The following is a 56,154-nucleotide window of genomic DNA, read 5'->3' on the forward strand; positions in this document are numbered from 1 at the left end:
GCGACGGCGCGCCCGTGCTGGTGCTGGGCACCGGGCTGACCATGGTGGACGTGGCTCTCACCGTGACCAGGGCCCATCCCGGCACCGTGGTGTACGCGCTGTCGCGGCGTGGGCTGCTCCCGCGCGCCCATCCGCCCGTCCCGGCGGCGCCCGTCCCGGTGACCTTCCCCGACGGGCCGTTGCGGGTCGCCGACCTGCTGCGGGTGGTGCGTCAGGCCGTACGGGCGAACGCGGGGGACTGGCACGGCGTCATGGAAGGTCTGCGCCCGCGGACCCAGGAGCTGTGGACCAGGCTCGCCCCCGGCGAACGCCGGATCTTCCTGGACCGGGTGGCGCGCTACTGGGAGATCCACCGGCACCGCGTCCCACCGGCCTCCGCGACGGCGCTCGCCGAGCTGCTCGCCTCCGGCCGGTTGCGCCTGCTGCGCGGCCGCCTGGCCGGGGCCCTGCCCGCCGGCGCCGGTCTGCGGGTCCGGGCCGAGCTGGACGGCACGGTCCGCGAGCTCGACGTGGGCTGGCTGGTCAACGCCACCGGGCCCGGCGCCGACGTGACGTCCGACCCCTTCCTCGCCGGTCTCGTCTCCGCCGGGGCGGCCCGGCGCGACGCTCTGGGTCTCGGCCTGGACGCGGGCCCGGACGGCGCGGTCCGGGACGCCACGGGCCGCCCGGGTGAGCGGGTCTTCGCCGTGGGGCCGCTGCTGCGTGGCCGCCTGTACGAGACGACCGCCGTACCCGAGATCCGCGCGCAGGCGGCGGCTCTCGCGCCGCGCCTCCTCGAAGCGGTCCGCGCCCCGCGCTCGCGGCTGACGGCCTGAGCGCTTCCTGGCGGCCTGAACGCTCCCTGGCGAAACGCCGGGCGGCGTGTCAGCCTAGGCGCGTGTCCTTGACCCGCCGAGCCGTGGTGACGCTGGGGTTGCTCGGGGTGTCCGGCTGCGTGAGCGGGCCGCCCGCCACGCGACGGCTGAGGCTGGCGACGGGGACGGCGGGCGGGCTGTACGAGGCGCTCGGCAACCGGTTCGCCGCCGAGCTGACCCGGCGGGGGTTCCCGACCACGCCGATGCCGAGCACGGGCAGCATCGAGAACCTCACCAGCCTCGCCGACGACCGGGCCGACCTCGGGCTCGCGCTGGCCGACAGCGCCGACTTCTTCGTGCGCCGGCGGCCCCGCGCCGTCTCGGCCGTGGCCCGGATCTACCTGAACTACATGCATCTGGTCGTGCCGGCCGCCTCGCCCATCACCACGGTGCGCGACCTGGCCGGCAAGCGCGTCTCCGTCGGTCCCGAGGGCTCGGGGACGCACCTGACCGCGCTCAGGGTGCTGGAGGTCCTGCGGCTGCGGGTCACCAAGAGCGGCTTCGACCTCGACGGCTCGCTCAAGGCGCTGGAACGGGGGGCGATCGACGCGCTGTTCTGGTCGGGCGGCGTCCCCACCCCCGCCGTGGCCACCCGGCGCGGCCTGCGCCTGGTGCCCCTGGACGAGGTGGTGCTCCCTCTGCGCCGGGCGTACGGCCCCTTCTACGAGATCGCCCTGGTGCCCACCGGCGTGTACGGCGCGACGCGGCCTGTCCAGACCGTGGGCACGCCGAGCTACCTGGTCTGCCGCGCCGGGCTGCCCGAGGACGTCGCCTTCGACGTGACCAGGATCCTGTTCGAGAGCCGCGACAGGCTGGGCGCGCCCGACGCGCCGGGCATGGTCCTGGTCAAGCGGTACGCGATCACCACTGGTGTGGTGCCGCTGCACGAGGGCGCCGCCCGCTACTACCGTGCCGACTACGGCTGAGCGGCCACCGGCCTGGCCTGGGCGAACTCCACGACCAGGCCGTGCGGCTCGGCGGGCAGCAGGCGCAGCGTGCCGCCGCTGAGCCGGGCCAGTTCGGCGGCGATCGCCAGCCCGAGCCCGCTGCCCGGCACGTTGACGTGCTCGGCCGACCGCCAGAACCGGCCCAGCGCCTCCTCGCGCTCCCTGGCGTTCAGCCCCGGCCCGTCGTCCTCGACGCGGAGCGTGCCGTCGCGCAGCGTCACCGACACGCGCCCGCCTTCCGGCACGAACTTGTGCGCGTTGTCGAGCGCGATGTCGGCGATCCTGATCATGGCCGCCGGTCCCGTCCAGGACGGCGGCAGGTCGGCGACCAGGTCGAGCCGCTGGGCCGCGTACACCTCGCGCCACGTCCTCAGCCGGTCGGCGAGCTGGGCGGCCACGTCGGTCTTGCTCACCACGCCGTCGGCCTCGGTCCTGGCCAGCGCGAGCAGGTCGTCCACCAGGTGGGCCAGGCGTGACGCCTCGGCCAGCGCCTCCTCGTACTCCTCCTTGCCCGCGTCCGCCAGGTACGGCTCCAGGTTCTCGATCCGCAGGATCAGCCCGGTCAGCGGGGTGCGCAGCTCATGCGAGGCGTCGGCCACGAACGCCCGCTGCCGCTCCATCGCGGCGGCGACCGCGTCGCCCATCGCGTTGAAGCGCTCCTGCAGCTCGCGCAGCTCGGAAGGGCCGGCCTCCGGCACGGCGTGGGTGTCGTGCCTGCCCTCGGCGATGGCCTGCGTCATCCGGTCGAGCTCGATCACCGGACGCATGATCCACCGGGTGAGGCGTCTGGCCGCCAGCACGCCGTACCCGAGGGAGACCATCGCGGCCAGGGCGAGCGCGCCCCACACCACGGTCACATCACGCACGGCCTGGGTGGCCGGGGCGCGCAGGAGCGTGACGCCGGACAGCTGCGAGCCGCTGCCGACCGGCTGCGCGATGAGCACGGTGCTCGGGCCGAAGGGGGTGATGGGAGGCAGGCTCTCGGTCATCCTGCCGGACAGGGCCACCCTGACCGCCTCGCGGTCACCGGCGACCAGGGTCCCGGCCCTGGCCAGGAGGTTGCCCTCGCGGTCGAGGACCTCGACGGCGGCGCCGTACAGGTCGGTGTAGCGGTTGATCTCCTCGACCAGGACCCGGTGGTCGCCCAGGCGGATCGCGGAGTCGGCCAGCTCGGTGATGCGGTGGCTGTCGGCCCGCCGGTCGAGGAGGACCCGGTTGGTGCGGTGGGTGGAGTAGGCGAGACCGAGGGGCACCGCCAGTGACGCGATCATGAGGACGATCAGAGTCGTGAAGGTGCCGACCAGCCTGCGTCTCACCGCACGCCCAGGCGGTAACCGGTGCCGCGCAGGGTCTCCACCAGCTCGGGGCGGCCGGTCTTGGCACGCAGGCACGCCACGTGCACGTCGAGGGAGCGCGAGGCCGACAGGAACGGGTCGCCCCACACCTCGTCGAGGATCTCCTCACGGCTGCGCACCACGCCGGGCCGGCGGGCCAGCAGCGCCAGGACCTCGAACTCGCGCCGGGTCAGCGAGATCGGCTCGCCCGCCACGCTCACCCGCCGCGCGGCCAGGTCGATGCGCACGTCGCCGACCTCGACCACCTGGGTGCCTGGCGGCAGCGGGCGGGTGCCGCGGCGGACGACCGCCTCCATGCGCGCCAGCAGCTCGGCCGTGCGGAACGGCTTGACCAGGTAGTCGTCCGCCCCGCCGCGCAGGCCGCGCAGGACGTCGCGCTCGCCCGAGCGGGCGGTGAGCACGATGACCGGGACGGCCGACGCGCGGCGCAACTGCCGCAGCACCTCCATGCCGTCCATGTCGGGCAGGCCCAGGTCCAGGAGCACGAAGTCGTTCTCGCCGGCGAGGCGGAGACAGCCGTTGGCCTGGGCGACGCGCTGGACGACGTTCCCGTGCCGTTGGAGTGCGGTGGTCAGCGCCGAGGCCAACCGGTCATCGTCTTCCACGAGGAGAACACGCACGGCCTCAGTTAAGCACGGGCGCCCGGACGTGGACGGGGAACGGCCGGGCCCGCCCCGGGCTCAGAGGCCCAGGTAGGCCCGGCGCACCCGTTCGTCGCCGGCCAGGTCGGTGCCGGACAGCGTGATGACCCCGTTCTCCAGGACGTACGCGCGGTCCGCGAGCGCCAGCGCCTGGGCCGCGTTCTGCTCGACGAGCAGGATCGCGACGCCGCTCTCGCGGATGCGCCCGAGCGCGTCGAAGACGGCGCGGACCATGAGGGGCGCCAGGCCCACCGACGGCTCGTCGAGCATGAGCAGCCTCGGCCGGGTCATCAGCGCCCGCCCGATGGCCAGCATCTGCTGCTCGCCGCCGCTCATGGTGTCGGCGCGCTGGTCCAGCCGTTCGGCGAGCCTCGGGAACAGCTCCAGCACCCGGTCGGCGGGCTCACCGGTGTGGAAGGCGCCCATGGCGAGGTTCTCCGCCACGGTGAGCGGGCCGAACAGCGCCCGGCCCTCGGGCACCTGGACCAGGCCGCGCCGCACCACCGCGTGGCCGGGCAGGCCGGTCAGTTCCTCCCCGTCGAACACCACCCGGCCGGCGGACGGCCGGAGCAGCCCGGAGGCGACCCGGAGCGTCGTGGACTTGCCGGCGCCGTTGGCCCCGACGAGGGCGACGAGTTCCCCGGCGGCCACCTCCAGCGACAGGCCGTGGAGCACCCGCAGGCCGCCGTATCCGGCCTCGATGCCGTCAAGCGAGAGCATCATCGGAGTTCTCTCCCAGGTAGGCGGCGATGACGCGGGGGTCGCGGGCGATGGCCGCGGGCTCGCCCTCGGCGAGCACGCTCCCGCGTTCCAGGACGAGCACCCGGTCGGCGAGCCGCATCACGGCCGGCATGACGTGCTCCACCAGGACCAGCGTCATGCCTTCCGCGCGCAGGTCGGCCAGCAGGGTGACCAACGGTTCGCGTTCCGACGCCGTGAGCCCGGCCAGCACCTCGTCCAGCAGCAGCACCTTCGGCCGGAGAGCGAGCGCCCTGGCCAGCTCCAGCTGCTTGCGCGCGGCCGCGGGCAGCTCGCCCGCGGGCCGCTCCAGGTAGGCGCCGAGCCCGACCCGCTCGATCGCCTCGGTCGCGGCGGCGACGGCCTCCTTGCGGGTACGCAGGTGCGCACCGGCGGCCACGGCCACGTTGTCGAGGACCGACAGGGCGGCGAAGGGCCGGGTGAGTTGGAACGTGCGGACCAGCCCCGCCCGGGCGCGCAGATGGGTGGGACGCGCGGTGACGTCCTGGCCGTCGAACTCGATCCGGCCGCTGTCCGGGCGCTGCTCACCGGAGATCACCGAGAACAGCGTGGTCTTGCCCGCCCCGTTGGGGCCGATGACCGCGTGGACGGTGCGCGGCTCGACCTCGAACGTGACCCCGTCCAGCGCCCGCAGGCCGCCGAACGCCTTGCTCACGTCCGTCAGACGCAGGATCATCGCGGCCTCCTGGCGAATCTGCCGTACAGCCCGCGAGGCATGGCCAGGACCACGACGATCAGCAGGACGGCGTACATGATCACGTCGAGTCCGCTCCGGCCCTGCAGGAAGGCGAGGAACTCCGGCGGGGTGCGGACGAGCGTCGCGGCCATGTCCGAGAGCGGGGCCAGCACCGCGGCGCCGATGAGCGGGCCCCACACGGTGCCGACGCCGCCGATCACCGCGGGCAGGATGGCCTGGATCGACACCGACGCGCCGAAGGCGAGGTCGGGGCTGACGAAGAGGTAGTAGACGGAGTAGAAGCCGCCGGCCACCGCCGTGAGCGCGGCGGACACGCCGATGGCCATGATCTTGTGCCGGACGACCGCGACCCCGGCGGCCGCGGCGGCCGTCTCGTCCTCGCGCACGGCCAGCAGGTTCAGCCCCGCCCGCGAGTTGAGCAGCACGATCACCGTGGCGACGCTGCCGAGCATGAGCAGCAGCGCGACCCAGAAGTACGCGGGATCGCCGACGTCGAACCGGAGCGTCCACCAGCCCTGCTCGCCGGTGACGGGCAGGGTGAGGCCGACCGCGCCGCCGACGAGCTCGGAGTTGAGCGCGGCCAGCCTGAGCATCTCGGCGAAGGCGAAGGTGGCCAGGGCGAAGTACGCGCCCTTCAACCGGTAGCGGACCGCCAGATAGCCGGTGAGAGCGCCGAACGCCGCGGCCACCGCCATCCCGGCGAGCATGCCGATCCACGGCGAGAGGCCCAGCTCGATGGTCAGCAGCGCGGTGGTGTAGGCGCCGAGCCCGAAGTAGGCGGCGTGCCCGAAGCTGAACAGGCCGCCGAACCCGCTCATGAGGTTCCAGGCCACGGCCATCATCGCGAACAGCAGCGCGCGGACGGCGACCGCCTCCTGGGCGGCGGGCAGCAGCAGGGGCAGCGGGGCGAGTGCCACGCCGATCACGGCGAGCACGATGAGCCTTCTGGTCACGCGGGCCTCCCGAACAGGCCCTGCGGACGCCAGAGCAGGACGAGCACGAACACTCCGAACACCACCAGCAGCGGGCTCTGACCCGGCAGGTACAGGCCGCCGAGCTGTTCGGTCAGGCCGATGATCAGCCCGCCCGCCACCGCTCCGGGAACGCTGCCGAGTCCGCCGAGGACCACGACGACGAACCCGATGATGTTGAACAGCTCGCCCGCGGTCGGCTCGACGGTGACGAGCGGCGTCACGAGCGTCCCGGCGGCGCCGGCGCAGGCGGTGCCCGCGGCGAACGTCAGCGCGTGCAGCCGCCGCACGTCGAGCCCCACCAGCGAGGCGCCCTCCGGGTTGGCGGCCACCGCGCGGATCGCGGTGCCCAGCCTCGTCCTGGTCAGCAGCAGCCACACCGCCCCGGCCAGGCTCATCGCGCCGACGAAGGCCAGCACCCGGCTGAGGTCGGCCACCGCGCCCAGGACGCGCAGCGGGGTGTCGAAGGAGACGGGGACCGTCCTGGTGTCGCCGGAGAAGGCCAGCAGCAGGCTGTTCTCCAGCAGCATCGCGATGCCGAGCGTCAGCAGGAGCTGCGCGGCGAGCGAGCCGCCCATCGTCCGGCTCACCATGTGGCGCTGGACCACGTAGCCGACTCCGAACAGCAGCGGCACGCTCACCAGCAGCGTCAGATAGGGGTTCAGCCCGGCGCTGGACGCCAGCAGCGCGGTGGCGTACATGCCCAGCGTCATGAACGCGCCGTGGGCGAAGTTCACGATGTCGAGCACTCCGAAGATCAGCGTGAGGCCCATCGCGACCAGCGCGTACACGCCGCCGAGCAGCAGGCCGGTCAGCACCGCCTGGGCGGTGACCGTCCCGCTGCCGGACCTGGCCCAGGCGCCGGCGATCACGGCCGCCGCCACGACGGCGGCCAGTCCGGCGCGGGAGATCGTGCGGTTCACTCTGCGGCGGGCCTCGGCTCGGCCACGGCCTTGGCCGCGGGGTGCACCGGGACGACCTTGCCGTCCTGGACCTGGAGGACGACCGGGGTGGCGTTCTTGTTCTGACCGGACTCGTCGAACTCGACCGGGCCGTCGAAGGCCAGCACCGTCTCGAACGAGATCCCGGCGAGCGCCTCACGGATCTTCACGGGGTCGCGGCTGGCGGCCTTCTCCAGGGCGGCGGCGATCAGGCGGACGCACTCGTACGAGGTGAACGGGATGAACCGGAGTTCCTCGCCGTGCTTGGCCTGGAAGGCGTCCAGGACCGCCTTCGACTCCGGCTTGGTGGCGTCGTAGTTGAAGTTGGAGTCGTAGATGCCCTCGGCGACGGCTCCGCCGTCACGCGGGAAGACCGGCGAGCTGAAGGCGCCGTGCGACACGCCGAGGACGATCTTCACCTCGGGCTGGACCGACGCGATGGCCTTGGCGGTCAGCAGGCCGTCCCGGTAGTAGCCGGTGACGGCGAGCGCGTCGACCCCGGCGGCCTTGACCTTGGTGAGCTCGGTGGTCAGGTCGGAGGCCTTGAGCGCGTCGTAGGTGATCTGCGGGCCGACCTCCAGGCCGAGCTTGGCGGCCTCGTCGCTGAACGACTTGAACGTCGAGGTGCCGTAGTCGGTCTGCTCGTGCAGGTAGGCGACCTTGGTGACCTTCTGGCCGGTGCGGTCGGCCAGCTCCTTGAGGTAGCGGGCGCCGTACCGGCCGAGCGTGTCGGAGGAGGGCTGGAGCCGGAAGGTATAGGTATAGCCCTGCTTGAGGATGTCGTCGGCGGAGGCCACGTCGATGACGAACGGAACCTTGTTCCGCTCGGCGACCGTGGCGACCTGGGCGGCGACGGCGCTCTGGTAGGGCCCGACGAGCGCGACGGCGCCCGCCTGGGTGAGGCGCTGGGCCTCGCTCTGGCCGACCTCCGGCTTGCCCTGGCTGTCGGCGCCCAGGATCTCCAGCTTCGCGCCGCCGAGCGACTTGATGCCGCCGGCGTTGTTGATCTCTTCGGCGGCGAGCTTGACCGCCTTGGACATCTGCTGCCCGTCGAAGGCGAGCGCGCCGGTGAGCGGGTGGATGGAGCCTATCTTGATGGTCCCTGAGGCGTCGGCGGCGTCGGGGGCGCCCCCTCCGGGCGCCGAACCGCCGCAGGCGGTCACGGTCAGGGCGAGGAACGTACCTATGGCGATACAGGACTTGAGGCGCATGGCGTCGACCTTGGGGGGTTGCTGCGGTTCCGCTTGTTGGAACGCTGTTTCGCAGAATGGTGACAGCAGGCCCCGTCCTGGTCAAGCGGATCAGGCCCCTACGTGTGACGCCCGGTACCGCGGCGGGCCGCCGCCTGTCACGTCTGTCAACCTGCTGTGAACCCGCGCGAGAGGGGAAGGCGAGGATCGGTCATGTGGTACGAGTGTGATGAATACAGCGGGGGGAACACTCACACATCCGGCGCGATACACCACGTACGCGCACGGAGGTGCCCCGACCTTGTCGCACAGTAGTCAGAAAGTCAGGTCAATGCGGATTTTGGTCCTCGGCGGTGACGGTTATCTTGGTTGGCCCACCGCGCTCCACCTCTCTCAATGCGGGCACGAGGTCGCCGTCGCCGACAACTTCGTCCGGCGACAGTACGACTTCGAGCTCGGCGTGGAAAGCCTGGTGCCGATCGAATCCCTGCACACCAGGATCGCCACGTGGCACCGGCTCACCGGCAAGACCATCCAGTCGTACATCGGTGATCTCACAGAGGCGGACTTCACCTACGACATGATCCGCGACTTCCGCCCTGAGGCGGTGGTCCACTTCGCCGAGCAGCGCGCGGCCCCCTACTCGATGATCGACCGCAAGCACGCGGTCTACACGCAGGTCAACAACGTCGCCGGCACGCTCAACGTGCTCTACGCCATCGCCGAGACCGACCCGGACATCCACCTGGTCAAGCTGGGCACCATGGGCGAGTACGGCACGCCCAACATCGACATCGAGGAGGGCTGGCTGGAGGTCGAGCACAAGGGGCGCAAGGACCGGGTGCTCTACCCCAAGCGGCCCGGCTCGTTCTACCACCTGTCCAAGGTGCACGACAGCCACAACATGGAGTTCGCCTGCCGGATCTGGGGCCTGCGCGCGACCGACCTCAACCAGGGCGTCGTCTACGGCCAGCAGACCCCGGAGACCAGCCTCGACGACCGGCTCGCCACCCGGTTCGACTACGACGCGGTGTTCGGCACGGTCCTCAACCGGTTCGTCGTCCAGGCGGTGCTCGGCCACCCCCTCACCGTGTACGGCACCGGCGGCCAGACGCGCGGCATCATCGACATCCGCGACACCGTCCGGTGCGTCCAGCTGGCCTGCGAGAACCCGGCCGAGCGCGGCGAGTTCCGGGTGTTCAACCAGATGACCGAGTCGCTGTCGGTCGCGCAGATCGCCGAGACCGTCGCCCGCAGCTTCCCCGACGAGGTGGTCGTCGACAACCTCACCAACCCCCGGGTCGAGAAGGAGGAGCACTACTACAACGTGGTCCACAGCGGCCTGGTCGAGCTCGGACTCGAACCCCACCTGCTCTCCGACACCCTCATCACGTCGCTGTTCGACGTGACCAAGCGCTACGCCGACCGCGTCGACCTGGACGCCATGCGGCCGAGGGTCGACTGGCGGGGCGCGCTGAAGGGCGAGACCCGGCGGTGAGCGCCGAGGAAGGCGCGTTCGCGCGGGCCACCGGCCGGACCGCGGAGCGGGAGGAGGGCGGCCACGACAAGCCCCGCTACCGCCGCTACCAGTTCGACCTGATCGCCCCGCACTGCGGACGCAGCGTGCTGGAGGTGGGGGCCGGGCTCGGCGAGTTCGCGAGCCAGTTCACCGGCCTGGACCGGCTCGTGGTCACCGACGTCGACCCCGACGCGGTCAAGGTGATGAAGGCCCGGTTCGCCGGCCGCGGCGAGGTCGAGGCGGCGCAGTTCGACCTCTCCTGCGGCGCCACCCTGGACCGGCCGGTCGAGACCGCGATCGCCATCAACGTGCTGGAGCACTTCGAGGACGACGCGGCCCTCCTCACCCTGCTGGCCCGCTCCGTCGTCCCCGGCGGCACGCTGGTCCTGTGGGTGCCCGCCTACCAGAGCCTGTACGGCGACTTCGACCGCAAGGTCGGGCACTTCCGCCGCTACACCCCGGCCACCCTCAGGGACGCCGCGGTGCGCGCCGGGCTGGAGGTCGAGCTGGCCCGGCCGGTCAACCTGCTCGGCGGGCTCGCCTGGTGGGCCGCGGTACGGCTGGGCAAGGCCGGCTCGCCCAAGGCGGGCGCCGTCGGCCTGTACGACCGGGTCCTGGTCCCGGTCACCCGGGTCCTCGACCGGGTCCTGCCGATCCCGTTCGGCCAGTCGATCCTCGGCGTCTTCCGGGTGCCGGCCGGCCGGGGGCACGCGACGCCGTGAACAGGCTCCGTCGTCTCCTGCGGGGCGCGGTCCCGCGCATCTTCGGGCGCTACGCGATCGGGTCGGTCGTGGCGGGCGTGGTCAGCGAGGTCACGCTGCTGACGGTGTACGGGCTGGGGCTCCTCAGCGCCTCGGCCGCCTCCGTGGTCGCCTGGGGGCTCGGCGCGATCGTCAACTACGTGCTCAACCGGTCATGGGCCTGGAAGGTGCGCGGGCGGCCCAAGCCGCTGCGCGAGCTGCTCCCGTACTGGCTGACCGCGGTGGCGGGGCTGGGCATCGCCTCCTGGGGCACCGCGGCGGCCGACCGGATCGGACATCAGATCTTCACCACGGACGGCCCCCGCGTGGTGTTCGTGGGAGCCGTCTTCCTGGGGATCTACGGGCTGCTGTTCGTGGCGAAGTTCTTCCTGTTCCACTACTTCGTCTTCGCCGGCACCGGCTCGGAGGAGGAGCGGGCGGACGCCGGCGAGGAGGGCGGAGCGGGGCGGCGGCGCTCGCGCAGCCAGGTCCCGACGACGACCCGCGAGTAGCGGTAGCCGTAGACGAGGTTCCCGCCCTTCTTGGTGGTGCCGGCCGCGCGCAGCCGCATGGTGGCCGGCACCTCCACCACCCGGAACCCCCGGGAGATCACCCCGATCAGCAGCTCCGACGACTGGTACTGCGGCTGCTTGAGCGTGACCGCCCCGGTCACCTCCGCGCGCATGGCCCGCAGGCCGAAGGAGGTGTCGGTGATCCGCTGCCCGGTGAAACGGCTGATCAGCCAGGCGAACACGTGCACGCCGAGGCGGCGGACCCGGTCGTGGGTCTCCTGCCGCCCGAGCACCCGCGAGCCGGTGGCGAAGTCGGCCCGCCCGTCGACGACCGGGGCGAGCACCCGCTCGATGTCGGCCGGATCGTACTGCCCGTCGGCGTCCGTCGTGACGATGTAACGAGCGCCGCTCTCGCGCGCCAGCCGGTAGCCGAGCCGCAGCGCCGCCCCCTGCCCGCGGTTGACCGGGACGTCGCAGACCATGGCCCCGGCCTTGCGCGCCTCGGCCGCGGTCCTGTCGGTGGCGCCGTCGACGACCACGACGGTCGCGGTCTCCAGGCCGTGGACGAGGGCGGGGATGCCGTTCACCGTCGCGCCGATGCTGCGCTCCTCGTCGTACGCGGCGATGACGATCGCGACGGGTGGCAGGTCGGAGCCGTACTGGGCGGTGAACTCCGCCACGGCGGCGGCGTCGATGTCCGGCGGCGTCTCCGCGCTCGTCATGCGTCATCCTCCGTTGTGTCGCTCTTCGCCGCAGCCGATTCTGGCCGAGAAGGCGCGAAGTCCGGCCACACCGTGGCCATTCCTGAGGTCACATCGTGACGTGGCCGATATCCGATCGCCCGCGCCGCCGAGACGTCGAGCACGACGGCCGGCATCTCGCCCTGCTTCGCGGGCACGCGCTCGACCGGGATCGGCGCCCCGGTCACCTTCCGCGCGGCGTCGATCAGCTCGTTGACGCTCACCGACACGCCGGACCCGACGATCAGAGGACCGTCGTGGTCCACGCGCCAGGCGAGCAGGACGGCCTGGACCACGTCGTCGACATGGACGTAGTCGCGCAGCTGCCCCCCGTCCCCGTACACCTGGACCCCTCTACCCTCGGCGGCGGCTCTCATCAGCCTCGGGACGAAACTGTCCTTGCGCAGCATGCCCGGCCCGTAGACGTTGGCGAACCGCAGCGCGACCGTGCGCATCCCGTAGACCCCGGAATAGGCGCTGAGCAGCATCTCCGCCGCGGCCTTGGTCGCGCCGTACGGGGTCAGCGGGCGCGGCGCCAGGCTCTCGGTGATGCGGGCGCCGCCCACGTCGCCGGTGACCGCGTTGGTCGACGCCAGCAGGAACCGCGGCACCGCCCGCTCCCTGGCGAGCTCCAGCAGCCCCGCCGTGGCCTCGACGTTGGTCGCGTACGTCCCCGCCGGGTCCTCCACCGACCGCAGCACCGACGTGACGGCGGCGAGATGGACCACCGCGTCCAGCCCGGCGGTCACCGCCCGCTCGCGCACCCCCGGATCGCGCAGGTCGCCCACGACGGACGTGACCCCGGGATCAGGGTGGGGGTGCAGGTCGGCCACGGTCACCTCGGCCCCTTCGCCGAGCAGCGCCGCCACCAGCCGCCTTCCGATGAACCCCGATCCGCCCGTCACGAGCACCCGGGCTCCGGTCACCTCCGGCATCTCCTGGCATTCCTTTCCCTCGGGTCCCAGCGACGATACCGGCATCCGGAGCGCGGACCGGCCGTGCTCCCGGCCCGGGGCGGCCATTCTCAGCAAACCCTTGGACTCGGTGCGTAGGCTACGGTCTCTCTCGTCCTGGCGACCGACCGTGAGGCAGTTGGAGGAGTACGCGTGAGCCCAGCTCTGGTGGTGGGTCCTCCGCTGGTGGCCGGCCTGGTCCTCGCGCTGGTCGCGCAGCGGCGCGGCTGGTCGCCCCCGCTGTGGGCGGCGCTGGCCCTCGGAGCCGTGCTGCGCGTCATCGCCATGGCGTGGGCCGCGCAGGACCCGGCCCAGCCGTACGACTTCGCCGTCGACTTCTCCGAGGCGGCCGACGAGGTGCTCGCCGGGCGCAACCCGACCACCCACATGCGCGACGGCGGCTGGCACTTCCTGCCGTTCCTCGCCTACGTGCTCGCCGGGCAGAAGGAGCTGGGCGACCTGCTCGGGCTCTCCTGGAACGTGGCGGGGCGGATCGTCCCCGTCCTGGCCGACCTGGCGCTGATCCCGCTGGTGGCCAAGCTCGCCGGCGAGCGCGGGGCGCTGCGCGGCTTCCAGTACGCGTGCGTGCCGCTCGGCGTCATGGTCAGCGGCCTGCACGGCCAGTTCCCGCCGCTCACCCTGGCCTTCGGGGTGGCGGCCCTGGTCGCCGCCAGGGCCGGCCGGGCCCATTGGGCCGGGGTGCTCATGGGCCTGTCGGTGGCCTGCACCAACTGGTCCGTCCTGCTGGTGCCCGGCGTCGTGCTCGCCGTCGCCGGGACGCGCCGCCTGGTGGTGCTCGGCTGGACCGCGGCCGTCCCCGGGCTCTGGCTGCTCAGCAGCTCGGTGTTCCTCGACACCCCGGTCACCGGGCTGGTCGACCTGGCCAGGGCCATCATGTCGACGCGCCCGGTGGTGGGCGACTGGGGCTGGACCGCCCTGGTGACGGGCGGCGACCAGACGGTGTCGGCCGGCCTCGGCCGGATCGGCACGCTCGTGCTGGTCGCCGGGCTGCTCGCGGCCGCGTGGTGGTGGCGCAAGGCCGATCCGATCGACCTCACGCTGGTCCTGCTGCTCGTCTTCCTCGTCCTGACGTACCGGCTCGGCGCCCAGTACCTGCTGTGGCCGGTGCCCTACCTGCTCGCCCGCCCCCGCCGCCTCACATGGCCGGCGATCACCGCCGCCAGTGCCTGGGCCGCGGCGGGCTACCTGCGTGTCCAGCCGTTCACCGGGATGGGGTGGTGGCAGTTCCACGGCGTGTGGGCGCTGTCCTCCTTCCTGGTCATCCCCTTCCTGATCGCCGCCCTGCCGCCCAGGAACGCGGCGCGCCCCGCCGAGGACGAGCGCGCCGCCGAGCCGGTACGGGAGACCAGGGCGCAATCAGAGCCGTAGCCGCGGCCAGCCCTCGGTGTCCCGCAGCAGCTGCCGGTCGTGGGTGGCCAGGACCACCGCCGCGGCGGTCGCGCCCAGCGCCTCGGTCAGCTCCTCGACCAGGGTCATCGACAGATGGTTGGTCGGCTCGTCCATGAGCACGACATGCGGGCGCGCGGCCAGCATGACGGCCAGGTCGAGCCGCCGCCGCTGGCCGACCGACAGCTCCGTCACCGGCCGCCGGGCGGCCTCCGCGGGCAGCAGGCCGAGCTGGGAGAGACCGACCTGCTCGGACTCCTTCAGCGCGCCCGAGGTGACGAGCCTGCCGATCGCGGCCTCGTACACCTCCACGGCCCGCCGCCGGGACGGCGGGGGCGACTCCTGGGTGAGCAGGCCGATCCGCGCGCTCCGATGGCGCTGCACGGAGCCCGTGGCGGGGGCCAGTGCCCCGGCGAGCACGCCGATCAGGGTGGACTTGCCCGAGCCGTTGGCCCCCGTCACCACCAGGCGGTCGCCGGAGCGCAGCAGCACCGAGCAGGGCACGTCGATCCTGCCGGGCACGGTGACCTCGTCGGCGCGCAGCAGCACCGCCCCCGGCATGGACCCCAGCCGTGGGGGCTGGAAGCGCAGCGGCGGCGGGGGGACGTCGAGGACGTGCGCCTCCAGGTCCTCCTGACGCCGGTGGACGGCGCGCACCAGGGCGGGCGCCCGGGTCGCGCGGGTGTGCTTGCCCGTGCCCTTCTCCGGTCGCCACCCGGTGGTCAGCCGGTTCTGGGCGGCGGACAGGTCCTGCGCGAGGCGCCGGCGCTCGGCCAGCTGGTCGCGGTGGGCGGTCTCCCACCGCTCCCGCTCGGCGCGGCTGCCCTCCCGGTAGCCGGCGTAGCCGCCGCCGTACACGCGGGGGCGGCCGTCGCTGGTCGGGTCCAGGTCGAGGACCGCGGTGACGACGTCCGCCAGGAGCGCCCGGTCGTGGCTGACCAGGACCACGCCGCCCGGGTAGGCCCGCAGCCGGTCGGTCAGGTGGTCCAGGCCGCCGGCGTCGAGGTGGTTGGTCGGCTCGTCCAGGAGCAGCAGGTCGTAGCCGGCGCCCAGCAGACAGGCCAGCCGGATCCGGTAGCGCTGGCCGACGGACAGGCCGGCCAGCGGGCGGTCCCGGTCGTGCGTCGCGCCGAGCGCGTCGAGGGAGATGTCGACCCGGCGGCCGGCGTCCCAGGCGTCGATGGACTCGGCGGCCGACAGCGCGGCCGCGTACTCCTCGTCCGCGCCGGGGCGTCCCTCGACGAGCGCGAGCGTCGCGGACTCCAGCGCTTCCAGCACGGCGCGCACCTGGGCCAGTTCGAGGTCGATCAGGTCGCCGACCGTGCGACCGTCGCCGGCCGGGATCACCTGGTCGGCGACGCCGATGGTGCCGGCCCGGCGCACCGTGCCGGAGTCGGGGTCGAGGGAGCCGGCGAGCACGCGCAGCAGCGTGGTCTTGCCCCGGCCGTTCTCGCCCACCACCCCCAGCCGGTCACCGCGTGAGACGGTCAGGTCGACGCCGTTCAGGACCGCCCGGCCACCGCGGGCGAGGTGCAGCTCGGTGGCGTTGAGATGGGCCCGGGCGTGAGCCGGCAGAGCACTCGTGGACATGCTTCCTCCACGGGGCGGCGCATCGCGCGCCCCGCTGACAAGGGATGGACGACGACGGAGGACCCGGCCGGGTCAGCGGCCGGTGGCGTCGCCATCAGAGGAAGTAGAGGTACTGCACGCCACGACCCTAACAAAGGGCCCAGGCGTCCCCCCAGAGGTTTTCCGGCCGGGACGCTTCGCGGTCAGCCGGGAAGGCGGTAGACCGACACGTGGGACGGCGAGTCGGCGGTGAACTCGGTCCCGGCCCAGTCGGCGTGCCTGCTCTCCAGCTCGAACCCGGCCAGCTGCGCCATGAGGTCCAGCTCGGCCGGCCAGACGTACCGGTGCGGGCTGCGCCACAGCCGGGCCCGCGTGTCGTCGCCGAACCGGAAGTGGTGCGAGACGACGTGCTGGCGCAGCACGTCGTAGGTGTCGAGGCCGATGTAGCCGGGCTCGCACTGCCAGACCGTGGCCTGCTTCCCGGGTGGGAGACTGCGCAGTTCGGGCACCCACAGCTCGATCACGAACCGGCCGCCGGGGCCGAGGTGACGGGCGGCGTTGCGGAAGCACGCGACCTGCTCCGCCTGCGTGAGCAGGTTGGAGATCGTGTTGTAGACGAGGTAGACCAGCGTGTACGTCCCCGGCGCGACGGCCGACGCCATGTCGCCTTCGACGACCGGGATCGTCGCCTCGTCCGCCTTCGTCCGCAACTGGTCGATCATCGGGCGGGACAGCTCGATGCCGGTGACGCCCACTCCCCGCTGGGCGAGCGGCACGGCCACCCGGCCGGTTCCGACGGCGAACTCGAGCGCCCGGCCGCCGTTCGCCAGCTCGGCGAGGCGGGCCACGGCCGGGTCCAGGACCTCGGGGGCGAACATGCCGGCGCCCGGCGTGTCGTAGCCCCGGGCGGCCTCGGCGTCCCAGATGTCCTGTTGTGGCATACCGGCCATGATCGTGACCTGCGCCGGGGGTGTCGAACGGTTTTCCCTGGGCGACCGGCTCCGCCCTCCGGGGAGGCGCGGGAAGGCCGCCGGCCGTCACGCGGACGTCACCCGCTCGGCGAGGAACTCCTCCCACGTGCGCCTGCCCCGCTCCGCACCCTCCAGCGCCAGGTTGTCGCCCGCCCGGTAGGCGCGCCCCGCCCTGCCCGGCATCCTGACCGGCAGCATCGGCCGCCGCCCGCCCCGCGCCTCCAGGTAGCCGCGCACCAGCTCGCGCATCCCGTACACCTTCGGCCCGGCGAGGTCCGGCGCCAGGCCGGAGGGCGCCCCGAGGGTCAGGTCCACGAGGCGGGCGGCCACGTCGCGGGCGTCCACCGGCTCGAACCGCAGCCCGCCGGGGACCGGCACCACCGGGAGCCTGGCGAGCTGCGTCACCGCCTTGAGCACCAGGTCGTGGAACTGCGCGGCGCGCAGCATCGTCCAGGGCACGCCCGAGTCCATCACGGCCCGCTCGGCGTCGCGCTGGTAGCGGAACCAGGCCAGCGGCACGCGGTCCGCGCCGATCACCGAGATGTGCGCCAGGTGCCGGACCCCGGCGCGGGCGGCGGCCGCGGTCAGGTTGCGGGCCGCCACGTCGTCGTCCTTCGGGCCGCCCGCCAGGTGCAGGACGGTCTCGGCGCCGTCCACGGCCGGCTGGAGGCCGTCGCCGGTGAGCAGGTCGGCGGTGACGTCACCACCCCGCCGGGCCAGGACGCGCACCTCGTGCCCGGCGGAGCGCAGCAGCGGTACGACGATCCTGCCGAGGGTCCCGGTGCCGCCGGTGACCAGAATGAGGGATGCCATGGTGTGCTCCACAGTCGTCGATCGAGTGGGTCTGCCTGGACGACACCCCGCGGGGAAGGAATGTGACACGGTGGACGAACGCGATGCGATGACGCAGCGGTTCGAGGAGGAACGCGGCCGCCTGCGGGCGGTCGCCTACCGGATGCTCGGCTCGGTGAGCGAGGCCGAGGACGCGCTCCAGGAAGCCTGGCTGCGGGCGGGCCGCGCCGGCACCGGCGACGTGGCGAACCTGGGGGCGTGGCTGACGACCGTGGTGGCCCGGGTGTGCCTGAACACCCTGCGCTCGCGACAGCGCCGGGACGAGCAGCCGCTGGACGGCCGCGTCCCGGATCCGATCATCAGCCCGGAGTCCGGCCTGGACCCCGAGCACGAGGCGGTGCTGGCGGACTCGGTCGGGCTGGCACTGCAGGTGGTGCTGGAGACCCTCTCGCCGGCCGAGCGGCTGGCGTTCGTGCTGCACGACCTGTTCGCGGTGCCGTTCGAGGAGATCGCGCCGCTGCTCGACCGGTCGCCGGCGGCGGTGCGTCAGCTCGCCAGCCGGGCCCGCCGCAGGGTGCGCGGGCAGGCCCCGGCGCCGGACCCGGACCCGGCCCGCCAGCGCGCCGTGGTGAACGCGTTCTTCGCCGCCGCCCGTGACGGTGACTTCGACGGGCTCGTCTCCGTGCTCGACCCGGAGGTCGTGCTGCGGTCCGACGGAGGGGTGGCGCGGGACCGCCACACGGTCGTGCTCAGAGGCGCGAGGACGGTGGCGGGGGAGGCGGTCACGTTCGGGCGGCTCTCGCCGTTCGCCCGGCCGGTGCTCGTCAACGGTACGGCCGGCGTGGTGGTCGTGGCGAAGGGCCGGGCGCTGTCCGTCATGGCGTTCACCGTCACGGACGGCAGGATCGCGTCCATCGACGTGATCGCCGACCCGGCCCGCCTGGAACGGCTGGTCCCCCCGCCTCACGGACCCGCCATCGACGCCTGGATGAGGTGAGGCTAAGCCCGCTGTTCGTCAGACGCCCCTCCGCACATACCGCTCTGATCGCGACCGCCCTGATGATCGCCGCCTGTGGTGGCAGGCCCGAGAGCGAGCCCGCCGCCGGCGGCGACAAGAAATCAACAGCGGCCGCAGATGACGAGCGGGCTCACTTGGACAGGTAGAGGGTCTTCCAGGTGCCGGCGTACAGGCAGACGTCGGACGGCCGGCTCCGCTTGCCCTCGGCGCAGACCTTGAGCTCGACCTGGTAGACGTCGTGGTCGGTGAACGCGAACTTCTTGGCCGTCCGGTAGGTGCAGTCGCGGACGCTGCGGTGCTTGAACGGCAGCTGGTTCCCGTCCCGGTAGGTGATGCGGAACACGGCCCAGCCGCAGACCTTGGACGAGGCGGCGTAGTCGTAGACCTTGCCGGTGATCTTCACGGAGTCGGCGGTGGGGAGGTCGGCGTGGTCCTCGCCCGTGGCCGTCAGCGTGCCGACGGCCTTCGCCTTCTGGCCGGGAGCGTAGCGGGGACCCCACGGCGAGGACGCCTCGGCGGTGGCGGTCGCGGCCTGGGCGGCGGGGGCGATCAGGAGCATGGCGCCTGCGGCGAGGGCGAGAGCGGCGACGGGGCGGGAGAGCGACATCGGGGGGTTCCTTTCGGGAGGTGTTGCATGCACTGTCCGTCGCACCGCTTGCAGGCCCCTTGCCGTGTGGAATATGCCGCTTTCAACGCTCTTGCTCGTGCAGGGGCCGCGATCAGATGGTGACAAACTCCGATAACGTCGGCGCATGCTGAAGACGATCGCGGTGGCGGTGGCGGGTGCGTTGCTGACGCCCGCGCAGGCCTCCGCCATCCCGAAGAACTTCCTGCTGTACGAGAAGCAGGCGCGGCAGGACAACGAGCACTGGTTCGTCAGCCAGGACGACATGGAGGACGTCTGGAACATCCAGTGCTCCCCCGTGATGTTCTCCGGGTGGAAGGCCAGGCGCGACGCCGCGTACGACACGAAGATCGGCGGCGGTCAGCGCACCGACCGCAGACGCGGTGAGCAGCTGTTCGTGTTCGGCAGCGCCAAGGGCGCGGACAAGATGATGGACCGGATGCGGGCGCTGATCAAGGAGTGCGGCGGGACGGTCAAGTCCAAGCGGCTGCGCATCGGCGACGAGGCCCTGCAGGCGGCACGGACGATCAAGGCCACGAAGAAGGTGCCGTTCCCGCAGACGCAGAAGTTCGTCGCCGTGCGCGAGGGCTCCGCCGTGGCTATCTACTGGGACATGCACAACGCCGCCGCGCCGCTGCGCACCCTGGCCAGGCACCGGGCGGACGCCAGGAAGATGGCGGCCAAGATGGCCCGTTACTGGTCGAGGTAGGCCCTGGCGTCCTGGTGCACCAGGCAGACGATCACGGCGACGGCCAGGGCGAGACCCAGGATGGCGCTGAAGGCGAGACCGCCGTTGGCCAGCAGGTTGACCAGGTAGCCCAGGATGTTCAGCGCCATGACCATGATGAGGCCGACGCGGGCCCAGCGCCTGCGCGCCGAGAGCTTGACCGTCAGGAAGGCGATGAGCACGACCAGGACGACGCTCCACAGGATGACCATGATGAGCCGCGTGGCCTCCTGCGGGGCATGGCCGGTCACGTCGGCGGCGGCGAACAGCAGGAGGACGACGGTCACGCCCATCAGCGCGATGTCGATCCAGAGCAGGATCCGAGCGGTCCGCACCGGTCCTGGCATGGAGATGGCTGCGTCCATGGCATGACCGTAGCCGTCCTGCCCGCCGCCGGGCCCGCCTTTGCGAAGGCTTCTCGTCCGTCGGCCGGTAATCGGGCGGCCCCGGCTCGACGAGCGGGCGCTGAGGCAGCCGCCTGGCGCGGCGGGCCGTGACCGCGGCGGCGTGTGCGGACCGCCGACGCCTGCCGCTCGGTGGGTCAGAGGTGCGTCGGGTCGAGGCCTCACATGTTGATCATGTGGCCGGCCAGGCCGTGGATCGCCTCCTTGACCGCCTCGCCCAGCGTCGGGTGGGCGTGCACGTTGCGGGCCACCTCGTGCACCGTCAGGTCCCACTGCTGAGCCAGCGTCAGCTCCGGCAGCAGCTCGGTGACCTCGGGGCCGATCAGGTGGGCGCCCAGCAGCTCGCCGTGCTCGTTGTCGCTGATGATCTTGACGAAGCCGTTCGGGTCGCCCAGCCCGTGGGCCTTGCCGTTGGCGGTGAACGGGAACTTCACCACCTTGACGTCATAGCCCAGGTCGCGGGCCTGCGTCTCGGTGTAGCCGAAGCTGGCCACCTGCGGCTGGCAGTAGGTGGCGCGCGGGATCATCACGTAGTCGAGCTCCATGGTCTCGGCGCCCGCGATGGTCTCGGCGGCGATGATGCCCATCGCCTCGGCGGCGTGCGCCAGCATCAGCTTGGCCGTGACGTCGCCGATCGCGAAGATGTGCGGCACGTTCGTGCGCAGCCGGCCGTCGACCGCGATGGCGCCCCGGTCGGTCAGCTCGACGCCGGTCTTCTCCAGGCCGTAGCCGTCGACGCGCGGCTGGAAGCCGATCGCCTGCAGCACCTTGTCGGCCTCCAGCACCTGCTGCTGCCCGTCGCGCGACACGGTGACCTTGACCGAGGAGCCGGTGTCCTCGATGTTCTCCACCCGGGTGGAGGTGTGCAGCTCGATGCCCAGGCGCTTGTAGCGCTTGGCCAGCTCGGCCGAGACCTCCTCGTCCTCCAGCGGCACGATCCGGTCGAGGAACTCCACGATCGTGACCTTGACGCCGTAGTTGTGCAGCACGTACGCGAACTCCACGCCGATGGCGCCCGCGCCCGCGATGATGACGCTGCCGGGCAGCTCCTCCGACAGGATCTGCTCCTCGTACGTCACCACCCGGTCCGACAGCGACGTGCCGGGGATCAGCCGGGTGGTCGCGCCGGCGGCGATGATGCAGTGGTCGAAAGTGATCGTCTCGTCGTTCACCTGGATGGTGTTGGCGTCGAGGAACGTGCCCCGGCCGTCGTACTCCTTGATGGAGTTCTTCTTCATCAGGTAGTGGATGCCCTTGACCCGGCCGTCCGCGACCTTGCGGCTGCGGGTGAAGGCGGCGCCGTAGTCGAACGTGACCTCACCCTGGATGCCGAAGGTCTTGGCCTCCTTGGTGAAGATGTGGGCCAGTTCGGCGTTGCGCAGCAGCGCCTTGGACGGGATGCAGCCCACGTTCAGGCAGACGCCTCCCCAGTACTTCTCCTCGATGACCGCCGTGCGGAGCCCGAGCTGGGAGGCACGGACGGCGGCCGTGTATCCCCCCGGACCCGCGCCCAGGACCACGACGTCGTAGTGAGTGCTCATGAGTCGGACCATACCGCCCGCCGGGGGGCGCGCCTGACCGTCACCCCCGCGGCTGGACGTCCACCCGGTAGGGCAGCACCAGCTCGTCGGCCACCACACCGCGGATACCCCAGTTGACCTGCGGCATCTCGATGATGGTGATTTCCACGTCTTCCGGGTCGTACGGGAGCCGCTCGTAGATCGTACGGATGAGCGCGCGCTTGGCGTCGTCGCTGCGGCCGGTGAAACAGACGATCTCCACGATCAGGTAGGCGTCGGAGCGCTGCGGGCAGATCAGGTCGTCGGCGTCGAGCAGCAGGAACCGGTGGAACCGCTTGCCCTCCGGCAGCCCCCACGCGTCGACCAGGCAGCCGTGGAGCAGGTCGGAGACCTCGCGCTGCCGTCCGGCCCACACCTCGCGCCGCCCGTACACCTTCACCTGTGCCATGTCCGCCACTATAGAAGGCATGATCCGCGTCCGGCGGCACCGCGTCGAGGCCACGGTGAAGGCCCAGGTGAGCGTCGGCCAGGCGGGCACGACCGGGGCGGTCGGCGATCACCGCCACGAGGCCGGGTTGGTAGCCTGACGCGTGATGTATCGCCTCGTCTTCACGCACGTCCTGCGGCGGCTCGACGCCGAGACCGTGCACCACCGCACCGTCAGGGGCCTGGCCCTGCTCGCCAGGACGCCCCTGCTCAAGCGCCTGCTCCACCGGGCGCTCGCCCCGCACGACCCGGCGCTGCGGATCACCGCGTTCGGCGTCCACTTCCCCGGCCCGCTCGGGCTGGCCGCCGGGTTCGACAAGGACGCCGCCTGCGCCGAGGCCGTGGCCGCGCTCGGCTTCTCCCACGTGGAGGTGGGCACGATCACCGCGCACGCCCAGCCGGGCAACCCGCGCCCGCGGCTGTTCCGGCTCGTGGGCGAGCGCGCGGTGGTCAACCGGATGGGCTTCAACAACGCCGGCGCCCAGGCCGCGGCCCGCCGCCTGCGCCGCACCCGCGGCGTGCCCGCCGTGGTCGGCGTCAACATCGGCAAGACCAAGGTGGTGCCCGAGCCGGAGGCGGCCGCCGACTACGTCACCAGCGCCAAGGAGCTGGCGCCGCTCGCCGACTACCTGGTGGTCAACGTCAGCTCGCCCAACACGCCCGGCCTGCGCGACCTGCAGGCGGTGTCGCTGCTGCGACCGCTGCTGACCTCGGTCAAGGAGGTCTGCGACGGCACCCCCCGGCGCACCCCGCTGCTCGTCAAGATCGCGCCCGACCTCGCGGACGACGACGTGGACGCGGTCGCCGACCTGGCGCTGGAGCTGGGGCTCGACGGCATCATCGCGACCAACACCACGATCGCGCACGACGGCCCCACCGGCGGGCTGTCCGGCCGGCCGCTCAAGGCGCGCTCGCTGGAGGTGCTGCGGCGGCTGCGCGCCCGCGTCGGCGACCGGCTGACGCTGGTGTCGGTGGGCGGCGTCGAGGACGTCGACGACGTGTGGGAGCGGCTGCTGGCCGGGGCCACGCTGGTGCAGGGCTACACGGGCTGGATCTACGGCGGGCCGCTGTGGGCGGCGCGCATCCACCGGCGGCTGGCCCGGCGGGTCCGGCTGCACGGGATGACCTCCATCGGCGAGGCGATCGGCCGGACGGCGCCCCGGTGACCGGGGAGGTCGCGCTCGGCGGCGGGGTCGTGCTGCGTCCGCTGGCGCCTGACGACGCCGAGGCGCTCGCGGCGGCGTACGTCCGCAACCGCGACCACCTGCGCCGCTGGGAGCCGCGTCGCGCCGAGGAGTTCTTCACCGCCACCGGGCAGGTCGCCCGGGTGGAGGACATGCTGAAGTCCCGCGACGAGGGCCGGATGTTCCCCTGGGTGCTCGCCGACGGCCCGCTGATCGCCGGCGTCGTCAACCTGAACGACATCGTGCTCGGCGCCTTCCGCAACGGCCACCTGGGCTACTGGGTGGACGCCGGGCACACCGGCCGCGGCCTGGCCACCGCCGCGGTGCGCGAGGTGTGCCGCGAGGCGGCCGGAACGCTGGGCCTGCACCGCGTCCAGGCCGGCACCCTCCTCGACAACGACAGGTCCCAGCGCGTGCTGCGCAGGTGCGGGTTCGAGGAGATCGGCGTGGCGAGGAAGTACCTGCGCATCGACGGCGAGTGGCGCGACCACCTGCTGTTCGAGAGGATCCTGGACGACGGCCCTGCCGGGTAGGACTGTCGGCACGGAAGGCTAGGGTCCGAGCGTCGGATGCCTGACACGACGGCCGGGAGTTGAGTGGTGGCGCGCGCGAGACCCGACGAGGCCGAAAACACGAGTGCGGTCACGGTCGAGGTCACGGTCGAGCAGCTCGTGCACGTCGGCGACGACGACTACACCGTCGCCCGCGCGAGCGCCGACGACGGGGCCGCCTTCGTCGCCGCCGGCCGGGCGCTGGCCGGGGCGCAGCCGGGGGAGCGGCTGCTGCTGTCCGGCGAGTGGGGCGAGCATCCCCGCTTCGGCGCCCGCCTCCAGGTCCGGCGGTGCGAGCGGGTCGCGCCGTCCACCGTCCGCGCCATCGCCCTCTACCTCGGCTCCGGCCTGATCCGCGGCGTCGGGCCGCGGCTGGCCCACGCCATCGTCAGCCACTTCGGCGAGGAGACGCTCAAGGTCATCGACACCGAGCCGGCCCGGCTGCGCGAGGTGGTCAACATCGGCGCCATCCGGCAGGCCCAGATCGTCGAGGCGTGGGCCGAGCAGAAGGCCGTCGCCGCGCTCATGGTGGCCCTGCAGGGCTTCGGGGTGAGCCCGCTGCTCGCCGCCAAGATCTACCAGACGTACGGCGACGAGTCGCTCCACGTGCTGACCACCGACCCCTACCAGCTGGTGGGCCGGGTGCGCGGCATCGCCTTCCAGAGCGCCGACCGCATCGCGCTGCGCTCCGGCGTCCCGGAGGACAGCCCGCAGCGCGTCAAGGCGGCCGTGGTCGACCGGATCGAGGCGGCCGCGGCCGGCGGCGGCCACTGCTTCGTGCCGTTCCGCGCGCTCGTCGCCCAGGTGGCGGCGCTGGTCGAGCAGGACGAGCCGAAGATCAGGCAGGCCGTCGACGCGCTCCACGCCGACCGCCGGGTGGTCGTCGAGACCGCCCCCGACGACCCGGGCCGCCTGGTCGTCTACGGCAAGCAGGAGCACAGCCGCGAGGTCGCGCTGGCCGGCCACCTGGCCCGGCTCCTCCGGGCCCCGTCGGCGCTGCGGCTGCGCCCCTACCAGGAGGACGACGCGCTCCACGACGACCAGCGCGCGGCCGTCAACCTGGTGCTGACCAGCACGGTCACGGTGCTGACCGGCGGTCCCGGCTGCGGCAAGAGCCACACGGTGTCCGCCATCGCCGCCACCGTGCGGGCGATGGGCGGCAGGGTGACGCTCGCCGCGCCCACCGGCAAGGCCGCCAAGCGGCTCTCCGAGCTGACCGGGCTGCCCGCGATGACCGTCCACCGCATGCTGGCCCAGCAGCCCGAGGACGACGGCGCGCTGTTCCAGGAGCGGCCCGTCGAGGCCGACCTCATCGTGGTGGACGAGGCGTCCATGCTCGACCTGCAGCTCGCCACCCGGCTGGCCTCGGCCGTCCCCTCGGGCAGCCACCTGCTCCTGGTCGGCGACAGCGACCAGCTCCCCAGCATCGGCCCCGGCAGGGTGCTGGCCGACCTGCTGAGCGTCGAGGAGATCCCCCGCGTCCGGCTCACCCACGTCTTCCGCCAGGCTCAGGACAGCGGCATCATCCGGGCCGCCCACCGCGTCCGCGCCGGCGAGCTGCCCGGCCTGCCCGGCGGTGGCGGGTTCTGGTTCGAGGAGCTCGACGACCCGGTGGCGGTGGCCGACCGGGTCATCCACCTCGCCACCGAGGCCATCCCCCGCAAACAGGGCATCCGCCCCGACCAGGTGCAGGTGCTGTGCCCGATGCGCAAGGGCGTCACGGGCACCGTCGAGCTGGGCCGCCGCCTCCAGGACAAGCTCAACCCGCCGGGCGACGGGATCGACGAGCACTGGTACGGCTCCTCGGTCTACCGCGCCGGCGACCGGGTGCTGCCCATCCGCAACAACTACGACAAGGGCGTCTTCAACGGCGAGACCGCCACCGTCACCGCCGTCGACCCGCGCGAGCGGCTGGTGGAGCTCCGCACCGACGACGGCCGCACGGTCGAGTACGCCTTCGACGAGCTGGACGAGCTGACCCACGCGTACGCGATCAGCGTGCACCGCTCCCAGGGCAGCGAGTACCCGTTCGTGGTCGCCCCGATCGTCGCCGAGTCCGGCGGCATCATGCTGCGCCGCAGCCTGCTCTACACGCTGGTGACCAGGGCCAGGTCGTGGGTGGTGCTGGTGGGCCGGCTTGAGGCCCTGGAGACGGCGGTGCACACCCTCGGCCGCCGGCGCAACACCGCGCTGCCGCGGCGGCTGGCCCTGGCGCTGGCTTGACGGGTCACATGCTGGGCCGGGTCGACTCGGGGTCGAGGGTCATGGCCTCCAGGCGGGGCATCACCTCGTCGAGCCGGACGACGCCGGGCAGGTGCGGCCTGCGGCGCTGCCACGGGTGCGGCCCGGCCGGCGGCCGATACTCCACGCCCAGCGCGTCCAGCCGCCCCAGGTGGGCCTCCAGCCGCCCGGCGAAGTCGTCCCGGCCGCCCCAGGCGATGTCGGCCAGCGCGCAGGCCCTGGGCCACATCCGGTAGTCGAGGGTGCGCGGGTCGGCCACGCGCTCCGTCCACAGCTGCGCCTGCACGCCGATCACCCGTTCGCGCTCCTCGGGCGTCCAGCCGGCCGGGGCCGGGTCGAACGCCGCCACGTCCGCCACCGTGATCGTCTCGCCGATGGCCAGCGGCTCGTCCGGCGAGGCCGCCTCCGCGTAGTCGAAGTAGAGCGGGAAGACCGCGGTGGCCACCACGTCGTGGCCGGCGGCGGCGGCGCGGCGGCCGACGCCCTGGCCGCGCCACGGCATGACCACCGTGTCCTGCCGCAGGCCGCCGCTGACGAACGCCTCGTCCCACACCACCGCGCGGCTGCCCCGCTCGGCCAGCGCGTCGGCCAGCCGCCGCAGGAACCACGCCTGCAGCTCGTTGACCGTGGCCAGGCCGAGCGACTCGCGGTAGGCGTCGATCTCGGGGGAGGCGGCCCACTGGTCGAGCACCACCTCGTCGCCGCCGATGTGGACGTACGGGGTCTCGCCCAGCGCCCCCAGCAGCTCGTCGAAGACCGTGGTGAGGAACTCGACCGTCGGCGGCAGCGGCGACAGGATCGCGGGGGAGATGCCCCACCGGTCGAGCACGTCGTGCGGCTCGCCCGTCGCGCCCAGCGACGGGTAGGCGGCCAGGATCGCCGAGGCGTGTCCCGGCACGTCGATCTCCGGCACCACCGTCACCGCCCTGGCGCGGGCGTAGGCGGCGATCTCGGCCAGGTCGGCCAGCGTGTAGTAGCCGCCGTGGGGGATCTCGTCGAACGCCTCCGGCCGCCCGTGGGGGTGCACGGCCGAGCGCGGCCGGTGGGAGGACACCTCGTGCAGCAGCGGGTAGGCCCGGCTCTCCACGCGCCAGCCCTGGTCGTCGGCCAGGTGGAGGTGGAGGCGGTTGAGCTTGTGGATCGCCATCAGGTCGACCAGCCGCATGACCTCCCGCTTGGGGAAGAAGTGGCGCGCCACGTCGAGATGCAGGCCGCGCCACCCGAAGCGGGGCTCGTCCTCGATCCGCACCCCGGGCACCGTCCACGAGGACGCGGCGCCGTACCGGAAGGCCGCGTCGGGCAGGAGTTGGCGCAGCGACTGGGCGGCGTGGAACGCGCCCGCCCGGCCGCCCGCGACGATCTCCACCCCACGCGAGCCGACCGTCAGCCGATACGCCTCGGGGCCGAGCGCCGGGTCGAGCCGCAGGTCGACGGCGCCGTGGTCGCCCGGCAGCAGGTCGAGCCCCGGCAGCGCGGTGCGGACGGCGGCGACCAGGTCCGGCGGGCCCGAGACCGTGGCTCCGGCGGGCAGGTCGTAGGAGGCGGACAGGGACCGGCGCAGCTTGGGGGAAGGGATCACGGTCTCAAATAGTCCTGCAAACCGTTCGCGAGCGCCACCGCGATGCGCTGGCGGAACTCCGGGTCGCGGAACTTGGCGGCCTCGCCCGCGTTGCGCATGTTGCCGGCCTCGATGAAGATCTTCGGCACCGTCGACAGGTTGAGCCCGCCCAGGTCGTTGCGGTAGTCGAGCCCCTTGTCGCCGATGTAGGTCGAGTACGGCAGCCCGGTGCCCTCGCGGAAGGCGTCGCGCACGGACTTGCCGAGCCGGGACGAGGCGCCCACCACGGGGTCGACCGGGCCGCCGATCTTCTTCGGCATGATGACGTGGAAGCCGCGGTTGCCGGGGCTGGAGCCGTCGGCGTGCACCGAGATCGCGGCGTCGGCCTTGCTGTCGTTGCCGATCGCGGCCCGTTCGGTGATGCACGGGCCGACGCCGGTGTTGCTGGAGCGGGTGAGCTTCACCGTCGCGCCGCGGCTCCTGAGGATCTTGGCCAGGCGCTTGGACACGTCCCAGGTGAACGCCGCCTCCGGGTAGCCGCTGTTGGTCGCGGTGCCGGTGGTGTCGCAGGCCTTCCACTGGGTCAGCACGTTGACCTTGCGGTTGATGGCCTTGGGGGCGCGGGCGTTGCCTCCGTTGTGTCCCGGGTCGATGACGACGACCCTGCCGGCGAGCGGCCGGGCGGCGGGGGCCTTGTCGGCGGGCCTGGCCGAGCCGGCCGGCCCGGCCTTGCCGGCGGTGGCGCTCGCCGTGGGCCCGGCGTCCCGGCGCGCCATCTGATCCGCCGCGGGGACACCGGTCGCGGTGCCCCCGCAGGCGGAGACGATCAGGCCGCAGGCGGCCAGGGCGGAGGCGGGAAGAGCACGCATGCGCTCCAACTTACGACACCCTCGCCCGGCGGGGGCGGTACGCCGCGAACCCCGCTCACCACACGTGCTCGCCGACCTCCTGGCGCTGGAGCAGCGCGGCCAGTTCCCGCGCGTCCTCGGCGTCCAGGCCGAGGACGACGCGGGGGCGGCCCCACGGGTGGTCGAGCGAGTGGGCGACGTAGCTGGCGACGGACTCCACGCCGACGTCGGTGCCCCGGCCGCGCCCCGCGCGCCACTGCGCCCAGGCCCGCTCAAGCTCGGCCGCGGCACGCTGGGCGCACGACACCAGTTCCGGATCACGCATGGCTGTCCCCCGGATCAGATCGTGGCCGGACGGCGAGTCCGGCCACAATGAGCATGACCCTGTGAGTAAACCTCCGGGCGCGGCCGTCACGGAGCGTGTTGACCCACCCTTGGCCTCCTCTTAGGCGGGGCCGGTGCTGCGCCGCACGATCAGCTCCGGGGTGACCTCGCGCAGCCGGGCCGCCTTGCCCGGCTCGGAGATGCGATCGCTCAGCAGCGTCGCCGCGGTCCGTCCCATGGCGCGGCGGGGCTGGTCGACCGAGGTCAGGGAGATGTGCTCCGACGCCGCCAGGTGGGTGTTGTCGTACCCGACGACGGACAGGTCCTCCGGCACCCGCAGCCCGAGCTCGCCGGCGGCGGTCAGCACGCCGAGCGCGAGCACGTCGTTGGCCGCGAAGATCGCGGTGGGCCTGGGCTCGCGGGTCAGCAGGGCGAGTGCCGCCGTCCTGCCGCCGTCCTCCGACGAGTCCGCTGCCTCGACCATGATGTACGGGGCGAGCGAGTGCCTGCGCATGGCCACGAGATAGCCCTCGCAGCGTGAGGGGCGCGGCCCCTCGATGTGCGCGATGCGCTTGTGCCCGGCGGTGACCAGGTGGTCGATCGCCAGCCGGGCGCCGTGCTGGTCGTCGTCGACGACGATGTCGACGCCGTCGAGCTCGATGTCACGTTCCCCGACGACCACCGTGGGGGTGTACGAGGTGGCCTCGATCAGGGTCTCGCTGGTGGGGGCGATGCCTAACAGCACCAGCCCGTCGACCCGCAGTTCCAGGAAGGCCTCGACGGCCTCGTCCTCGAACGCCGGGTCCCACTGGCTGTTGCCGATCAGCATGCGTAACCCGTCGCCGTGCAGGCTCTCCTGCAGTCCGTCGAGGAACTCGGCGTAGAAGGGATTGTGCAGGTCGGCGACGAGTGCGCCGACGAGGTGCGTGCGGCCTTCCACCAGGCTGCGCGCGACGGCGTTGGGCCGGTAGCCGAGCTCTCGGGCCGCCTGCAGCACGGCCTGGCGCCGGTGCTCGCTCACGTGCGGGGATCCGCGCAGCACGAGTGAGACCAGCGATTTCGAGACGCCGGCTCGCTCGGCGACGTTGCGGATGGTGGGCCTTGGTCGAGGCAGCGTGTCTACCTCTCTCAGCTCGGTGATGGTCGATGTCTTGACTGGCGGTCCTGGCATGTCTCCCCCGCGTTGCGAAGTTGGGGCACCTGTACCACCAAACGATCGAGTTCGCCGCAGGGTACGGCTTCTGAGACGGAAGCCGGGGAATCGCCGGACATCCGCAGGTCACCGGGAGAACGAGGCCGGAGCACTCAGAGGCTCGACGGCTGCGATGACCGCTTCCGGGCCGCGCGACGCCCAGGTCGCGCACCTGTGCCGCGCCGCTCAGCGGGGCGCGGGCCGACCCACGGGACGGAGCCCGGGATGATCCACGGGATGGAACGCGGGATGATCCACGGGATGGAACGCGGGAAGGATGGCGCCGGGCGGGCGGCGCCAACTCCCCTGTACGACGTCCGAGTCGTCACTCCGGGTGGACCGGACCGCGCCGGCCTGGCCCACCGTGAGAACCCCCCTAGCCGGTGACGACTCCTGTCTCATTCCGAACGCTGCTGCGGAATCCCCGCCAGCAGGGCGCGGACCTCGGTCTCCCGGTAGCGCCGGTGACCGCCGAGGGTGCGGATCGACGTCAACTTGCCCGCCTTGGCCCACCGGGTGACGGTCTTGGGGTCGACCCGGAACATGGTGGCGACCTCGGCGGGCGTGAGCAGCGGCTCGGCCTCGGGTGTACGAGCTGACATTTGTGCGGCCTCTCCTCCGTGTGGACCGGCTTCGCGATCCCTGCGACTGCCTTTGCGCGTGTCACGGATGTCCCTCTATGGCCCAGAGCGTGCGGCATTTCTGGGCCATATGCGGCATCACCCGATGTGACCATACCGCCACGGAGAGCGATTGGCGAGCCCTTCTTTGACCCAACTGCCCGCTCCTGCGGCGATGTCACGCTCGGTGATTCTAGCGACACGTTTCGTGGTATCGCAGTGAAAACGGCAAACTACTCAGTTCGCAGAAGTGAGCAGCCGCGACTCATGACCGGCTCTTGCAGGTCAGACGGCCGCATTGGGGCTCAGTTGGACGATTCTAGGAGTTGCATTGACTTCCAGCGCAGGATGACCCTCTGGTACATGGCATAGGCAAGCTCTTCTTGACCCGTGTCCAGCCCCGTCAGAGCCGCCGAGAGCTCCGCCACCGACTGGTCGGCCTGCAGCGCCTCGTCGTCCATCAGATGGACCAGGCCGCCGTAGTCGAGCTCGACCAGGGAGTGCGGGTGGAACTCCTCCAGCCACCGCGCCACGTCCTCCACGTCGATGTTCGGCACGGCGTCGCCGAGGTTGCGCCGCAGCACCTGCAGCGCCCGTGCGGCGCGCCTCCTGGCCTGGGCCATGGACGTGACGTAGATGAGGTTGCGGCCGGTCGCGGTCGTCACGTCCTGCCCCGGCGCGGAGGCGCCGAGCACCAGCCAGCGCTCGTTGCCGTCGAACGGCACGAACCAGGAGGTCGGCACGTGCCAGGCCGTGGTGCGGATGTGGGTGCGCAGCGCGTCGGACCCGCCGGCCCGCTTGTAGCGGTCGAAGTCGTCGGCCGTCTGCTCGGCGATGGCGTTCGGGACGAACCGGTCCATCAGCTTCACCGGGATGCTGCCCCGCAGCCGTGAGAAGGCCAGCCAGGAACGCAGCCGGGTCTGCCAGGGGCAGACGTACAGACGGTCCTCCACCCGCCGCAGGTAGGCGTTGGGGCTCTCCTGGGCGGGTACGGGATGAGGAGGCATGCCGAGCAGGCGCCTGACCGACTCCCCGTGCTCGGCCTGGAGCGCGTTGGCCCGGCGTGGGCGGTCGCCGGAGTCGGCGTAGTCGGCCCAGACCTTGCGCTCAGACTCGGCGAACGCGGTCAGCGGCTCATAGACGCGGAGGTAGGCGGCATAGGGCAGCACGGAGGCATCGTGTCATGAAGGCAACCCGCCGTGCATCGTCGTGCCTATTACGCTTGGAGCGATCTCCGCCGCGAAGGGGCGGCGGACCGGACAGGGAGTCACTACCGTGACCGACGTCTTCGGACCGTCCCACAAGGACGTCCACGAGCAGGTCGTCTTCTGCGCCGACGAGCAGAGCGGGCTGCGCGCCATCATCGCCATCCACAACACCGCGCTCGGCCCGGCTCTCGGGGGTACGAGGTTCTATCCGTACGAGAGCGAGCAGGCCGCCCTGGCCGACGTGCTCAACCTGGCCAAGGGCATGGCCTACAAGAACGCGCTGGCCGGGCTCGACCTCGGCGGCGGCAAGGCCGTCATCATCGGCGACCCCGCCCGCGACAAGAGCGAGCCGCTGCTGCGCGCGTACGGCCGCTTCGTCGAGTCGCTCGGCGGACGTTACGTCACCGCCTGCGACGTGGGCACCTTCAGCGAGGACATGGACCTCATCGCCCGCGAGACGCGCTTCGTCACCGGCCGCACGCTCGCCCACGGCGGCGCCGGCGACTCCTCCATCCTCACCGCGTACGGCGTGTTCCAGGGCATGCGCGCCTCGGCCGAGCGGGTCTTCGGCGCCCCGACGCTGCGCGGCAGGCGGGTCGGCGTCGAGGGCGTCGGCAAGGTCGGCCACCGGCTGGTCGAGCTGCTGCGCGAGGACGGCGCCGACGTGGTCATCTGCGACGTCAGCGAACGGGCGATCGAGCGGGTCAGGCGGCTCCACCCCGAGGTGGACGTGGTCGCCGACGCGCGCGAGCTGACCGGGGCCGACATCGACGTGTTCGCGCCGTGCGCGCTGGGCGGGGCGCTGGACGACGAGACGGTGTCCCGGCTGCGCGCCAGGATCGTCTGCGGCGCGGCCAACAACCAGCTCGCCCACGCCGGCGTGGAGAAGCAGCTCGACGAGCGCGGCATCCTCTACGCGCCCGACTACGTGGTCAACTCCGGCGGCGTGATCCAGGTGTCCGACGAGCTCGAGGGCTTCGACATGGAACGGGCCCGCGCCAAGGCCGCGCGGATCTACGACACGACGCTGAAGATCTTCGCGATGGCGTCGGAGGAAGGCGTACCTCCGGCGGTCGCAGCGGATAGGCTAGCTGAGCGCAGAATGTCGGAAGTCGGGCGGATAAGGGGCATATGGCTAGGGCGCTGACGCCCCACGCCCATACGACGTACCGAGCTGGGCACAAAACAGGTACGGTAATAGGCGAACGATAGGCTGACGCCCGAAGTCAGGGCGGCGTCAGCGTGTGGTGCGTTAGCGACGAGGGGTCGGGAGACGACCCCACACGAGGGGGTCGAGCCAATGGGGCGCGGCCGAGCAAAGGCCAAGCAGGTCAAGGTTGCTCGCCAGCTGAAGTACAACAGCGGTGGCACAGACCTTGAGCGACTTCGGGACGAACTCGGGGTCAAGGACTCCAGCAACGACGACGCCGACGACCTCAACGACGAGCTGGCGGATCGCTATGCCGATTACGCCGACGACTACGGAGACGACGACGACGGCCGATCGTCCGGCCGCCGCTAGGCGTTCCCACACTCCTCGTTGACCACGGGGAGGTCTCCGGCGACCGCCGGGTCCTCCGCGGCAGCGGGCAAGCCCCACGGGTGACCGTGGGGCTTCGTCACGCTTCCGGTGTTCCCGCGGCGACGGCGACGCGCTCCGTGGCGAGCCGGGCGAGGAAGCCCGCGACGAGCGGGGCGATCTCCGGCAGCCTCTCCTCCAGCGCGAAGTGGCCGGTGTCGAGCACGTGCAGCTCGGCGTCGGGCAGGTCGCGCAGATAGGCGTGCGCGCCCGGCTCCGGGAAGAACGGGTCGTCGCGCCCCCACACGATCAACGCCGGCGGCCGGTGCTCGCGCAGCCACGCCTGCCACTCGGGGTAGCGCGCGACGTTGGAGCGGTAGTCGAGGAGGAGCGCGAGCTGCGCCTCCTTGCGGCCCGGCAGATCGAGGAAGTGCTGGTCGAGCGTCCAGCCGTCGGGCGCCACCAGGGCCGGGTCGGCCGTGCCGCCCTCGTACTGGCCGCGGGTGACCGGCAGCGTCAACAGCGGCCCCAGCGCCTCGGCCGGCGCCTGGATGGTGGCCCTGGCCTGCTCGGACAGCCCTTCCTCGTACGCGTTCGCGTTCTGCACGATCAGCCCGGCGATCCACTCGGGGTGGCGGACGGCCAGGCGGAACCCGACCGGCCCGCCGAAGTCGAACGCGTACAGCACGAACCGCCGCAGCTCCAGCGCCGTCACGAACCCCTCGACCACGTCGGCGAGCCGGTCGAAGGTGTACGTGAACCCGTCGGGGACCTCGGTGTGGCCGGAGCCGGGACAGTCGGGCGCGATCAGCCGGTGGCCGCCGCCGAGGGCGTCCATGAGCCGCCTGTACTGGTGAGACGCCGAAGGGAAGCCGTGCAGCAGCAGCACCGGCACGCCGTCCGCCGGGCCCGTCTCCCGGTAGAACACCCGCACGTCGCCGACGTCGGCGAAGCCGTGCCGGACTGAGGGAAGGTCCATAACTAATGCCTCTCTCGCTCGAAGACGCATTAGTTCTAACACCGGGCTACTAATGGGTCAATGCCGGTGAGGTACCGTTAGGTCTCGTGGACGCGCTGACGGGGGAGCCGCTGGCCCTCGATCTGATCAACACGCGGGCGCACACGCCCGACGGCGACGTGGACTTCCTGGAGACGGCCGAAGCGCTCAGGGCCTGGCTCGCCCTGCAGTCGGCGCGCCTGCCCGCGATCCCGGGCGACCCTCCCGGCGGTGAGGTGATCTCCGACGGCTGGGTCGCGGCGGTCCGGTCGCTCAGGGAGCACGTGGAGTCGGCCGTCACCGCGGTCGCCGACGGCGCGCCGCCCCCCGCGGACGCGGTCGCCGCGCTGAACGAGGCCGCCCTGCGCGCCCCGTCCTCCCTCTCACTCGGCCCGTCCGGCGTCATCTCACGCCGCGCCGCGCCGCCGCTGGACCGGCTGCTCGCCGAACTGGCCGAGTCGGCCATCACCCTGCTCGGCGGCTCGGAAGCGGCGAAGATCAAGTCATGCGAGGCGCCCGGCTGCCGCATGTTCTTCCTGCCCGCCCACCCGCGCCGCCGCTGGTGCTCGCCCGAACTGTGCGGCAACCGCGTCCGCGTCGCCCGCCACTACAGGCGGGCCAGGGTCGGCCGGCCCCGGCGGGCGGCCGGGGACGACCTGGAAGGCGGTCAGCTGTAGCCGGCCGGCCTTGGCGGGCGGTCGGGGACGGCCCGGGAGGCGGTCAGCTGTAGCGGGCCCGGCCCTCGCCGGCGACGACCTCGCCCAGCACCCACGCGGGCAGCCCGCGCTCCTCCAGCAGGCGGACCGCCTCGTCGGCGACCTCGGCGGGGACGATCGCCGCCATGCCCACCCCCAGGTTGAACGTACGGTCGAGGTCGGCCTGCGCGATGCCGCCATGACCGGCCAGCACCTCGAAGATCGGCGGAGGCGTCCAGGACGAGCGGTCGAGCACCGCGTCCAGATGACCGGGCAGCGAGCGCGACAGGTTGCCCTCCAGGCCGCCGCCCGTGATGTGCGCGTAGGCGTGGACCTCGACCGTACGGGCCAGCTCCAGGCAGTCGCGCGAGTAGATCCGGGTCGGCTCCAGCAGCTCCTCGCCCAGCGGGCGGCCCAGCTCCGGCAGCACCGCGTCGAGCGAGAGGTCGGCCTGCTTCAGCACGTGGCGCACCAGTGAGTAACCGTTGGCGTGGACGCCCGACGACGCCAGCCCCAGCACCGCGTCACCCTCGCGGACCCGGTCGGGGCCCAGCATCGCGTCGGCCTCGACCACGCCCGTGCCCGCGCCCGCCAGGTCGTACTCGTCGGCGCCCATCGCGCCGGGGTGCTCGGCCGTCTCGCCGCCCACCAGGGCCGCCCCCGCCAGCCGGCAGCCCTCGGCCACCCCGCCGACGATCTCCGCGACGCGCTCGGGCACCACCTTGCCGCAGGCGATGTAGTCGGTCATGAACAGCGGCTCGGCCCCGCACACCACCAGGTCGTCCAGGACCATGCCGACCAGGTCGACGCCGATCGTGTCGTGCTTGCCGTAGCGCTGCGCGATCATGACCTTGGTGCCGACCCCGTCGGTGGACGTGGCCAGCAAGGGCCGCCGGAAACGCAGCAGCGCCGACGCGTCGAACAGCCCCGCGAAGCCGCTGGCGTCGTCGACCACCTCCGGCCGGCGCGAGCGCGCCACCTTCTCCTTCATCAGGGCGACCGCGCGCTCGCCCGCCTCGATGTCGACGCCCGCGGCCTCGTAGGTGGTCACGCCTTGCTCTCCAGCACGAACTTGCCGACGTTGTCCTCGTCGATCGGAATCGGGTACGAGCCGTCGAAGCAGGCCCTGCAGAGCCGCTCTGCGGGGATCGTGGTGGCCTTGGTGAGCCCTTCGAGCGAGATGTAGCCGAGCGAGTCGGCGCCCAGCGAGGCCCTGATCTCCTCCACCGACAGCGACCCGGCGATCAGCTCGGCGCGGGTGGCGAAGTCGATGCCGTAGAAGCACGGCCAGGCGACCGGCGGCGACGAGATCCGTACGTGCACCTCACTCGCGCCGGCCTCCCGCAGCATCTTCACGATGGCCCGCTGGGTGTTGCCGCGCACGATCGAGTCGTCCACCACGACCAGGCGCTTGCCCTCGACGATCTCGCGCAGCGGGTTGAGCTTGAGCCGGATGCCGAGCTGGCGGATCGTCTGCGACGGCTGGATGAACGTGCGGCCGACGTAGGAGTTCTTCACCAGACCCTGGCCGTACGGGATGCCGCTCTCCTGGGCGTAACCCACGGCGGCGGGGGTGCCGGACTCGGGCGTCGGGATCACCAGGTCGGCCTCGACCGGATGCTCGCGGGCCAGCACCCGGCCCACCTCGACCCGGGTGACCTGGACGCCGCGCCCGGCGATCGACGTGTCGGGACGGGCGAGGTAGACGTACTCGAACAGGCAGCCCTTCGGCTCCGCCAGCGCGAACCGGCGCGACCGGACCCCGCGTTCGTCGATCGTGAGCAGCTCGCCCGGCTCGATCTCGCGGACGAACGTGGCGCCCACGATGTCGAGCGCCGCCGTCTCGGACGCCACCACCCAGCCGCGCTCCAGCCTGCCCAGCACGAGCGGGCGGATGCCCTGCGGGTCGCGCGCCGCGTACAGCGTCCGCTCGTCCATGAACACCAGCGAGTAGGCGCCCTTGACCTGCGGCAGCAGCTCGGCGGCGGCGTCCTCGACGGAACGGGTCCGGTCCTGGGCGAGGAGCGTGGTGAGCACCTCGGTGTCGGTGCTCGCCCGGGTCGTGCCCGGAGCCAGCCGCTGAGCCAGCACCGGAGTGTTGATCAGGTTGCCGTTGTGGGCCAGCGCGAGCCCGCCCACGTCGGTCGAGCTCAGCGTGGGCTGCGCGTTCTCCCACACACTGGAACCGGTCGTGGAGTAGCGGCAGTGGCCGATGGCCAGGTGGCCGCGGAGGGTGCCGAGCACCGACTCGTCGAAGACCTGGGCGACCAGCCCCATGTCCTTGTAGACGAGGATGCGGCTGCCCTCGCTGACCGCGATGCCCGCGGACTCCTGGCCGCGATGCTGCAACGCGTACAGCCCGTAGTAGGTGAGTTTGGACACTTCCTCGCCTGGCGCCCAAACGCCGAACACGCCGCAGGCGTCTTGCGGCGCACGGTCGTGGGGGTCCAGGTCATGGCCGAGCCGGCCGTCGCCCTTCAGCACGTGCTTCAGTCTAGGTCGGGCCACTTCGTGCTCGCACACCCGGGTACGGATCCCCGCCCGCATCCCACCCGGCGGAGCCGCACAGAGCGGGCGTGCCGGCGGCGCTGTGCTTCCGGCGGCGCTGTGCTCCGGCGCCCCTGCCACTGAGGGCGTCCCTTGGCTGAACGATGACCGGCGGCTTACCCGTGTCGTCAGGTTTCAAGTCCCTCTCCCGCGAAAAGGTGAAGTATCCGGCATGCAGACCCGTCGGGAGAGCAGACGTGACCACACCTGGCGACCCCAACCACCAGTCCGAGCCCCCGGAGGACCGGCCCTGGTGGGCGGAGGGCACCCCGGACGACCCCGCCGAAGGGTCACCCGAGGACGCCCCCACCCGCCCCGACGCCACGTCCGGGCCGTCCGAGAACTCCTCCGAAGGCACGGGCGCCGGACGCCCTGAGGGGGCTTCCGGGAACGCGGGTGATCGTGGAGGGGCGGGCCGGTTCAGCGGAAGCGCGGGGGATGAGGGAGATCGGGTGGAGGAACCCGGTGAAGGTGAGGAACCTCTCACGCCGAAGCCTCCCGTCGTGCCCGACCCCGACCGGCCGCCGATGCCCGGTCCTGGTCCCGTAGAGCCGGAGCCTTCGCCAGGCCCGGAACCCACGCCCCGTCCCGAACCGACGCCGCGTCCTGAACCGACAGGCCCTGAACCGACAGGCCCTGAACCGACGGGTCCTGAACCGACGGGTCCTGAACCCACAGGTCCCGAACCGACTCCGCGTCCCGAACCCACGGGTCCGGAACCGGGACCCGGGCCCGAGCCGGTCCCGGGCCCGGAACCCGTTCCTGCGCCCGAGCCGTCACCGGGGCCCGCGCCCGGGGTGGGACCTGCCCAACCGCGCCATCCCGACCTGCCGGAGTCGCCCGAGACGCCGCCGCCCGCCCAGGTGGCCGGTGAGGGCGACGCCGATCAGACCGCTAGGCTCAGACCCCCGGTCCAGGGCGAGGAGGGCCGCGCCTATCCCACGCCCGGCGGCACCCCGGCGTACCCCGGCTGGGAGGGCACCCCCGAGGGGCAGGCCACCCCCGGCGGGACCCGCCCACCATCCCGCTACGAGGAGCCGAGCGCCGCCGGCCCGTCGCCCCACGAGGAGCCCGGGGACTCCGAGGAGACCCGCTCCTTCCGCGTGCGCCCGGCAGGTGAGGCCCAGACCTACGGTGAGCACCGCGCCGAGCCGGAGGACGGCACCCAGCCCTACGGCACCCACCGGGTCCAGCCAGGCGAGGACACTCCCACGTACGGAGACTGGACGCCTCCGGAAACCGCCGAGCCCTCAGGCCCGTCCGGCGAACACCGCGAGGAAGGCGGCAGGGAGCGGCACGGCGAGCATCGCGAGCAAGACGGCGGGCCCGCTACAGGCGGGGTTCCGTCCGGGGAGCATCGTGAGGAAGGCGGCAGGGAGGAGCCGTACGGGGGGTGGCCCGGGGCAGGGACGCCGTCGGGGCTCGGGCCGTACGCCGGGCAGGGGGTGAGTGGGCCCAGCGCGTTCGGGGGACCGTCGCCGTACGGCGGGACGGGCAGCGGGACGCCGTCCTACGGCAGGCCGGAGTCCGGGACGTCACCCTATGGCGGCCCGGAGAGCGCCGCCTCGCCACACGGCGGCCCAGAGAGCGGCCGGCCCGAGGGCGGCCGGCCCGAGGGCGGGTGGCCTGGGGGTGGTGGGCCCGAGGGCGGTCGGCCGGAAGGTGAGCGGCCGGAGGGTGCGCTGCCGTACGGGGACCAGGGGCCGGTGCCGGGGACGTCGCCGTCGAGCCCGTACGGCGGGCCGCCCGGCGGAGGCACGCCCTACGGCGGTTATCCGGGTGGGTGGCAGGCGGCGCGGCCCGGCAGCGGGCTGGCGACCGCGTCGCTGGTGCTGGGGGTGGCGAGCCCGTTCCTGGTGTTCGTGTGTTTCACCGGGCTGCTCACGGCGATCCTGTCCATCGTGTTCGGGATCGTGGCGCTGGTGCGGCGGGTCGGCAAGGGCCGGGCCATCACCGGGATCGCCTTCAGTGTGCTGGCGTTCCTGCTGTTCGGCGCGGTGGCCATCTGGTTCTGGACCGTCGTCCAGGACTGCGGCCAGCTACCCGGCGAGCTCGCGGACCGGTGCTTCGAGGAGCGGATCCCGTGGATGCGGGGGCCCGTCAGATAGCAGGGCCCGGTCAGGGTGCCCGCAGCGGCAGGTGGGCCGAGAGGTCGGCTCGGGCGCCGCTGGCCGAGACGGTGCCGCCGGCGACGGCTTCCGCCCAGGTGAGGCGGCCGGTGGCGAGGTCGATCCAGGTGCGCGGGTCGGTCTCGACGACGTTGGGCGGGGTGCCGCGGGTGTGCCGGGGGCCGTCGACGGCCTGGACGGCGGCGTACGGCGGGACGCGGACCTCGACGGTGCGGCCGGGCGCGGCGGTGGCGAGCCGGTCGAGCAGGTGGCGCACGGCCAGGCGGGCCGCGGCGCGCTCGGGCGGGAGGCCGCGGTCGTAGGCGGCCTGTACGGCGGAGACGAGGGCGTCGGCGAGGGCGCCGGCGGGTCCGTCGTAGGGCGGCCGGTCGAGCGCGACAAGCTGGTCGTCGAGGGCGGCTCTCAGTCTCTCCGGGTCGAGTCTGCGTGGTGGCACGCTCCCATTGTCCTCCGGTTCACGGTCCCTCCGGTTCACCGTTCCTGGACCGTCCGGAGGACGTGGAGCGCGACGCGGCGGCCGGCCGGAAGATCGGCTCTTGACCTCAAGTAAAGTCGAGGTTCTAGCCTCCATGTCATGAGCATGGAAGTGACCGCCTGGAACCAGCTGTATTCGATGAACAACCAGCAGGAGCGTCGCCGGATCTCGAAGGCGACGCTCCGCCGCGTCTGGGGGTTCGCCCGGCCGCACCGCCGCAGGCTCGCGCTGTTCCTGGCCCTGAGCGTGGTGACGGCCGCGCTGGCGGTGGCCCCGCCGGTGCTGGCCGGCCGCGTCCTCGACGCGATCGGCGCGGGGGAGCCGATCAGCGTGGTGGTCGGCCTGGCGGGGCTGATCGCCGGGCTCGCGCTGGCCGAGGCCGGGATCGGGCTGGTGGCCCGCTGGCTCTCGGCGGGCCTCGGCGAAGGGCTGATCGTGGACCTGCGCGTGGCGGTCTTCGACCACGTGCAGCGCATGCCTGTCGCCTTCTTCACCCGGACCCGCACGGGCGCGCTGGTGAGCAGGCTGAACAACGACGTGATCGGGGCGCAGCGGGCGTTCACCGACACGCTCTCCGGCGTCGTGGGCAACGTGGTGACGCTGGTGCTGGCGGTCACCGTGATGATCTCCCTGTCCTGGCAGATCACGCTGCTGGCGCTGCTGCTGCTCCCGGTGTTCGTGCTGCCGGCCCGGCGGATGGGGGTCAGGATCGCCCGGCTGCGCCGGGAGGCCGCCGACCACAACGCCGCCATGGCGACCCAGATGACCGAGCGGTTCTCGGCGCCGGGGGCGACGCTGGTGAAGCTGTTCGGCCGGCCCGCCAGGGAGTCGGCCGAGTTCGCGGCGCGGGTCCGGCGGGTGCGCGACATCGGGGTGCGCACGGCCATGACCCAGTCGGCGTTCGTGACCGCGCTGACGCTGGTCTCCTCGCTGGCCCTGGCGCTGGTCTACGGGCTCGGCGGCTTCTACGCGCTGGCCGGGCGGCTGGACGCGGGCTCGGTGGTGGCCCTGGCGCTGCTGATCACCCGGCTCTACTCGCCGCTGACCGCCCTGGCCAGCGCCCGGGTGGACGTGATGAGCGCGCTGGTCAGCTTCGAGCGGGTCTTCGAGGTGCTGGACCTGGAACCGCTCATCAAGGACAAGCCGGGCGCGCGGGCCGTGCCGGACGGGCCGGTGTCGGTCGAGTTCGACGACGTGCGGTTCGCGTACCCGGCGGCGGACAAGGTGTCGCTCGCCTCGCTGGAGGAGGTTGCCGCGCTCGACACCCGGGGCGGCGTCGAGGTGCTGCGCGGCGTCTCCTTCACCGCGGCGCCCGGCCGGATGGTGGCCCTGGTCGGCTCGTCGGGGGCGGGCAAGTCGACGATCGCCCAGCTCATCCCGAGGCTGTACGACGTGGACGCGGGCGCGGTGCGGATCGGCGGCGTGGACGTGCGCGACCTGGCCGCCGACTCCATCCGGGAGACGCTCGGCATGGTGACCCAGGACGGTCACCTGTTCCACGACACGATCAGGAACAACCTGCTGTTCGTCCGGCCGGACGCCGCCGAGGACGAGCTGTGGGACGCGCTGCGCCGCGCCCGGCTCGGCGTCCTGATCGAGTCGCTGCCCGACGGACTGGACACGGTGGTGGGCGAGCGCGGCTACCGGCTGTCGGGCGGCGAGCGCCAGCGGCTGACGATCGCCCGGCTGCTGCTCGCCCGGTCGCGGGTGGTGATCCTGGACGAGGCGACGGCCGCGCTGGACTCGACCAACGAGGCGGCCGTGCAGGAGGCGCTGGCCGAGGCGCTCGCCGGGCGGACCGCGGTGGTGATCGCGCACCGGCTGTCCACGGTGCGCGCCGCCGACCTCATCCTGGTCGTCGAGGACGGCCGGGTGGTCGAGCGCGGCACGCACGCCGAGCTGCTCGCGGCCGGGGGCCGCTATGAGGAGCTGTACCGCACGCAGTTCGCCGAGCCCGCCGTGGCCGCCTGAGACGCTAGCGGCGGGGGGAGCGGGCCAGGGCGGCGAGGGCGGCGCCGGCCAGCGCCACCGCGAACAGCACCGCGTACGTCCGCTGGAACCCCGCCATGAGCTGGTCCAGCGCCACCGGTGAAAGCCGGGACAGGGTGCCCGCGTACACCTGGGCTCGCACCTGCGGGCCGACCGCGCTGCCCAGCACGCTCAGCGACAGGCCGACGCTGAGCACGACCCCGACGTTCATCACCATGAGCCGGAACCCGTTCACCACGCCCAGGCTCCCGCTCGGCAGCGCGCCCATCACCTGGGTGGTGTTGCCGGTCAGGAAGGTGCCGCTGCCGCACCCGGCCACGAACAGGCCGAGCCCGATCACCCAGTACGGGGTGCCGGGGCCGGTCGTCAGCAGGAGCACGCCGAGTCCGGTGGAGCTCATCAGCGCCCCGCCGACGGCCAGCGCGTACGGTGACACCTTGCGGCCGAGCGCGCCCACGATCGGCGAGGCCAGCGCCATGCCCACGGGCACCGGCAGCACGCTCAGCCCGGCCTCGAACGGGTCCACGCCCCGGGCCGCCTGGAAGTAGAGCGCCACCACGAGGATCAGCGAGGCCCTGGCGATGGCGTTGCAGAAGGAGGCCAGGTTGGCGCAGGCCAGCATCCGGCCGCCGAACAGGCGCCCGTCGAGCACCGGGTGGGAGGCCCGCCGCTCCACCACCACGATCAGCGGCACCAGCACCGCGAACACGGCGGCCCCGGTCAGCGCCACGGGGCTGGACGGCCCGCTCGACCCGACCTCCGACAGGGCGAGCAGCACGGCCGACAGCGCCGCGAACACCAGCGCGTTGCCGAGCGCGTCCACCGGCCGCCTGGGCCCGCGCGGCATCTTGCGCAGCGTGACCGCTCCCCAGACGAGGGCGACCAGCCCGGCCGGCACGTTCACCCAGAAGATCCACTGCCAGCCCGCGGTGGACGCGATCAGCCCGCCCAGCGTGGGCCCGGCGAGCTGCGCCACCGACAGGGTGCCCATGTAGACGCCCATGCCCTGGCTGAGCCGTTCGGGCGGGAACGCCTCGGTGATGATGACGGTGCCGTTGGCCAGGATCATCGCCGCGCCCACGGCCTGCAGCACCCGCATGGCGATCAGGAACCACACGTCGGGCGAGAACCCGGCCAGCAGCGAGGCCAGGGTGAACAGGGCGAACCCGGTCAGGTAGACCTCCCGCCGGCCGAGCAGGTCGGCCACCCGGCCGAACAGGATCAGGCTCGCGGTGTTGGTCAGGAGGAAGGCCAGCAGGATCCACCCCGACTGGAAGGGGGTGGCGTGGAAGTGCCGTACGACGGTGGGCAGGGCCACGTTGAGCGTGCTGCCCGCCACGCCGATGAGGATCAGCCCGAGACTGGTGACCGAGCACACGCGCCACGCGTGACGTAACCGGGACCGATCGGTGGTGACGGCGACCATGCCCTCCACTATGACGTACGTTGTACGGCCGTGGCCGGGCGGGTGGAGGGTTGTTCTAGAATTTGATTCAGCGGGCGCGCTTGCGCAGCCCCTCCAGGTCGTGGATGACCACCCGGCGCCGTCCCGTCTCGATCAGCCCCCGGTCGCGCAGCGTGCGCAGCGCCTTGCTGACCGCCTCCCTCGACGCGCCGGTCCACCCGGCCAGCTCGTCCTGCGACAGCGGCAGCGCCACCCGCACCCCGCTGCTGGTCTGCTCGCCGTAGCGCTCGGCCAGCTCGATCAGGCGGGTCGCCACCCGGCCGGTGGTGTCGAACGCCCCGTACTCGATGCGCTTGCGGTCGGAGTCGCGCAGCCGACCGGTGATCATCTGCATGAGCAGCACGGCGACCCGCCCGTGCTGCTGCAGGAAGCCGGTGAAGTCGCGCACGACGATGCCGGAGATCGGCTCCAGCGCGGTCACCGTGGCCGAGCGGGGCGAGCCGTCGATGGCCCCCATATCGCCGAGCAGCCCGCCCGGCCCCCGCACCGCCAGCACCACCTCGGTGCCGCCGCTGGTGTGGGAGGACACCTTGACCCTGCCCTCGGTCAGCACCAGCACCCAGTCGGAGGTGTCGCCCTCCGACATCACCATGGTCCCGCGGTCCCACCTGCGCGGCCGACCGGCCGCACGCAGGGCCTCGATCTCGTCGTCGGTGAGCATGGAGAGGAACTCGCCGGACTCTGCTTTCATGCGCCCGATTATGGCCGCACGGCAGCGCCGTAGCCATCGCATGGCCGCGAGCTATCGCATGGCCGTGAGAACGTACGCCTCGACGAGTTCCTGCTTGCCCTTGAGGCTCAGCTCGCCCAGCGGCCGAACGGTGGCGTCGTCGCCGAGCCCGCGCAGGGTGGCCGCGCCGATCACCACCGTGCCCGGCTCGGCCATCGACTCCAGCCGGGCGGCCACGTTCACGCAGTCGCCCATCGCGTTGAACCCGCGCAGCTCCGGGCTGCCGATGTTGCCCACCAGCGCGGGCCCGGTGTTGACGCCGACCCGGAACGTCGGCCACGGCTCCCGGTCGGCCCGCTTCCAGGCCATCTCCTCCGCCACCTCGGACGCGGCCCGCTGCATCTCCAGCGCCGCCCGGCAGGCGGCCCTGGCGTGGTCGGCCTGCGTGGCCGGGGCGTTGAACAGGGCCAGCATCGCGTCGCCGACGAACTGCACGATCGTGCCGCCGTTGGCCAGGACGCACGGCACCGCGACCGTGTGGTAACGGTTGAGCATCTCCACGATCTCGCCCGGCGAGACCCGCTCGGAGAACGAGGTGAACCCCTTGAGGTCGGCGAAGAGCGCGGTCAGCTCCTTGAGCTGCCCGCCCAGCTCCGCCTGGGACGGGTCGGCGAGCAGCGCGTTGGCCACGTCGGGCGACATGTACTGCCGGAAGAGCGTGTGCAGCTCGCTGTAGAGCCGGGCGTTCTCCAGCGAGATGGACAGCTGCCCGGCCAGGGTGGCGGCCAGCGCCTCGTCCTGCCCGGTACGCCCGACCGGCACCTCCAGCACCCCGGCCAACCGGCTCTTGACGGTCAGGGGGAACGCCAGCCGGCCGTCCCGCCGGATGGGCTCGTCGCCGGCGAACTCGTACGAGCGAGAGCCGATCTCCACGACCCCGTCGGCCACCAGACCGATCCGCACGTCCCCGTACGCCTGCCTGACCCGGTCCAGCGCGGTGGAGAGCAACTCCTGCTCGGGCAGGCCGACGCGGGTCTGGGTGCTGACGTCGACCAGCGCCGTCAGCCGTTCGGACAGCTCGCGTTCATCGGCCAGCGCGCGGCCCGCCCGGTCGAGCACCGCCGCCTGCCCCTCGCTCAGCCGGAACTTGCCCGACAGCCGCGCGGCGGCCAGCGGCTCACCCCGCCGCACGTGCTCGACCAGTTCCTCCAGCGCGCGGTCGTAGTCGCGCTGGATGCGCCGGACGGTCGCCGCCAGCGCCACCGAGTCGAACAGGCCGGCACTCGACCCCTCGCGCCTGAACTGCAGGTAGGCGCTGTAGGCGACGAACACGAACGCGAACGTCAGCAGGACGTGCCACTCCCACCACGTCAGGTGCCAGTTGAGCTGCGGCATCCCGGCGATCACGGCCTCGGCGAGGAGCGCGTACGCGGTGATCAGGCTGACGAGCATCGGCGACGGCCGCCGCCGGTGGAGCAGGAACATCATCACCCCGGCCGCCGCGTAGAGCCCGAGTCCTGGCACCGACAGCCACACCACCCAGGCGGCCGGGTCCGTCATCGGCGGCCGGCTGAGCGGGGTGACGTCGGGGACGAGCGAGGCCAGCCCCCACAGCGCCATGAACCCGAACAGCACGCCCCGGATCAGATGCTGAGCCCGGAAGACCCGCCGGGCCGCCCCCTCGCCCAGCGGCAGCGCCGAGACGAAGGCGAACCCGGACGCGATCGTCAGCCCGACCACCTGCCCGAGGTCGAACCCGAGCGACCCGGTCGGCAGGATCACCTGCGGCGTGGCCAGCCCGTGCAGGAAGAAGAAGCCGGCGCTGCTGATGAACACCATGGAGACCAGGAACAGGCGGGCGTCCTGCCGCCTGCGCGAGGCCTCGCTGATGAGGGTGCCGAGCCCCACGTTCAGCCCGGCGACGAGCACGATCATCCAGAAGTGGCTGGGGTTGTGCTGCCATTCGATGTTCAGGTGCGGCTGCGCGATGAGCAGCCAGAACCCGAACAGGGGCAGCGACAGGTGGATCACCCAGACGACACCGCGCACCGGCTGGGTGGCGGGGGGAAGGTACGGCGGGGACGTCGGCACGCCCACGATTATCCACGCGGACCGGGCCGATGAATGTGTCCTTTTACCGGCATCGACATTCTTGACGAGTCAAGTAACGTCAGACTCTCTTGTCACGTTCTGTTCCGTAATAGACACGTTACGTAAAATCTGTCATCCCCGGCCCCTTCTGAAGCGTGTGAAACGTGAGTCACACCACCTGTATCCGAGAGGGACCAACGATGAAGATTCTGCGCGTGGCCGCGGTGGGCGCGCTCGCCGCCTCGATCCTGACGGTGGGTGGCGCCGCCGCCGCCTCGTCCGCCGACACCGCCGCCGTCGCGGCCGGCGAGGTCACGGCCTGCGTGCACAAGAAGTCGCGGTACGTCCGCATCGTCAACCCGACGAGCAAGTGCCGGACGACCGAGATCCGCATGAAGATCGGCGGCGGCGAGTCGGTGACCCAGACCGCGGTCACCGCCGGCCCGAAGGGCGACACCGGAGCGCAGGGTCCCAAGGGTGACACCGGCGCCCAGGGCCCGCGCGGCCTGCGCGGCCCCCAGGGCAAGCAGGGCCTCCAGGGCCCGAAGGGCGACACCGGTCCGACCGGCCCGAAGGGGGAGACGGGTGCCAAGGGCGAGAAGGGCGACACCGGCCCCGCCGGCCCCAAGGGCGACACCGGTCCTCAGGGGCCGAAGGGCGACAAGGGCCTCCCCGGGCCGAAGGGCGACACCGGGCCGGCGGGTCCCCAGGGCAAGCAGGGCGTCCCGGGGCCGAAGGGCGACAAGGGCGACCCGGGCAAGGACGGCAAGGACGGCAAGGGCACGACCTACACGTCCTACACCAAGTCCACGTCGTTCGAGCGCAACGGCGGCACCGCCTCCTGCAACCCGGGCGACCTCGCGACCGGCGGCGGCTTCACCGTCAGCAACGGCGGCCAGGTGACCAGCAGCGCCCCCTCCGGCAGCGGCTCCTGGAGCGTCCAGGTCCAGGGCCAGGGCAGGACGAACGGCACCGTCTACGTGGTCTGCCTCAAGGCCTCCTGACACCCCGAAAGGCCTTCTGGTACGCCGAAGGCCTTCTGACACCGAAAGGGGCCGGTACGCGGGACGTACCGGCCCTTTCGCGTGCGTGGCGTCAGCCGAACAGGGCGGGGAGCGTGGCCGCGTGCCGCTCGCGCAGCTCCTCGACCGCAACCTCCAGCACGCCCTCGACCACCAGCGAGGTTCCGCCGGTCGCGCCCAGCCCGTAGCACGGCACGTCATGCTCGGCGCAGAGCCTGGCCAGCTCGTCGAACGCCTCGGGCCGGACCGCGACGAGCGCCCTGGCCGCCGACTCGCTGAACAGCTCGGTGAACGGGTCGCCGGTGAGCGTCACCGAGGCGCCGACCCCGCGCGCCAGGCAGGACTCCGCCAGCGCGATCGCCAGGCCGCCGTCGGACAGGTCGTGGGAGCCCTCCAGCAGGCCCCGCGCGGCCGCCTCGACCAGCACCCGGCCCAGCGCCTGCTCGGCCTCCAGGTCCGCCTCGGGCGGCAGGCCGCCCAGGTGGCCGTGCTCGACGTGCGCCCACTCCGAGCCGCCGAACTCCTCCCGGGTCTCGCCCAGCACCGCGACCCGCAGCCCTTCGGCGGTGAAGCCGGTCGGCACCCGCTTGGCCACGTCGTTGATCACACCGAGCACGCCGACCACCGGGGTCGGGTGGATGGCGGTCGAGCCGGTCTGGTTGTAGAAGGACACGTTGCCGCCGGTCACCGGCACGCCCAGGGTCCGGCAGGCGTCGGCCAGGCCGCGCACCGCCTCGGCGAACTGCCACATCACCTCGGGGTCCTCCGGCGAGCCGAAGTTGAGGCAGTTGGTGACGGCCAGCGGCCTGGCGCCGGTGACGGCCACGTTGCGGTAAGCCTCGGCCAGGGCGAGCTGCGCGCCCGCGTACGGGTCGAGCTTGGCGTAGCGGCCGTTGCCGTCGGTCGCCAGCGCGATGCCGCGGGTGGTCGGCTCAGCCCCCTCGATGTCCTCCGCGACCCGCAGCATGCCCGCGTCGGCGGGCTGCGCGAGGACCGTGTTGGAGCGTACGTAGCGGTCGTACTGGCCGGTCACCCACTCCTTCGACGCCAGGTTGGGCGAGCCGAGCAGCCGCAGCAGCGTCGCGCGCAGGTCGGACGGGCGCTCCAGGCGGTCGGGGGTGTCGGCGTTGAGCGCCGTCTGCCCCGCCGGCTCACGGTAGGGGCGCTCGTAGACCGGGCCCTCGTCAGCCGCGGTGCCCGGCGGGATGTCGACGATGACCTCGCCGTGCCAGGTCATCACGAGGCGGCCGGTGTCGGTCACCTCGCCGATCACGGTGGCGGGGACGTCCCACTTCTCGCAGATCGCCATGAACGCCGGGACGTCGTCCGGCCGCACCACGGCCATCATCCGCTCCTGCGACTCGCTCATCAGGATCTCCTCCGGGCGCAGGGAGGGATCGCGGAGCGGGACCAGGTTGAGGTCGACGTCCATGCCGCCGGTGCCCTTGGCGGCCAGCTCGGTGGTGGCGCACGACACGCCCGCCGCGCCGAGGTCCTGGATGCCGACGACGACGTCGGCCGCGTACAGCTCCAGGCAGCACTCGATGAGCAGCTTCTCCATGAACGGGTCGCCGACCTGGACGGCCGGCCGCTTGGCCTGGGACTCGTCCTCGAACGTGGCGCTCGCCAGCACGCTCGCGCCCCCGATGCCGTCGGGGCCGGTCGAGGCGCCGAACAGCACCACCTTGTTGCCGGGGCCCGGCGCGGTCGCCAGCTTGATCTGGTCCTTGCGCAGCAGGCCCACGCAGAGCGCGTTGACCAGCGGGTTGCCGATGTAGCACGGGTCGAAGACGACCTCGCCGCCGATGTTGGGCAGGCCCAGGCAGTTGCCGTAGTGGCTGATGCCCTCCACCACGCCCGGCAGCACCCGGCGGGTGTCGGCCTGGTCGGCCCCGCCGAACCGCAGCGAGTCCATCACCGCGATCGGCCGGGCGCCCATCGACATGATGTCGCGGACGATCCCGCCGACGCCGGTCGCCGCCCCCTGGTGGGGCTCGACGTAGGAGGGGTGGTTGTGCGACTCGATCTTGAACGTGGCGGCCCAGCCGTCGCCGATGTCGACCACGCCCGCGTTCTCGCCCATGCCCACCAGCAGGGCGTCGGAATGCGGGGCCTTGGTGGCGAACTGCTTGAGATGCACCTTCGACGACTTGTACGAGCAGTGCTCGGACCACATGACGCTGTAGATGGCCAGCTCGGAGCCGGTCGGGCGGCGGCCCAGGATCTCGCGGACCCGGTCGTACTCGTCCTGCTTCATGCCCAGCTCGGCGAAGGGCATCGGCTCGTCGGGGGTGGCCTCCGCGCGCTTGACGGAGTCGGTGCTCATGCGTCCACCAGCTTCTTGAGAACGGAGGTGAAGAAGCCGAGGCCGTCGGTGCCCGGCGCGCCGACCAGCTCCTCGACGGCGTGCTCGGGATGCGGCATCAGGCCGACGACGTTGCCCGCCTCGTTGCGGACCCCGGCGATGTCGTTGAGCGAGCCGTTGGGGTTGCCGCCCACGTAGCGGACCACCACCCGGCCCTGCGCCTCCAGCTCGGCCAGCGTCTCGGCGTCCGCGACGTAGCGGCCCTCACCGTGCTTGACCGGCAGCGTGATCTCCTGACCGGCCTCGTACGCGTTCGTCCACGCCGTGTCGGCCGTCTCGATCCGCACCCGCTGGTCACGGCAGACGTAGTGGAGCGAGGCGTTGCGGGTCAGCGCGCCCGGCAGCAGGTGGGCCTCGCACAGGATCTGGAACCCGTTGCAGGTGCCCAGCACCGGCAGCCCCGCCCGCGCGGCGGGCACGATCTCCTCCATCAGCGGCGCGAACCGGGAGATGGCCCCGCACCGGAGATAGTCGCCGTAGGAGAAGCCGCCCGGCAGGAACACCGCGTCGACCCCCTTCAGGTCGCGGTCGGCGTGCCACAGCGGCACAGCCTCCCCGCCCACGAGGCGGACGGCCCTGGCGGCGTCCTGGTCGTCGAGTGTGCCTGGAAACGTCACTACGCCCACGCGGGCAGCGCTCATGACTGTCGTCCCCTTCGAGGAGTTGCGCAGCCGCCATCTCCATGGCGGGCGGCGGTCATCTCAGGTTATCGGGTGCGCCCCCGTGCTCCTCATCAACCTCCCGCGCGGCCGGGGTCGGCGCGGCGCCCCGGCGGTGCCGCTATTCGCAGCCCGCTATTCGCAGCCGCTATTCGCAGCCCGTTATTCGAAGAGGGAGGTGGGCCCGGTGCCGTGGCGGAGGATCTCGGGTTCGCCCTGCGAGAAGTCCACGACGGTCGTCGGGGTGGCGCCGCACTCGCCGGAGTCGATGACGGCGTCCACCGCGTGGTCGAGCGTCTCCTTGATCTCCCAGCCCTGCGTCATGGGCTCGGACTCGTCGGGCAGCAGCAGCGTGCTCGACAGCAGGGGCTCGCCGAGCTCGGCCAGCAGCGCCTGGGTGACCACGTGATCGGGGATCCGGACGCCGACCGTCTTCTTGCGGGGGTGCATCAGCCGACGCGGCACCTCCTTGGTCGCGGGCAGGATGAACGTGTAGCCGCCGGGCGTGGCCGCCTTGATCAGGCGGAAGACCGTCTTGTTCACCTGCACGAACTGGCCGAACTGGGCGAAGTCCCGGCACACCAGAGTGAAGTGGTGGTCGTCGCCCAGGCGGCGGATCTCCCTGATCCGGTCGATGCCGTCCTTGTTGCCCAGCCGGCACCCCAGGGCGTAGCCCGAGTCCGTCGGGTAGGCGATGAGCCCGTCCGCGTGCAACAGATCGACGACCTGGCCGATCAGGCGGGGCTGGGGATTGTCCGGATGCACGTCCAAGTACTTCGCCACACCCTGGATCCTAGGAGCGGGCGGGGCATGACCTGACGCGGGGCGCCGGGCGGACGACGGTCAGACCGCGGCGAGCTGGCGGGAGCGGGTGTCGGCCTCGTCCTCCCAGGCGAGCTGCTTGCGCAGGTGGACGGTGGTGCCGCGGCCGGGGGTGATCCCGAACGAGATCTCGTCGACCACCGAGCGCATGATCAGCAGCCCGCGGCCGTTCTCGGTGTCGGGGGGCGGGAAGCGCAGGGGCATGGACGGCAGGCCGCCGCCGTTGTCGGCCACGCGGACGTCGCAGCGGCCGTAGCCGATCGCCGCGGACACCTCGTAGCGGTTGGCGGGCCCTCCGTGCCGGACCGCGTTGGAGCAGGCCTCGGAGACAGCGAGCAGCATGTCGGCGATGCACGACTCGCTGACGTTCAGCGAACGCATCGCATCGCCAAGCACTCGCCTCACCATCGGGATGCCGATAGCATCCCGTGGCAGTGCCAACGAGAACTCAATGTCCACCGGACTCCTCCGGGCTCCGGAATGTCACCTGGAGTAGGTTTCCCCGTGAAATCGGGGCTAACCGCAAAATCACGCGGTTGTTATTTACTGTTGGCATGCCCGTGGCATTGTGGTACGCCGGAATCCGGCTTTTACCCACGTCAAAGCACATGTGAAATGTGCTGTCCTACTGTTCCACTCTGACCGTGAAGTCCTCGATCACGGTGTTGGCCAAGAGCGTCTCGGCCATCTTTCGGACGTCCGCAATGGCCGCCTCGTCGGCCGGGCCGTCGAGCTCCAGCTCGAAGCGCTTGCCCTGGCGCACGGCCGACACGCCGGAGAAGCCCAGCCGGGGCAGCGCGCGGGCGACGGCCTGGCCCTGGGGGTCGAGGATCTCGGGCTTCAGCATCACGTCAACGATCACGCGCGCCACTGCGTTCCTCCTGGGTACGGCGGGGTTGGCAAAGCACAGCCTACCGGCGCGTGTTCGCCCCCGGAACGCGGGGAACGGGGAGACCATGGGGCTTGCGCGAAGGGCTGTGACGTCTGCCACGATGGCCGTAAGCGCGTACGAACCACCATCACATGGTCGGACGCACCAAAGGCCGGTCATAGGTGGCAAACCCATCGATTCCGGCCCTGACCGCACAGGAGTGGCACGTGACCATCGACGCCTCTCGTGGTGCCGAAGCACCCCCTGAGCTCGTCCAGCTCCTCACCCCTGAGGGCGAGCGGGTCCAGCACCCCGACTACGACATCGACCTGACACCGGAAGAGGTCAGGTCCCTCTACCGCGACCTGGTCCTCGTCAGACGCGTCGACCTGGAGGCCGTGGCCCTCCAGCGGCAGGGCGAGCTGGGCATCTGGGCCTCGCTCCTCGGCCAGGAGGCCGCGCAGATCGGCTCGGGCCGCGCGCTGACCGACTCCGACATGGCCTTCCCCACCTACCGCGAGCACGGCGTGGCCTGGTGCCGCGACGTCGACCCGATCAAGCTGCTGGGCCTGTTCCGCGGCGTCAACAACGGCGGATGGGACCCCAAGGAGCACAACTTCCACCTCTACACGATCGTCATCGGCAGCCAGACGCTGCACGCCGTCGGCTACGCCATGGGCATCCAGCGCGACGACGCCGCGGCCGCCACGATCGTCTACTTCGGCGACGGCGCCACCTCCCAGGGCGACGTGAACGAGTCCTTCATCTGGGCCAGCGTGTTCAACGCGCCGATCGTGTTCTTCTGCCAGAACAACCAGTGGGCCATCTCCGAGCCGCTGGAGAGGCAGACCCGCATCCCGCTCTACCGCAGGGCCTCCGGGTTCGGCTTCCCCGGCGTGCGGGTCGACGGCAACGACGTCTTCGCCTGCCTGGCCGTCACCCGCCAGGCGCTCAAGAACGCCCGCGAGGGCCAGGGCCCCACGCTCATCGAGGCGTTCACGTACCGGATGGGCGCCCACACCACGACCGACGACCCCACCCGCTACCGCGTGGCCAGTGAGCTGGAGGCGTGGAAGCTGAAGGACCCGATCGAGCGCGTCAAGGCATACCTGTTCAAGAACGAGCTGGCCGACCAGACGTTCCTCGACGGCGTCGAGGCCGAGGCCGACCAGCTCGGCGCCGACCTGCGCCGGCGCTGCCTGGCCCTGCCCGATCCCGAGCCGCTGGCCATCTTCGACCACGTGTACGCCGAGCCGCACGCGCTGATCGACGAGGAGCGCGCCCAGTTCGCCGCGTACCTGGAGGGGTTCGAGAGATGACCGTGATGAGCCTGTCCAAGGCGCTCAACGAGGGCATGCGCAAGGCCATGGAGGACGACCCCAAGGTCCTCATCATGGGCGAGGACGTCGGCAAGCTCGGCGGTGTGTTCCGGGTGACCGACGGCCTGCAGAAGGACTTCGGCGAGGACCGGGTGATCGACACGCCGCTGGCCGAGTCCGGCATCATCGGCACCGCGATCGGGCTGGCGCTGCGCGGTTACCGGCCGGTGTGCGAGATCCAGTTCGACGGGTTCGTGTTCCCGGCCGCCGACCAGATCATCACCCAGCTGGCCAAGATGCCGATGCGCTCGCTCGGCGCGATCAAGCTCCCGGTGGTCGTGCGGATCCCGTGCGGCGGCGGCATCGGCGCGGTCGAGCACCACAGCGAGTCGCCCGAGGCGTACTTCACGCACACCGCCGGGCTGCGCGTGGTGGCCTGCTCCAACCCCGCCGACGCCTACTCGATGATCCAGCAGGCGATCCGCAGCGACGACCCGGTGATCTTCTTCGAGCCGAAGCGGCGCTACTGGGAGAAGGCCGACGTCGACACCGCCGACACCGGCTGGTGGACCCCCATGGACAAGGGCCTGGTGGTGCGCCCCGGCACCGACGTGACGCTGCTCACCCACGGCCCGATGGTCAAGACCTGCCTGGAGGCCGCCCAGGCCGCCGAGGAGGAGGGCCGTTCCCTGGAGGTCGTCGACCTGCGCTCGCTCAACCCGCTCGACCAGCCGCTGGTGATGGAGTCCGTACGCAAGACAGGCCGGGCCGTCGTCGTGCACGAGGCGCCGGTGAACCAGGGGCTCGGCGCCGAGCTCGCCGCGCGGATCACCGAGCAGTGCTTCTACCACCTGGAGTCGCCGGTGCTGCGGGTCGGCGGCTTCTCCACCCCCTATCCGCCGTCCAAGCTGGAGGAGCACTACCTCCCCGACCTGGACCGGGTGCTCGACGCCGTCGACCGCGCCTTCGCGTACTGACAGGGGGTTGTGCAGATGAGACGCGAGTTCCGGCTCCCCGACGTCGGCGAGGGCCTGACGGAGGCGGAGATCGTCCGCTGGCACGTACGGCCGGGCGACGAGGTCAAGGTCAACCAGATCGTGGTCGAGATCGAGACGGCCAAGTCCATCGTGGAGCTGCCCATCCCGTGGGACGGCGTGGTGGCGGACCTGCTGGCGGAGGAGGGGCAGACGGTGGACGTCGGCGTCCCCGTCATCGCCGTCGACACGCTGGAGGAAGGCGGTGACGCCGGAGAGGCCAGGCAGGAAGGCGGCACCGCCCGGGAGGGCCGGGAGGGCCCGGAGGAAGCCGTCGCCCAGGAGGCGCTGGCGGAGGACCTCGTCCCCAACCCGCCCGAGGAGGGCGCGGTCGAACCCGGCGCCCACGGCAGCCCCGCCCCCAAGGAGAAGCGCCAGGCGGTCCTGGTGGGCTACGGGGTCAAGGCCGGCGCCACCAGACGCCGCCCCCGCAGGACCCCCGCCTCCGCGACCACCCCGGCCTCCGCGACCACCCCCACCCCCGCGACGATCCCGGCCCCGCCGGTGGCCGACCCCGCGAGGACCGTCGTCCCGGGCGAGCCCGCCGTGGCCGGCCCGTCGGCCGCCCCCGTGACGCCGGCCCGGGTGGCGGCGCTGGCCAAGCCGCCCGTGCGGAAGCTGGCCAAGGACCTGGGGGTGGACCTGACCACCCTCACCGGCACCGGCCCGCAGGGCTCCATCACCAGGGAGGACGTGCACGCGGCCGCGGAGAGCGCCCGCGAGGCGCCCCGGGAGGCCGTCCTCCAGGAGGAGGAGCGCGTCCCCGTCAAGGGCGTGCGCAAGATGACCGCCCAGGCCATGGTCGGCAGCGCCTTCACCGCTCCGCACGTCACCGAGTTCCTCCAGGTGGACGTGACCGAGACGATGGCCGCCGTCCGCCGCCTGCGCGAGCTGCCCGACTTCGCCGAGGTCAAGGTCTCGCCGCTGCTGCTGGTGGCCAAGGCCGTCCTGGTCGCGGCGGCCCGCCATCCGATGATCAACTCGACCTGGGACGAGGCGGGCCAGGAGATCGTGGTCAAGCGCTACGTGAACCTGGGCATCGCCGCCGCCACCCCGCGCGGGCTGCTCGTCCCCAACATCAAGAACGCCCACCGGCTCACCCTCCCCGAGCTGGCCCGCGCGCTCGGCGAGCTCGCGGAGACGGCGCGGGCGGGCCGCACCCAACCGGCGGAGATGGCCGGCGGCACGATCACGATCACCAACGTCGGCGTGTTCGGCGTCGACACCGGCACCCCGATCCTGAACCCGGGCGAGAGCGCCATCCTCGCCTTCGGCCAGGTGCGCGACCTGCCGTGGGTGGTCGACGGCGAGCTGGCGGTGCGCAAGGTGACGACGCTGGCCGTCTCCTTCGACCACCGGGTGGTGGACGGCGAGCTGGGCTCGATGTTCCTGCGCGACGTCGGCGCCATGCTGGAGGACCC

The 56,154-nt window shown here is 72.4% G+C and carries 54 protein-coding genes; 20 read left to right on the forward strand and 34 right to left on the reverse strand.

Annotation, left to right across the window (positions count from 1 at the left end; genetic code table 11):
- Together OUY22_RS09555 and OUY22_RS09560 are read left to right on the forward strand one after the other, a co-directional pair.
- On the forward strand, positions 1-815 hold an 815-nt coding region (locus OUY22_RS09555), incomplete at its 5' end, for an FAD/NAD(P)-binding protein (protein ID WP_270154471.1).
- Positions 816-877: 62 nt separating this feature from the next.
- Positions 878-1,780: a TAXI family TRAP transporter solute-binding subunit gene (locus tag OUY22_RS09560; protein WP_270154472.1), complete on the forward strand. Its 903-nt coding sequence runs from the start codon at positions 878-880 to the stop codon at positions 1,778-1,780.
- On the opposite strand, the gene OUY22_RS09565 is transcribed toward OUY22_RS09560, so the two are convergent.
- Genes OUY22_RS09565 through OUY22_RS09595 form a run of 7 tightly spaced genes read right to left on the reverse strand, consistent with a single transcriptional unit; the run spans position 1,771 to position 8,376 of the window.
- On the reverse strand, positions 1,771-3,072 hold the full coding sequence (locus OUY22_RS09565) for a sensor histidine kinase (RefSeq protein WP_270154473.1): 1,302 nt from the start codon (positions 3,070-3,072) through the stop codon (positions 1,771-1,773). The two genes, OUY22_RS09560 and OUY22_RS09565, sit on opposite strands and share 10 nt — an antisense overlap.
- Before the next feature lie 41 nt (positions 3,073-3,113).
- On the reverse strand, positions 3,114-3,776 hold the full coding sequence (locus OUY22_RS09570) for a response regulator transcription factor (RefSeq protein WP_270154474.1): 663 nt from the start codon (positions 3,774-3,776) through the stop codon (positions 3,114-3,116).
- 60 nt (positions 3,777-3,836) lie between these two features.
- A complete protein-coding gene (locus tag OUY22_RS09575) occupies positions 3,837-4,520 on the reverse strand; it encodes an ABC transporter ATP-binding protein (RefSeq protein WP_270154475.1) in 684 nt (227 codons plus the stop codon).
- Positions 4,504-5,232, reverse strand: a complete 729-nt coding sequence (locus OUY22_RS09580; RefSeq protein ID WP_270154476.1) for an ABC transporter ATP-binding protein — start codon at positions 5,230-5,232, stop codon at positions 4,504-4,506. Before OUY22_RS09580 ends, OUY22_RS09575 begins: the two co-directional genes overlap by 17 nt.
- A complete protein-coding gene (locus tag OUY22_RS09585) occupies positions 5,229-6,206 on the reverse strand; it encodes a branched-chain amino acid ABC transporter permease (RefSeq protein ID WP_270154477.1) in 978 nt (325 codons plus the stop codon). The genes OUY22_RS09580 and OUY22_RS09585 overlap by 4 nt, the downstream gene beginning before the upstream one ends.
- A complete protein-coding gene (locus OUY22_RS09590; RefSeq protein ID WP_270154478.1) occupies positions 6,203-7,147 on the reverse strand; it encodes a branched-chain amino acid ABC transporter permease in 945 nt (314 codons plus the stop codon). The genes OUY22_RS09585 and OUY22_RS09590 overlap by 4 nt, the downstream gene beginning before the upstream one ends.
- Positions 7,144-8,376, reverse strand: a complete 1,233-nt coding sequence (locus tag OUY22_RS09595) for an ABC transporter substrate-binding protein (RefSeq protein WP_270154479.1) — start codon at positions 8,374-8,376, stop codon at positions 7,144-7,146. Before OUY22_RS09595 ends, OUY22_RS09590 begins: the two co-directional genes overlap by 4 nt.
- 310 nt (positions 8,377-8,686) lie before the next feature.
- Between OUY22_RS09595 and OUY22_RS09600 the strand changes: the two genes are divergently transcribed.
- Genes OUY22_RS09600 through OUY22_RS09610 form a run of 3 tightly spaced genes read left to right on the forward strand, consistent with a single transcriptional unit; the run spans position 8,687 to position 11,126 of the window.
- Positions 8,687-9,853, forward strand: coding sequence for an NAD-dependent epimerase/dehydratase family protein (locus OUY22_RS09600; RefSeq protein WP_270154480.1), 1,167 nt, complete (start codon positions 8,687-8,689; stop codon positions 9,851-9,853).
- Positions 9,850-10,596: a class I SAM-dependent methyltransferase gene (locus tag OUY22_RS09605; protein WP_270154481.1), complete on the forward strand. Its 747-nt coding sequence runs from the start codon at positions 9,850-9,852 to the stop codon at positions 10,594-10,596. Before OUY22_RS09600 ends, OUY22_RS09605 begins: the two co-directional genes overlap by 4 nt.
- On the forward strand, positions 10,593-11,126 hold the full coding sequence (locus OUY22_RS09610; RefSeq protein WP_270154482.1) for a GtrA family protein: 534 nt from the start codon (positions 10,593-10,595) through the stop codon (positions 11,124-11,126). The genes OUY22_RS09605 and OUY22_RS09610 overlap by 4 nt, the downstream gene beginning before the upstream one ends.
- On the opposite strand, the gene OUY22_RS09615 is transcribed toward OUY22_RS09610, so the two are convergent.
- Positions 11,012-11,848: a glycosyltransferase family 2 protein gene (locus tag OUY22_RS09615; protein WP_270154483.1), complete on the reverse strand. Its 837-nt coding sequence runs from the start codon at positions 11,846-11,848 to the stop codon at positions 11,012-11,014. The genes OUY22_RS09610 and OUY22_RS09615 overlap by 115 nt on opposite strands.
- On the reverse strand, positions 11,845-12,801 hold the full coding sequence (locus OUY22_RS09620; RefSeq protein WP_270154484.1) for an NAD-dependent epimerase/dehydratase family protein: 957 nt from the start codon (positions 12,799-12,801) through the stop codon (positions 11,845-11,847). Before OUY22_RS09620 ends, OUY22_RS09615 begins: the two co-directional genes overlap by 4 nt.
- Before the next feature lie 171 nt (positions 12,802-12,972).
- Here OUY22_RS09620 and OUY22_RS09625 point away from each other — a divergent pair, with 171 nt between their 5' ends.
- A complete protein-coding gene (locus tag OUY22_RS09625; RefSeq protein ID WP_270154485.1) occupies positions 12,973-14,208 on the forward strand; it encodes a hypothetical protein in 1,236 nt (411 codons plus the stop codon).
- Here the strand turns inward: OUY22_RS09625 and OUY22_RS09630 are convergent.
- The 3 genes from OUY22_RS09630 to OUY22_RS09640 all read right to left on the reverse strand — a co-directional run bounded on the left by OUY22_RS09630 (position 14,197) and on the right by OUY22_RS09640 (position 17,579).
- Positions 14,197-15,816, reverse strand: a complete 1,620-nt coding sequence (locus OUY22_RS09630) for an ABC-F family ATP-binding cassette domain-containing protein (RefSeq protein ID WP_270154486.1) — start codon at positions 15,814-15,816, stop codon at positions 14,197-14,199. The genes OUY22_RS09625 and OUY22_RS09630 overlap by 12 nt on opposite strands.
- Positions 15,817-15,998: 182 nt before the next feature.
- Positions 15,999-16,745 (reverse strand): class I SAM-dependent DNA methyltransferase, encoded by a 747-nt coding sequence (locus OUY22_RS09635; RefSeq protein ID WP_270154487.1) that lies wholly within the window; start codon positions 16,743-16,745, stop codon positions 15,999-16,001.
- Between the two features lie 87 nt (positions 16,746-16,832).
- The gene (locus tag OUY22_RS09640) at positions 16,833-17,579 is read right to left on the reverse strand and encodes an SDR family oxidoreductase (protein ID WP_270154488.1); all 747 of its coding nucleotides are present in this window, start codon (positions 17,577-17,579) and stop codon (positions 16,833-16,835) included.
- Between the two features lie 70 nt (positions 17,580-17,649).
- Between OUY22_RS09640 and OUY22_RS09645 the strand changes: the two genes are divergently transcribed.
- The gene (locus OUY22_RS09645; protein WP_270154489.1) at positions 17,650-18,555 is read left to right on the forward strand and encodes a sigma-70 family RNA polymerase sigma factor; all 906 of its coding nucleotides are present in this window, start codon (positions 17,650-17,652) and stop codon (positions 18,553-18,555) included.
- A gap of 151 nt (positions 18,556-18,706) precedes the next feature.
- On the opposite strand, the gene OUY22_RS09650 is transcribed toward OUY22_RS09645, so the two are convergent.
- Positions 18,707-19,183, reverse strand: coding sequence for a hypothetical protein (locus OUY22_RS09650; RefSeq protein ID WP_270154490.1), 477 nt, complete (start codon positions 19,181-19,183; stop codon positions 18,707-18,709).
- 145 nt (positions 19,184-19,328) lie between these two features.
- Here OUY22_RS09650 and OUY22_RS09655 point away from each other — a divergent pair, with 145 nt between their 5' ends.
- On the forward strand, positions 19,329-19,910 hold the full coding sequence (locus tag OUY22_RS09655; protein ID WP_270154491.1) for a hypothetical protein: 582 nt from the start codon (positions 19,329-19,331) through the stop codon (positions 19,908-19,910).
- Here the strand turns inward: OUY22_RS09655 and OUY22_RS09660 are convergent.
- From OUY22_RS09660 to OUY22_RS09670, 3 genes are all read right to left on the reverse strand, one after another.
- Positions 19,895-20,293: a hypothetical protein gene (locus OUY22_RS09660; protein WP_270154492.1), complete on the reverse strand. Its 399-nt coding sequence runs from the start codon at positions 20,291-20,293 to the stop codon at positions 19,895-19,897. The two genes, OUY22_RS09655 and OUY22_RS09660, sit on opposite strands and share 16 nt — an antisense overlap.
- Positions 20,294-20,493: 200 nt before the next feature.
- The gene (lpdA, locus tag OUY22_RS09665; protein WP_270154493.1) at positions 20,494-21,873 is read right to left on the reverse strand and encodes a dihydrolipoyl dehydrogenase; all 1,380 of its coding nucleotides are present in this window, start codon (positions 21,871-21,873) and stop codon (positions 20,494-20,496) included.
- A gap of 40 nt (positions 21,874-21,913) precedes the next feature.
- On the reverse strand, positions 21,914-22,300 hold the full coding sequence (locus OUY22_RS09670; RefSeq protein WP_270154494.1) for a tautomerase family protein: 387 nt from the start codon (positions 22,298-22,300) through the stop codon (positions 21,914-21,916).
- A gap of 145 nt (positions 22,301-22,445) precedes the next feature.
- Between OUY22_RS09670 and OUY22_RS09675 the strand changes: the two genes are divergently transcribed.
- The 3 genes from OUY22_RS09675 (at position 22,446) to recD2 (ending at position 26,296) form a co-directional block, all read left to right on the forward strand.
- Positions 22,446-23,504, forward strand: coding sequence for a quinone-dependent dihydroorotate dehydrogenase (locus OUY22_RS09675; protein ID WP_270154495.1), 1,059 nt, complete (start codon positions 22,446-22,448; stop codon positions 23,502-23,504).
- Positions 23,501-24,055 carry a GNAT family N-acetyltransferase gene (locus tag OUY22_RS09680; protein ID WP_270154496.1) on the forward strand — a complete coding sequence of 185 codons (555 nt, stop codon included), beginning with the start codon at positions 23,501-23,503 and terminating at the stop codon, positions 24,053-24,055. The genes OUY22_RS09675 and OUY22_RS09680 overlap by 4 nt, the downstream gene beginning before the upstream one ends.
- 66 nt (positions 24,056-24,121) lie before the next feature.
- Positions 24,122-26,296, forward strand: a complete 2,175-nt coding sequence (gene recD2 / locus OUY22_RS09685; RefSeq protein WP_270154497.1) for an SF1B family DNA helicase RecD2 — start codon at positions 24,122-24,124, stop codon at positions 26,294-26,296.
- A gap of 4 nt (positions 26,297-26,300) precedes the next feature.
- Here recD2 and OUY22_RS09690 read toward each other — a convergent pair whose 3' ends face one another.
- The 6 genes from OUY22_RS09690 to OUY22_RS09715 all read right to left on the reverse strand — a co-directional run bounded on the left by OUY22_RS09690 (position 26,301) and on the right by OUY22_RS09715 (position 32,025).
- Positions 26,301-27,893 (reverse strand): beta-N-acetylhexosaminidase, encoded by a 1,593-nt coding sequence (locus tag OUY22_RS09690; protein ID WP_270154498.1) that lies wholly within the window; start codon positions 27,891-27,893, stop codon positions 26,301-26,303.
- A complete protein-coding gene (locus OUY22_RS09695; RefSeq protein WP_270154499.1) occupies positions 27,890-28,741 on the reverse strand; it encodes an N-acetylmuramoyl-L-alanine amidase in 852 nt (283 codons plus the stop codon). Before OUY22_RS09695 ends, OUY22_RS09690 begins: the two co-directional genes overlap by 4 nt.
- Before the next feature lie 55 nt (positions 28,742-28,796).
- Positions 28,797-29,045 (reverse strand): hypothetical protein, encoded by a 249-nt coding sequence (locus OUY22_RS09700; RefSeq protein ID WP_148035189.1) that lies wholly within the window; start codon positions 29,043-29,045, stop codon positions 28,797-28,799.
- Positions 29,046-29,165: 120 nt separating this feature from the next.
- Complete coding sequence (locus tag OUY22_RS09705; protein WP_270154500.1) at positions 29,166-30,215, reverse strand: LacI family DNA-binding transcriptional regulator; 1,050 nt, start codon at positions 30,213-30,215, stop codon at positions 29,166-29,168.
- A 419-nt stretch (positions 30,216-30,634) separates the two neighbouring features.
- A complete protein-coding gene (bldC, locus tag OUY22_RS09710) occupies positions 30,635-30,838 on the reverse strand; it encodes a developmental transcriptional regulator BldC (RefSeq protein ID WP_013133571.1) in 204 nt (67 codons plus the stop codon).
- 323 nt (positions 30,839-31,161) lie between these two features.
- Positions 31,162-32,025, reverse strand: a complete 864-nt coding sequence (locus OUY22_RS09715; RefSeq protein ID WP_270154501.1) for a hypothetical protein — start codon at positions 32,023-32,025, stop codon at positions 31,162-31,164.
- 106 nt (positions 32,026-32,131) lie between these two features.
- Here OUY22_RS09715 and OUY22_RS09720 point away from each other — a divergent pair, with 106 nt between their 5' ends.
- Positions 32,132-33,211, forward strand: coding sequence for a Glu/Leu/Phe/Val family dehydrogenase (locus OUY22_RS09720; RefSeq protein WP_270154502.1), 1,080 nt, complete (start codon positions 32,132-32,134; stop codon positions 33,209-33,211).
- Positions 33,212-33,364: 153 nt separating this feature from the next.
- Entirely contained in the window at positions 33,365-33,586 is a 222-nt protein-coding gene (locus OUY22_RS09725) for a DUF3073 domain-containing protein (RefSeq protein ID WP_270154503.1), read from the forward strand.
- A 97-nt stretch (positions 33,587-33,683) separates the two neighbouring features.
- On the opposite strand, the gene OUY22_RS09730 is transcribed toward OUY22_RS09725, so the two are convergent.
- A complete protein-coding gene (locus tag OUY22_RS09730; RefSeq protein ID WP_270154504.1) occupies positions 33,684-34,562 on the reverse strand; it encodes an alpha/beta fold hydrolase in 879 nt (292 codons plus the stop codon).
- A gap of 86 nt (positions 34,563-34,648) precedes the next feature.
- Here OUY22_RS09730 and OUY22_RS09735 point away from each other — a divergent pair, with 86 nt between their 5' ends.
- Positions 34,649-35,257, forward strand: coding sequence for a CGNR zinc finger domain-containing protein (locus tag OUY22_RS09735; RefSeq protein ID WP_270154505.1), 609 nt, complete (start codon positions 34,649-34,651; stop codon positions 35,255-35,257).
- Between the two features lie 43 nt (positions 35,258-35,300).
- Here OUY22_RS09735 and purM read toward each other — a convergent pair whose 3' ends face one another.
- Both purM and purF read right to left on the reverse strand, forming a co-directional pair.
- Positions 35,301-36,326 carry a phosphoribosylformylglycinamidine cyclo-ligase gene (gene purM / locus OUY22_RS09740; RefSeq protein WP_270154506.1) on the reverse strand — a complete coding sequence of 342 codons (1,026 nt, stop codon included), beginning with the start codon at positions 36,324-36,326 and terminating at the stop codon, positions 35,301-35,303.
- Positions 36,323-37,759, reverse strand: coding sequence for an amidophosphoribosyltransferase (purF, locus tag OUY22_RS09745; protein WP_270154507.1), 1,437 nt, complete (start codon positions 37,757-37,759; stop codon positions 36,323-36,325). The genes purM and purF overlap by 4 nt, the downstream gene beginning before the upstream one ends.
- 860 nt (positions 37,760-38,619) lie before the next feature.
- Here purF and OUY22_RS09750 point away from each other — a divergent pair.
- Positions 38,620-39,930: a DUF4190 domain-containing protein gene (locus OUY22_RS09750; protein ID WP_270154508.1), complete on the forward strand. Its 1,311-nt coding sequence runs from the start codon at positions 38,620-38,622 to the stop codon at positions 39,928-39,930.
- A gap of 10 nt (positions 39,931-39,940) precedes the next feature.
- On the opposite strand, the gene OUY22_RS09755 is transcribed toward OUY22_RS09750, so the two are convergent.
- Positions 39,941-40,387: a sterol carrier family protein gene (locus OUY22_RS09755; RefSeq protein WP_270154509.1), complete on the reverse strand. Its 447-nt coding sequence runs from the start codon at positions 40,385-40,387 to the stop codon at positions 39,941-39,943.
- A 138-nt stretch (positions 40,388-40,525) separates the two neighbouring features.
- On the opposite strand from OUY22_RS09755, the gene OUY22_RS09760 reads away from it, so the two are divergent.
- On the forward strand, positions 40,526-42,397 hold the full coding sequence (locus OUY22_RS09760) for an ABC transporter ATP-binding protein (protein WP_270154510.1): 1,872 nt from the start codon (positions 40,526-40,528) through the stop codon (positions 42,395-42,397).
- Between the two features lie 4 nt (positions 42,398-42,401).
- Here the strand turns inward: OUY22_RS09760 and OUY22_RS09765 are convergent, their stop codons facing one another.
- The 3 genes from OUY22_RS09765 to OUY22_RS09775 all read right to left on the reverse strand — a co-directional run bounded on the left by OUY22_RS09765 (position 42,402) and on the right by OUY22_RS09775 (position 46,641).
- The gene (locus tag OUY22_RS09765; RefSeq protein ID WP_270154511.1) at positions 42,402-43,841 is read right to left on the reverse strand and encodes an MFS transporter; all 1,440 of its coding nucleotides are present in this window, start codon (positions 43,839-43,841) and stop codon (positions 42,402-42,404) included.
- A gap of 67 nt (positions 43,842-43,908) precedes the next feature.
- A complete protein-coding gene (locus tag OUY22_RS09770; RefSeq protein ID WP_270154512.1) occupies positions 43,909-44,571 on the reverse strand; it encodes a Crp/Fnr family transcriptional regulator in 663 nt (220 codons plus the stop codon).
- 51 nt (positions 44,572-44,622) lie between these two features.
- Positions 44,623-46,641 (reverse strand): adenylate/guanylate cyclase domain-containing protein, encoded by a 2,019-nt coding sequence (locus tag OUY22_RS09775; protein ID WP_270154513.1) that lies wholly within the window; start codon positions 46,639-46,641, stop codon positions 44,623-44,625.
- A 200-nt stretch (positions 46,642-46,841) separates the two neighbouring features.
- Here OUY22_RS09775 and OUY22_RS09780 point away from each other — a divergent pair, with 200 nt between their 5' ends.
- Entirely contained in the window at positions 46,842-47,645 is an 804-nt protein-coding gene (locus OUY22_RS09780; protein WP_270154514.1) for a collagen-like domain-containing protein, read from the forward strand.
- A 91-nt stretch (positions 47,646-47,736) separates the two neighbouring features.
- Here the strand turns inward: OUY22_RS09780 and purL are convergent, their stop codons facing one another.
- From purL to purS, 5 genes are all read right to left on the reverse strand, one after another.
- The gene (gene purL / locus OUY22_RS09785) at positions 47,737-49,989 is read right to left on the reverse strand and encodes a phosphoribosylformylglycinamidine synthase subunit PurL (RefSeq protein WP_270154515.1); all 2,253 of its coding nucleotides are present in this window, start codon (positions 49,987-49,989) and stop codon (positions 47,737-47,739) included.
- Positions 49,986-50,669 carry a phosphoribosylformylglycinamidine synthase subunit PurQ gene (gene purQ, locus OUY22_RS09790; protein ID WP_270154516.1) on the reverse strand — a complete coding sequence of 228 codons (684 nt, stop codon included), beginning with the start codon at positions 50,667-50,669 and terminating at the stop codon, positions 49,986-49,988. Before purQ ends, purL begins: the two co-directional genes overlap by 4 nt.
- 180 nt (positions 50,670-50,849) lie before the next feature.
- The gene (locus OUY22_RS09795) at positions 50,850-51,470 is read right to left on the reverse strand and encodes an L-threonylcarbamoyladenylate synthase (RefSeq protein ID WP_270154517.1); all 621 of its coding nucleotides are present in this window, start codon (positions 51,468-51,470) and stop codon (positions 50,850-50,852) included.
- Between the two features lie 60 nt (positions 51,471-51,530).
- Complete coding sequence (locus tag OUY22_RS09800; RefSeq protein ID WP_270154518.1) at positions 51,531-51,917, reverse strand: ATP-binding protein; 387 nt, start codon at positions 51,915-51,917, stop codon at positions 51,531-51,533.
- A 217-nt stretch (positions 51,918-52,134) separates the two neighbouring features.
- A complete protein-coding gene (purS, locus tag OUY22_RS09805; RefSeq protein ID WP_270154519.1) occupies positions 52,135-52,380 on the reverse strand; it encodes a phosphoribosylformylglycinamidine synthase subunit PurS in 246 nt (81 codons plus the stop codon).
- A 227-nt stretch (positions 52,381-52,607) separates the two neighbouring features.
- Between purS and pdhA the strand changes: the two genes are divergently transcribed.
- From pdhA to OUY22_RS09820, 3 genes are all read left to right on the forward strand, one after another.
- The gene (gene pdhA / locus OUY22_RS09810; protein ID WP_270154520.1) at positions 52,608-53,699 is read left to right on the forward strand and encodes a pyruvate dehydrogenase (acetyl-transferring) E1 component subunit alpha; all 1,092 of its coding nucleotides are present in this window, start codon (positions 52,608-52,610) and stop codon (positions 53,697-53,699) included.
- Positions 53,696-54,676 (forward strand): alpha-ketoacid dehydrogenase subunit beta, encoded by a 981-nt coding sequence (locus tag OUY22_RS09815; protein ID WP_270154521.1) that lies wholly within the window; start codon positions 53,696-53,698, stop codon positions 54,674-54,676. The genes pdhA and OUY22_RS09815 overlap by 4 nt, the downstream gene beginning before the upstream one ends.
- A gap of 15 nt (positions 54,677-54,691) precedes the next feature.
- The coding region (locus OUY22_RS09820; protein ID WP_270154522.1) for a dihydrolipoamide acetyltransferase family protein at positions 54,692-56,154 on the forward strand (1,463 nt) is incomplete at its 3' end.

Source organism: Nonomuraea corallina (assembly GCF_027620315.1).
Taxonomy (GTDB): Bacteria; Actinomycetota; Actinomycetes; order Streptosporangiales; family Streptosporangiaceae; genus Nonomuraea; species Nonomuraea corallina.

What these genes read in the sequence shown, in the direction of transcription:
- OUY22_RS09565 (WP_270154473.1), bottom strand. Translation starts at nt 3,072, where the DNA reads ATGATCGCGTCACTGGCGGTGCCCCTCGGTCTCGCCTACTCCACCCAC.
- OUY22_RS09575 (WP_270154475.1), bottom strand. Translation starts at nt 4,520, where the DNA reads ATGATGCTCTCGCTTGACGGCATCGAGGCCGGATACGGCGGCCTGCGG.
- OUY22_RS09580 (WP_270154476.1), bottom strand. Translation starts at nt 5,232, where the DNA reads ATGATCCTGCGTCTGACGGACGTGAGCAAGGCGTTCGGCGGCCTGCGG.
- OUY22_RS09595 (WP_270154479.1), bottom strand. Translation starts at nt 8,376, where the DNA reads ATGCGCCTCAAGTCCTGTATCGCCATAGGTACGTTCCTCGCCCTGACC.
- OUY22_RS09600 (WP_270154480.1), top strand. Translation starts at nt 8,687, where the DNA reads ATGCGGATTTTGGTCCTCGGCGGTGACGGTTATCTTGGTTGGCCCACC.
- OUY22_RS09615 (WP_270154483.1), bottom strand. Translation starts at nt 11,848, where the DNA reads ATGACGAGCGCGGAGACGCCGCCGGACATCGACGCCGCCGCCGTGGCG.
- OUY22_RS09620 (WP_270154484.1), bottom strand. Translation starts at nt 12,801, where the DNA reads ATGCCGGAGGTGACCGGAGCCCGGGTGCTCGTGACGGGCGGATCGGGG.
- OUY22_RS09630 (WP_270154486.1), bottom strand. Translation starts at nt 15,816, where the DNA reads ATGTCCACGAGTGCTCTGCCGGCTCACGCCCGGGCCCATCTCAACGCC.
- OUY22_RS09635 (WP_270154487.1), bottom strand. Translation starts at nt 16,745, where the DNA reads ATGGCCGGTATGCCACAACAGGACATCTGGGACGCCGAGGCCGCCCGG.
- OUY22_RS09640 (WP_270154488.1), bottom strand. Translation starts at nt 17,579, where the DNA reads ATGGCATCCCTCATTCTGGTCACCGGCGGCACCGGGACCCTCGGCAGG.
- OUY22_RS09650 (WP_270154490.1), bottom strand. Translation starts at nt 19,183, where the DNA reads ATGTCGCTCTCCCGCCCCGTCGCCGCTCTCGCCCTCGCCGCAGGCGCC.
- OUY22_RS09655 (WP_270154491.1), top strand. Translation starts at nt 19,329, where the DNA reads ATGCTGAAGACGATCGCGGTGGCGGTGGCGGGTGCGTTGCTGACGCCC.
- OUY22_RS09660 (WP_270154492.1), bottom strand. Translation starts at nt 20,293, where the DNA reads ATGGACGCAGCCATCTCCATGCCAGGACCGGTGCGGACCGCTCGGATC.
- lpdA (WP_270154493.1), bottom strand. Translation starts at nt 21,873, where the DNA reads ATGAGCACTCACTACGACGTCGTGGTCCTGGGCGCGGGTCCGGGGGGA.
- OUY22_RS09670 (WP_270154494.1), bottom strand. Translation starts at nt 22,300, where the DNA reads ATGGCACAGGTGAAGGTGTACGGGCGGCGCGAGGTGTGGGCCGGACGG.
- OUY22_RS09675 (WP_270154495.1), top strand. Translation starts at nt 22,446, where the DNA reads ATGTATCGCCTCGTCTTCACGCACGTCCTGCGGCGGCTCGACGCCGAG.
- OUY22_RS09695 (WP_270154499.1), bottom strand. Translation starts at nt 28,741, where the DNA reads ATGCGTGCTCTTCCCGCCTCCGCCCTGGCCGCCTGCGGCCTGATCGTC.
- OUY22_RS09700 (WP_148035189.1), bottom strand. Translation starts at nt 29,045, where the DNA reads ATGCGTGATCCGGAACTGGTGTCGTGCGCCCAGCGTGCCGCGGCCGAG.
- OUY22_RS09705 (WP_270154500.1), bottom strand. Translation starts at nt 30,215, where the DNA reads ATGCCAGGACCGCCAGTCAAGACATCGACCATCACCGAGCTGAGAGAG.
- bldC (WP_013133571.1), bottom strand. Translation starts at nt 30,838, where the DNA reads ATGTCAGCTCGTACACCCGAGGCCGAGCCGCTGCTCACGCCCGCCGAG.
- OUY22_RS09725 (WP_270154503.1), top strand. Translation starts at nt 33,365, where the DNA reads ATGGGGCGCGGCCGAGCAAAGGCCAAGCAGGTCAAGGTTGCTCGCCAG.
- OUY22_RS09730 (WP_270154504.1), bottom strand. Translation starts at nt 34,562, where the DNA reads ATGGACCTTCCCTCAGTCCGGCACGGCTTCGCCGACGTCGGCGACGTG.
- OUY22_RS09760 (WP_270154510.1), top strand. Translation starts at nt 40,526, where the DNA reads ATGAGCATGGAAGTGACCGCCTGGAACCAGCTGTATTCGATGAACAAC.
- OUY22_RS09765 (WP_270154511.1), bottom strand. Translation starts at nt 43,841, where the DNA reads ATGGTCGCCGTCACCACCGATCGGTCCCGGTTACGTCACGCGTGGCGC.
- OUY22_RS09770 (WP_270154512.1), bottom strand. Translation starts at nt 44,571, where the DNA reads ATGAAAGCAGAGTCCGGCGAGTTCCTCTCCATGCTCACCGACGACGAG.
- OUY22_RS09780 (WP_270154514.1), top strand. Translation starts at nt 46,842, where the DNA reads ATGAAGATTCTGCGCGTGGCCGCGGTGGGCGCGCTCGCCGCCTCGATC.
- purL (WP_270154515.1), bottom strand. Translation starts at nt 49,989, where the DNA reads ATGAGCACCGACTCCGTCAAGCGCGCGGAGGCCACCCCCGACGAGCCG.
- purQ (WP_270154516.1), bottom strand. Translation starts at nt 50,669, where the DNA reads ATGAGCGCTGCCCGCGTGGGCGTAGTGACGTTTCCAGGCACACTCGAC.
- OUY22_RS09800 (WP_270154518.1), bottom strand. Translation starts at nt 51,917, where the DNA reads ATGGTGAGGCGAGTGCTTGGCGATGCGATGCGTTCGCTGAACGTCAGC.
- OUY22_RS09815 (WP_270154521.1), top strand. Translation starts at nt 53,696, where the DNA reads ATGACCGTGATGAGCCTGTCCAAGGCGCTCAACGAGGGCATGCGCAAG.